Source organism: Streptomyces sp. SCSIO ZS0520 (genome assembly GCF_025643355.1).
GTDB lineage: Bacteria > Actinomycetota > Actinomycetes > Streptomycetales > Streptomycetaceae > Streptomyces > Streptomyces physcomitrii.
Genome location: NZ_CP092644.1, coordinates 3,496,420 through 3,554,090, shown reverse-complemented (window position 1 = coordinate 3,554,090; position 57,671 = coordinate 3,496,420). Strand labels below are relative to the sequence as shown.

The 57,671-nt window shown below is 74.5% G+C and carries 45 protein-coding genes and 1 pseudogene (2 of these 46 only partly in view); 23 read left to right on the top strand and 23 right to left on the bottom strand.

Translation table 11 applies throughout. The features are described 5' to 3' along the window. A protein-coding gene (locus tag MID12_RS13575) for a PstS family phosphate ABC transporter substrate-binding protein (protein ID WP_040250352.1) crosses the window boundary here: on the bottom strand, positions 1-1,154 show its 5' portion. The gene continues 436 nt to the left of window position 1, outside the view; only the first 1,154 of its 1,590 coding nucleotides appear in the window; it begins with the start codon at positions 1,152-1,154; the stop codon falls past the left edge of the window. Positions 1,155-1,617: 463 nt separating this feature from the next. Next, positions 1,618-3,900 (bottom strand): serine/threonine-protein kinase, encoded by a 2,283-nt coding sequence (locus MID12_RS13570; RefSeq protein ID WP_263167320.1) that lies wholly within the window; start codon positions 3,898-3,900, stop codon positions 1,618-1,620. A 553-nt stretch (positions 3,901-4,453) separates the two neighbouring features. On the opposite strand from MID12_RS13570, the gene MID12_RS13565 reads away from it, so the two are divergent. The 3 genes from MID12_RS13565 to MID12_RS13555 all read left to right on the top strand — a co-directional run bounded on the left by MID12_RS13565 (position 4,454) and on the right by MID12_RS13555 (position 8,460). Then, the gene (locus tag MID12_RS13565) at positions 4,454-5,812 is read left to right on the top strand and encodes an aspartate aminotransferase family protein (RefSeq protein WP_263167318.1); all 1,359 of its coding nucleotides are present in this window, start codon (positions 4,454-4,456) and stop codon (positions 5,810-5,812) included. Between the two features lie 635 nt (positions 5,813-6,447). Next, on the top strand, positions 6,448-7,224 hold the full coding sequence (locus tag MID12_RS13560) for a GntR family transcriptional regulator (protein WP_263167315.1): 777 nt from the start codon (positions 6,448-6,450) through the stop codon (positions 7,222-7,224). Between the two features lie 585 nt (positions 7,225-7,809). Then, entirely contained in the window at positions 7,810-8,460 is a 651-nt protein-coding gene (locus MID12_RS13555) for a hypothetical protein (RefSeq protein ID WP_040250336.1), read from the top strand. Between the two features lie 88 nt (positions 8,461-8,548). Here MID12_RS13555 and MID12_RS13550 read toward each other — a convergent pair whose 3' ends face one another. After that, a complete protein-coding gene (locus MID12_RS13550; RefSeq protein ID WP_040250334.1) occupies positions 8,549-9,298 on the bottom strand; it encodes an SLATT domain-containing protein in 750 nt (249 codons plus the stop codon). 596 nt (positions 9,299-9,894) lie between these two features. Here MID12_RS13550 and MID12_RS13545 point away from each other — a divergent pair. The 3 genes from MID12_RS13545 to MID12_RS13535 all read left to right on the top strand — a co-directional run bounded on the left by MID12_RS13545 (position 9,895) and on the right by MID12_RS13535 (position 11,600). Continuing rightward, entirely contained in the window at positions 9,895-10,233 is a 339-nt protein-coding gene (locus MID12_RS13545) for a YbaB/EbfC family nucleoid-associated protein (RefSeq protein WP_078844954.1), read from the top strand. 106 nt (positions 10,234-10,339) lie between these two features. Next, positions 10,340-10,939, top strand: coding sequence for a recombination mediator RecR (recR, locus tag MID12_RS13540; protein WP_040250330.1), 600 nt, complete (start codon positions 10,340-10,342; stop codon positions 10,937-10,939). After that, positions 10,932-11,600 (top strand): DUF5063 domain-containing protein, encoded by a 669-nt coding sequence (locus tag MID12_RS13535; RefSeq protein WP_040250327.1) that lies wholly within the window; start codon positions 10,932-10,934, stop codon positions 11,598-11,600. The genes recR and MID12_RS13535 overlap by 8 nt, the downstream gene beginning before the upstream one ends. 80 nt (positions 11,601-11,680) lie before the next feature. Here the strand turns inward: MID12_RS13535 and MID12_RS13530 are convergent, their stop codons facing one another. Next, positions 11,681-14,515, bottom strand: a complete 2,835-nt coding sequence (locus MID12_RS13530) for an ABC transporter substrate-binding protein (RefSeq protein ID WP_263167308.1) — start codon at positions 14,513-14,515, stop codon at positions 11,681-11,683. Between the two features lie 342 nt (positions 14,516-14,857). On the opposite strand from MID12_RS13530, the gene MID12_RS13525 reads away from it, so the two are divergent. The 4 genes from MID12_RS13525 (at position 14,858) to MID12_RS13510 (ending at position 19,690) form a co-directional block, all read left to right on the top strand. Continuing rightward, positions 14,858-16,129, top strand: coding sequence for an aspartate kinase (locus MID12_RS13525; RefSeq protein WP_040250323.1), 1,272 nt, complete (start codon positions 14,858-14,860; stop codon positions 16,127-16,129). A gap of 34 nt (positions 16,130-16,163) precedes the next feature. Beyond that, a complete protein-coding gene (locus tag MID12_RS13520) occupies positions 16,164-17,219 on the top strand; it encodes an aspartate-semialdehyde dehydrogenase (RefSeq protein WP_040250320.1) in 1,056 nt (351 codons plus the stop codon). A 528-nt stretch (positions 17,220-17,747) separates the two neighbouring features. Then, entirely contained in the window at positions 17,748-18,404 is a 657-nt protein-coding gene (locus tag MID12_RS13515; protein ID WP_078844952.1) for a SigE family RNA polymerase sigma factor, read from the top strand. Beyond that, positions 18,401-19,690, top strand: a complete 1,290-nt coding sequence (locus tag MID12_RS13510) for a hypothetical protein (RefSeq protein ID WP_263167300.1) — start codon at positions 18,401-18,403, stop codon at positions 19,688-19,690. Before MID12_RS13515 ends, MID12_RS13510 begins: the two co-directional genes overlap by 4 nt. Positions 19,691-19,889: 199 nt before the next feature. On the opposite strand, the gene MID12_RS13505 is transcribed toward MID12_RS13510, so the two are convergent. Beyond that, a complete protein-coding gene (locus MID12_RS13505) occupies positions 19,890-21,008 on the bottom strand; it encodes a substrate-binding domain-containing protein (RefSeq protein ID WP_263167298.1) in 1,119 nt (372 codons plus the stop codon). A gap of 783 nt (positions 21,009-21,791) precedes the next feature. Here MID12_RS13505 and MID12_RS13500 point away from each other — a divergent pair. Together MID12_RS13500 and MID12_RS13495 are read left to right on the top strand one after the other, a co-directional pair. Beyond that, positions 21,792-23,798 carry a PQQ-binding-like beta-propeller repeat protein gene (locus MID12_RS13500; RefSeq protein WP_040250312.1) on the top strand — a complete coding sequence of 669 codons (2,007 nt, stop codon included), beginning with the start codon at positions 21,792-21,794 and terminating at the stop codon, positions 23,796-23,798. 151 nt (positions 23,799-23,949) lie between these two features. After that, positions 23,950-24,801 (top strand): heparin lyase I family protein, encoded by an 852-nt coding sequence (locus MID12_RS13495; RefSeq protein ID WP_040250309.1) that lies wholly within the window; start codon positions 23,950-23,952, stop codon positions 24,799-24,801. 106 nt (positions 24,802-24,907) lie between these two features. On the opposite strand, the gene MID12_RS13490 is transcribed toward MID12_RS13495, so the two are convergent. The 3 genes from MID12_RS13490 to MID12_RS13480 form a co-directional block, all read right to left on the bottom strand. Next, complete coding sequence (locus MID12_RS13490) at positions 24,908-25,774, bottom strand: SURF1 family protein (RefSeq protein ID WP_263167294.1); 867 nt, start codon at positions 25,772-25,774, stop codon at positions 24,908-24,910. Positions 25,775-26,107: 333 nt separating this feature from the next. After that, the gene (locus MID12_RS13485) at positions 26,108-26,482 is read right to left on the bottom strand and encodes a VOC family protein (protein ID WP_040250307.1); all 375 of its coding nucleotides are present in this window, start codon (positions 26,480-26,482) and stop codon (positions 26,108-26,110) included. Positions 26,483-26,645: 163 nt separating this feature from the next. Next, positions 26,646-28,526: a prolyl oligopeptidase family serine peptidase gene (locus tag MID12_RS13480; RefSeq protein WP_411576952.1), complete on the bottom strand. Its 1,881-nt coding sequence runs from the start codon at positions 28,524-28,526 to the stop codon at positions 26,646-26,648. A 322-nt stretch (positions 28,527-28,848) separates the two neighbouring features. On the opposite strand from MID12_RS13480, the gene MID12_RS13475 reads away from it, so the two are divergent. The 3 genes from MID12_RS13475 (at position 28,849) to MID12_RS32275 (ending at position 30,346) form a co-directional block, all read left to right on the top strand. Further along, the gene (locus tag MID12_RS13475; RefSeq protein WP_040250304.1) at positions 28,849-29,043 is read left to right on the top strand and encodes a hypothetical protein; all 195 of its coding nucleotides are present in this window, start codon (positions 28,849-28,851) and stop codon (positions 29,041-29,043) included. 386 nt (positions 29,044-29,429) lie between these two features. Next, the gene (locus tag MID12_RS13470) at positions 29,430-29,660 is read left to right on the top strand and encodes a chaplin (RefSeq protein WP_040250302.1); all 231 of its coding nucleotides are present in this window, start codon (positions 29,430-29,432) and stop codon (positions 29,658-29,660) included. Between the two features lie 236 nt (positions 29,661-29,896). Then, positions 29,897-30,346, top strand: a complete 450-nt coding sequence (locus MID12_RS32275; RefSeq protein WP_052482315.1) for a chaplin — start codon at positions 29,897-29,899, stop codon at positions 30,344-30,346. 92 nt (positions 30,347-30,438) lie between these two features. Here the strand turns inward: MID12_RS32275 and MID12_RS13460 are convergent, their stop codons facing one another. Next, a complete protein-coding gene (locus tag MID12_RS13460; protein ID WP_263173136.1) occupies positions 30,439-31,827 on the bottom strand; it encodes an FAD-dependent oxidoreductase in 1,389 nt (462 codons plus the stop codon). Then, positions 31,824-33,167: an ATP-grasp domain-containing protein gene (locus MID12_RS13455; protein ID WP_263167290.1), complete on the bottom strand. Its 1,344-nt coding sequence runs from the start codon at positions 33,165-33,167 to the stop codon at positions 31,824-31,826. The genes MID12_RS13460 and MID12_RS13455 overlap by 4 nt, the downstream gene beginning before the upstream one ends. 244 nt (positions 33,168-33,411) lie before the next feature. Between MID12_RS13455 and MID12_RS13450 the strand changes: the two genes are divergently transcribed. Further along, positions 33,412-34,686 carry a glycoside hydrolase family 26 protein gene (locus MID12_RS13450; protein ID WP_263167289.1) on the top strand — a complete coding sequence of 425 codons (1,275 nt, stop codon included), beginning with the start codon at positions 33,412-33,414 and terminating at the stop codon, positions 34,684-34,686. A 787-nt stretch (positions 34,687-35,473) separates the two neighbouring features. Here MID12_RS13450 and MID12_RS13445 read toward each other — a convergent pair. The 9 genes and pseudogenes from MID12_RS13445 to MID12_RS13405 all read right to left on the bottom strand — a co-directional run. Then, a pseudogene (locus MID12_RS13445) lies at positions 35,474-36,655 on the bottom strand (GNAT family N-acetyltransferase); the annotation flags it as partial. After that, positions 36,652-37,350, bottom strand: coding sequence for a lipopolysaccharide biosynthesis protein (locus MID12_RS13440; protein WP_263167287.1), 699 nt, complete (start codon positions 37,348-37,350; stop codon positions 36,652-36,654). The gene MID12_RS13440 and the pseudogene MID12_RS13445, both read right to left, overlap by 4 nt. After that, complete coding sequence (locus MID12_RS13435; RefSeq protein WP_263167284.1) at positions 37,347-38,489, bottom strand: glycosyltransferase; 1,143 nt, start codon at positions 38,487-38,489, stop codon at positions 37,347-37,349. Before MID12_RS13435 ends, MID12_RS13440 begins: the two co-directional genes overlap by 4 nt. Further along, positions 38,486-39,259, bottom strand: coding sequence for a polysaccharide deacetylase family protein (locus MID12_RS13430; protein WP_237282729.1), 774 nt, complete (start codon positions 39,257-39,259; stop codon positions 38,486-38,488). The genes MID12_RS13435 and MID12_RS13430 overlap by 4 nt, the downstream gene beginning before the upstream one ends. Next, positions 39,249-41,087 (bottom strand): lipid II flippase MurJ, encoded by a 1,839-nt coding sequence (locus tag MID12_RS13425; protein WP_263173134.1) that lies wholly within the window; start codon positions 41,085-41,087, stop codon positions 39,249-39,251. The genes MID12_RS13430 and MID12_RS13425 overlap by 11 nt, the downstream gene beginning before the upstream one ends. A gap of 86 nt (positions 41,088-41,173) precedes the next feature. Continuing rightward, a complete protein-coding gene (locus tag MID12_RS13420; protein ID WP_411576951.1) occupies positions 41,174-42,598 on the bottom strand; it encodes an O-antigen ligase family protein in 1,425 nt (474 codons plus the stop codon). A gap of 7 nt (positions 42,599-42,605) precedes the next feature. Then, entirely contained in the window at positions 42,606-44,099 is a 1,494-nt protein-coding gene (locus MID12_RS13415) for an exopolysaccharide biosynthesis polyprenyl glycosylphosphotransferase (protein WP_263167281.1), read from the bottom strand. After that, entirely contained in the window at positions 44,096-45,304 is a 1,209-nt protein-coding gene (locus tag MID12_RS13410; protein WP_052482310.1) for a glycosyltransferase family 4 protein, read from the bottom strand. Before MID12_RS13410 ends, MID12_RS13415 begins: the two co-directional genes overlap by 4 nt. A 25-nt stretch (positions 45,305-45,329) precedes the next feature. Beyond that, entirely contained in the window at positions 45,330-46,439 is a 1,110-nt protein-coding gene (locus MID12_RS13405) for a hypothetical protein (RefSeq protein WP_040250290.1), read from the bottom strand. Positions 46,440-46,643: 204 nt separating this feature from the next. Between MID12_RS13405 and MID12_RS13400 the strand changes: the two genes are divergently transcribed. The 5 genes from MID12_RS13400 (at position 46,644) to MID12_RS13380 (ending at position 50,222) form a co-directional block, all read left to right on the top strand. Continuing rightward, entirely contained in the window at positions 46,644-46,883 is a 240-nt protein-coding gene (locus MID12_RS13400) for a chaplin (protein WP_040250287.1), read from the top strand. A gap of 322 nt (positions 46,884-47,205) precedes the next feature. After that, positions 47,206-47,490, top strand: a complete 285-nt coding sequence (locus MID12_RS13395) for a hypothetical protein (RefSeq protein ID WP_312885502.1) — start codon at positions 47,206-47,208, stop codon at positions 47,488-47,490. 372 nt (positions 47,491-47,862) lie between these two features. After that, complete coding sequence (locus MID12_RS13390; protein ID WP_078844948.1) at positions 47,863-48,525, top strand: vitamin K epoxide reductase family protein; 663 nt, start codon at positions 47,863-47,865, stop codon at positions 48,523-48,525. A 76-nt stretch (positions 48,526-48,601) separates the two neighbouring features. After that, entirely contained in the window at positions 48,602-49,210 is a 609-nt protein-coding gene (locus MID12_RS13385; RefSeq protein WP_411576950.1) for a tyrosinase family oxidase copper chaperone, read from the top strand. A gap of 148 nt (positions 49,211-49,358) precedes the next feature. Beyond that, on the top strand, positions 49,359-50,222 hold the full coding sequence (locus MID12_RS13380) for a tyrosinase family protein (protein ID WP_040250285.1): 864 nt from the start codon (positions 49,359-49,361) through the stop codon (positions 50,220-50,222). Positions 50,223-50,346: 124 nt separating this feature from the next. Here the strand turns inward: MID12_RS13380 and MID12_RS13375 are convergent, their stop codons facing one another. From MID12_RS13375 to MID12_RS13365, 3 genes are all read right to left on the bottom strand, one after another. Next, positions 50,347-50,616, bottom strand: coding sequence for a chaplin (locus MID12_RS13375; protein WP_040250282.1), 270 nt, complete (start codon positions 50,614-50,616; stop codon positions 50,347-50,349). A 159-nt stretch (positions 50,617-50,775) separates the two neighbouring features. Further along, the gene (locus MID12_RS13370; protein WP_263167272.1) at positions 50,776-52,140 is read right to left on the bottom strand and encodes a cryptochrome/photolyase family protein; all 1,365 of its coding nucleotides are present in this window, start codon (positions 52,138-52,140) and stop codon (positions 50,776-50,778) included. 189 nt (positions 52,141-52,329) lie between these two features. Then, positions 52,330-52,941 (bottom strand): hypothetical protein, encoded by a 612-nt coding sequence (locus tag MID12_RS13365; RefSeq protein ID WP_263167270.1) that lies wholly within the window; start codon positions 52,939-52,941, stop codon positions 52,330-52,332. A 336-nt stretch (positions 52,942-53,277) separates the two neighbouring features. Between MID12_RS13365 and MID12_RS13360 the strand changes: the two genes are divergently transcribed. Together MID12_RS13360 and MID12_RS13355 are read left to right on the top strand one after the other, a co-directional pair. Next, positions 53,278-54,324 carry a LacI family DNA-binding transcriptional regulator gene (locus MID12_RS13360; RefSeq protein WP_263167267.1) on the top strand — a complete coding sequence of 349 codons (1,047 nt, stop codon included), beginning with the start codon at positions 53,278-53,280 and terminating at the stop codon, positions 54,322-54,324. Between the two features lie 11 nt (positions 54,325-54,335). After that, on the top strand, positions 54,336-54,491 hold the full coding sequence (locus MID12_RS13355) for a GNAT family N-acetyltransferase (RefSeq protein WP_263167264.1): 156 nt from the start codon (positions 54,336-54,338) through the stop codon (positions 54,489-54,491). A gap of 20 nt (positions 54,492-54,511) precedes the next feature. Here MID12_RS13355 and MID12_RS13350 read toward each other — a convergent pair whose 3' ends face one another. Beyond that, positions 54,512-57,671: the 3' portion of a DNA repair ATPase gene (locus MID12_RS13350; RefSeq protein ID WP_263167261.1), read on the bottom strand. It continues 1,946 nt past the right edge of the window; the window shows 3,160 of its 5,106 coding nt (coding positions 1,947-5,106); its start codon lies beyond the right edge, outside the window; it ends in the stop codon at positions 54,512-54,514.

Below are 57,671 nucleotides of genomic sequence, written 5' to 3'. Positions count from 1 at the left end.
ACGTCCCGGGTGCCGGAGTTGGAGACCCGGCTGACCAGGGTCACCGGCTCGTCGGGGCCACCCGGCAGCTGGTTCCAGTTGGCGACCCGGCCCGCGTAGAGGTCGCGCACCTGAGCAAGCGTCAGATCGCGCAGCCCGACACGGTCGTTGACCACCAGGGCGAAGGCGGCCACGCTGAGCGAACGCCCCTGGAGCTGCGGATAGGCGCCGGTGGCCGGGCCGTCGGTGAAGACGACCGCGGCGGGCGCGCCCTCGGCGGCGCGGGCACCGGCAGTGCGCAGCTCGCGGATGCCGGTGGCGCTGCCGCCCGCCGCGACGGTGATCCGGGTCTTCGGGCACTCCTTCTCGTAGGCCTCCTTCAGCGCCTCGGCCACCGGGGCGAAGGCGGTCGAGCCGGTCAGCCTCAACTCGCCCCGCGCACACAGCGACCGCGGCTCGGCGGTGCTCTCGCCGCCGTCCGCCACGACGATCGCGGCCAGGGTGACCACACAGGCCGTCAGCAGCGAGGCGAGCACCTGCGCCGGGCGGCTGAACTGCCGCGGCTTCGCGTCCAGGCTGGTGCTGGCCGAACGGTTCTTGGAGACCGCGCCCTCCTTGAGCCCGCCGCTGACCGTGACCCGGCCGCCCTCGGCCCCGCCGGACAGCAGCACGAGCAGTTTGAAGTGGTCGCCCTTGTTCAGCGGCACCCGCGGGATGTGCAGTCTGCTGCCGTCCGGCCGCAGACCGGCCGCGTGGGTCAGGTACTCCTCGTGGCTGGAGCGCGCCTCCGGGTCGGCCTCCGCCTCGGCGTCCCGCACCGCGTCGGTGCCGGTGACCGCGCAGCCGAGCACCGTACGGCCCGCGAAGACGGCGGTCAGCCCGCGCCTGCCCTCGGTGGTGTAGTCGTCCAGGCCGATATGGCGTGAACCGTCGTTCTCGACGCGCAGCAGCACCAGCGTCCGGTCGTTGCGCTGGGCCTCGGAGTTGAAGATCCCGAGGCCCTGCGCCTGGCCGTCGGAGATCTCGATGTCCCGGATGAAGGTGTCCATCTGCACGCGGTAGCCGATGTGCCGCTGACGCGGCGAACGCTCGTACACCAGCGCGCCGAAGGTCGCCGCCACGCCCAGCAGCGCCGTACCGACCGCGATGACGTTCTCGGCCGAGAACCAGTCCACGCCTGCCCCCGTGTACGTGAACGAACCGATGGTCCGGTCACCGTAAACGCGCCGGCGCCCCGGCGCGGCCTCCCGGCACCGGCGTCGTCCGATGTTCGCCGCGGGTTCGCCGGGCGTTCGGCGAAGGGTCGGCGGCGGTACGTCGACTCTGCGCGGCGCGGTGACTCTTCGCCGGGCAAGAACTCGGCGCGCTGCGGGCTGAGTTGACGGGGCGTGGACCTTGCCGGGGTGCCGGGGGGTCTCGGCCGGTGCTGTGGGTTCCTGCCGGGTGCTGTGGGTTCCGGCCGGGTTCTCCGCGGACTCGGCTCCCGTCACCCGGCCACGGCTCCCGTCACCCGGCCACGGCTCCCGTCACCCGGGCTCGGGCCGCGTCATCCGGACTCGGCCCGCGTCACCGGGCCCTCTGGCCTTCCTCGCTCCCCCTGCGCCCGGGTCCCTCCGACTCCCTCGGACTCCCTCCTCCTCACTGGGACTTGGTGTACGTCAGCTCGTCGCCGTTGTCGTTGTTCACCCGCTTCAGGCGGCCGTCCGGGAGCAGCGTGACCGTGCTCGCCGCGCCCGGGGTGCAGGAGGACATGGGCTCCCCGACGATCACCGTGGACGGCCCGATGGACAGCGAGTCCTCCCCGGACTTCGAGGTCAGATCGGCCTGGAAGACGCAGTGGTACGTACCCGAGTCGGCGGGGCCGTCCGCGGTCAGCGAGAGCACGGTGTCGCCCGGCTCGCCCTGCTGGATGACGAGCTTGCGGGTGCTGCGGCCCTTGTCGTTGTCGATGGTGCCGTTCCAGGTGCCGAGGAAGCCGGTGGGTATGTCCCCCTCGGTGGGCGGCGGCGAACTGCTCCCCGGGTCCGTGGGCCCCTTGCCCTGCTCGGAGGGGCCCTGCGAGGGGCCGTTCTTGCTCGCGGTGGGGCTGGGGCCGCCGCTCGCCTCGTCCTTGCCGTCCGGCTTCATCAGCAGATAGACCGCGCCGCCCGCGCCCAGCGCCACCACCAGCGCCACCGCGACGAGCAGCGCCGTCGCCCGCCTGCGCGGCGCGGGCTCCGGCACCGGGGCGACACCGGGACCGTACGGCGGGGTCGGCCCGTACGGCGGGGTGCCGCCGAGCGCTGCCCCCTGCCCCGGGACGGCCGTCGGCGGGCCGTACGGGGGAGCGCCGCCGGGTATGCCCTGCGGTCCGTACCCGCCCTGTTGGGGGTATCCGTAGGCGCCCGGTGCCTGATGACCCGCGGGTCCGGCGTGCGGATAGCCGTAGGGAGCGCCGGGTGGCGGGGTGGCCGGGACCGCGGGCGGCGCCGCGGGGGGCGGGGCCGCGGCCGAGGGCGGCGGGGCCGTGTACGAGCCGGAGACCTGCGTGGGGAGGTGGTCGAGCGGGGCCGTTCCCGGGGTGCCGGGCGGCGGCGGGGTGGCCGACGCGGACTCCGCCGGTGCGGAGGCGGATGCCGGTGCCGAGGGCGAGGACGATCCCGATTCCGCCGGTTCCGAGTCGGCCGGGGCGGAGGCCGGGGGAGTCGGGGTGGACCTCGGCGGGACCTTGAGCGCGGGGAACTTGGGGGTGGGGCTCGCGGGTGTGCCGTCGGCTGCGGCTGCGGCTGCGGCTGCGGCGGGGGCGGCGCCCGGGGTGGCCTGCCCGTCCTGAGCGGGGCGCGCGGCGGGGGCGCTCGCCGCCTCGGGGTCCGGTCCCGTGCCCGCGTCCGGTCCGGTGTCCTTGCCCGTGCCCCTGCCCTCGACCTCTGCCGCCTCGGGGCCGGCGCCTGCGTTCACCGCCTGCGGGGCGGCGCCCGGGCCGGTCCGGGGTGCGCCGGAGGCGGCGGGGTCGTCGTGGCTGTCGGGGTCCTCGGTGTCCAGCAACTGGACCGCGTGGCGGCCGAGTTGGGCCACCAGTGCGCCGGGGAGCCAGGGGTCGCGGGCACGGCCGTCGGAGACCGTCTCCTCGGCTCCGGTGCGGGCGAGGATCTCCGCCAGGCTGGGGCGGGCGGCCGGGTCCTTCTGGAGGCAGTCGCGGACCAGGTCCGCGAGCGACTCCGGCACCTCGGACAGCTCGGGCGCCTCCTGCGCGATGCGGAACATCAGGGCGTGCACCCCGCTGTTGGCCGTGCCGAAGGGCAGCGCGCCGGTGGCCGCGTAGGCGAGCACCGAGCCCAGGCAGAAGACGTCGCAGGCGGCCGTGATGCTCTCCCCGCGCACCTGCTCGGGCGCCATGAAACCGGGTGAGCCGACCAGGGCGCCGGTCCGGGTGAGCCCGCCGTCGGTGACCGTCTCCAGGGCGCGCGCTATGCCGAAGTCGATGACGCGCGGGCCGTCGATCGTCACCAGGATGTTGGACGGCTTCAGGTCCCGGTGGATCAGACCCGCCCGGTGGATGTCGCCCAGCGCGTGCGCCAGACCGGCGGCCAGGATGCGCACCGAGCGCTCCGGCAGCGCCCCGTGGTCGCGCCCGACGACCTGCTGGAGCGAGGGCCCGGCGACATAGCCGGTGGCCACCCAGGGCACCGCCGCCTCGGTGTCCGCGTCCAGGACCGGCGCCGTCCACTGGGCGCCCACCCGCCGCGCGGCGTGCACCTCCTGGCGGAAGCGGTTGCGGAACTCCTCCTGCTCGGCGAGCTCTTGGCGTACCAGTTTCACCGCGACGGTCCGCCCGCGGTCGGAGCGCGCCAGGAACACCTGGCCCATGCCTCCCGCGCCGAGCCGCGCCAGCAGCCGGTACGCACCAATGCGCTGCGGATCCCCTGCCCCGAGCTTTTCCATCGCTGCGCCCGTCCTCCCCCGAAAGTGACAGGCCGAGGATAATCCGGTCCGGGCACGGGAGAGTGCCATGCGCGCCTTACGCAGCGAGACCGTGACCCGGCCCGGACCGGGTGGCCCCGACCGGCAGGGCGGCGGAGTGCGCCGTCTCGACCGGAACGGCATCCGGAGCGGCCTCGACCGCAGTGGTGGCGAGCAGGTCCGTGGGGCTCGGGCCGAGGTGCGGGCGTGGGCGCCGTGCGAGGCGGAGGCGCCGGTGGCGGTTCCGGTCGCCGGGATCCTCGCGGTCGTCGGGGTGGTGGTCACCGTGGTCATCGTGTGCTCCAGGTTCTTGGTGAATGGGGTGGTGCCGGGGCGTGGGGGCGCCGTAGGCAGGTGGGTGGTGGTGGGTGGGTCCGGTGGGATGTGGCAGGCAGTCTTGCCGAAATTCCGGAGGGCCCCCGAGTTATCCACAGGCTGACGGGACGGGCGGTCGGTGTGCACGGAATCTGTCCACAGCTTGTGCGTTGTCCACAGGCCGTGCCGGGGTGCGGGAGCGGGCTTTACGCTCGGCCCCATGACGCAACAGGTGAATCCTCAGGAAGGCGCGGCCGTGAAGGCGGCGGACCGGGCGCATGTCTTCCACTCGTGGTCCGCGCAGGACGTCATCGATCCGCTCGCCGTGGCCGGTGCGGAAGGCTCGTACTTCTGGGACTTCGAGGGCAACCGCTACCTCGACTTCACCAGCGGTCTCGTCTTCACCAACATCGGGTACCAGCATCCGAAGGTCGTCGCGGCGATACAGGAGCAGGCCGCCCAGCTCGTCACCTTCGCGCCCGCCTTCGCGGTGGCGCCGCGTTCCGAGGCGGCCCGTCTCGTCGCCGAGCGGACTCCGGGGGATCTGGACAAGATCTTCTTCACCAACGGCGGCGCGGAGGCGGTGGAGAACGCGGTCCGGCTGGCCCGGGTGCACACCGGCCGCCCGAAGGTGCTGAGCGCCTACCGCTCGTACCACGGCTCGACCTCGGCCGCGATCCATCTGACCGGTGACCCGCGCCGCTGGGCCAACGACACGGGTGCGGCGGGCGTCGTGCACTTCTGGGGGCCCTTCCTCTACCGCTCGCCCTTCTACGCGGAGAGCGAGGAGCAGGAGTGCGAGCGCGCGCTCAAGCACCTCGACGACACCATCCGCTACGAGGGACCGGCGACCATCGCCGCGATCATCCTGGAGACCATCCCGGGCGGTTCCGGGATCATGCCGCCGCCGCCCGGCTACCTCGCGGGCGTCCGGGAGCTCTGCGACAAGTACGGCATCGTCTTCATCCTCGACGAGGTGATGGCGGGCTTCGGGCGCACCGGCACCTGGTTCGCCGCCGACCTCTACGACGCCCGCCCGGACCTCATGACCTTCGCCAAGGGCGTCAACTCCGGTTACGTCCCGCTCGGCGGGGTCGCCATCAGCGCCGAGATCGCGGAGACCTTCGCCCAGCGGCCCTTCCCCGGCGGACTCACCTACTCGGGGCACCCGCTGGCCTGCGCGGCGGCGGTGGCGACGATCAACGTGATGGCCGAGGAGAAGATCGTCGAGAACGCCGCCCACCTCGGGGAGCGGGTGCTCGGCCCGGGGTTGCGCGCCCTCGCCGAGGACCACCCGAGCGTCGGCGACGTCCGGGGCACAGGCGTCTTCTGGTGCGTGGAGCTGGTCCGCGACCGGGAGACCCGCGAGCCCCTCGTGCCGTACAACGCCACCGGAGAGGCGAACGCCCCCATGGCCGCCTTCGGTGCCGCAGCCAAGAAGCACGGCCTGTGGCCCTTCCTCAACATGAACCGCACCCATGTCGTCCCGCCGTGCACCCTGACCGAGTCCGAGGCGCAAGAAGGGCTCGCGGCGCTCGACAAGGCGCTGACGGTCGCGGACGAGTTCGTCGACGGATGAGGCCCGGGACGGAAGCCCGAGGCGCAAGCAGGAAGTGGCGGTGGGAGCTGGGAGCCGCGAGCACAGGAGGCGAAGCCGGGAGCCAGGACGGGAAGTTGAGAGCGGGACAGCCGGACAGAGGGAGGTGGGAGCGGAACAGGAGGAGGTGAGAGCGGGGCCGGAGGCGGTGCGGCCGGGTGGGGCTGAGCGCGGTGCCACCGGATGGTGTGCGGGTACCCGCCCGCGCCGCGTACGGGTACGCGCCCGCGCCGCGTACGGGTGTGCGCCCGCGTCGCGCACGGGTACGCGCCCGCGCCGAGCAGGGGCATGCGCCCGCGCCGCGCACCGGGAGCGGGCGGGCCGGGGCCGGGTCCGCGGGCGCGCGGCGGGGAGCATCGGCGTGGAGCGCGTAGGGTTGCCTCTTCAGCGGTCATACCGGTGCCCGCTGGTACGGACCGGCGCCGGTGCCCCTGCCCGCCCCGCGCACCGGGGCAGGTGCCGGAGCGGCAGCCGCACCGGCCCGGCCACCACCCCGTACCGCACCAGCACGCCGCACCAGAACCTCGTACCAGCACCTCGCACGAGCACCCGCACCAGCACCTCGTACCCGCACCCGCCACCACGACCGCAGCGAGCCGACCGGGAGGACGCCAGCGATGCCCGCCTCCAGTGCCGTCACCCGCAGCACCCTGCGCCAGCAGATCGCCGAGGCGCTGCGCGACGAGGTGCTCGGCGGTCGGCTGGTGCCCGGGCAGGAGTTCACGGTCAAGGAGATCGCGGAGCAGTACGGAGTCTCCGCGACACCGGTACGGGAGGCGCTCGTCGACCTCTCCGCGCAGGGGCTGCTCGACTCGGTGCAGCACCGGGGCTTTCGGGTGCACGAGTTCTCGCTCGCGGACTTCCGGGGCATGGTCGAGGCCCGCAGCCTCATCACCGACGCGATCTTCCACGGCTACGTCGCCCGCGAGAAGCTCGCCGCCACCGCGCAGGAGGGCCTGGAGGCCCTGGGCGCGCCTCCCTCGCCGAGCGGCATCGGCGCCGAACCGGACGAGAAGACCCGGGGTGCCCTGCTCGCCTCCGTACGGCGCCGGGGCGAGGAGGCGCAGCGGGCGGCGCTGGCCGGGGACCTGAACGTCCTCATCGGCTACGACCTGCGCTTCTGGCGCGAGGTCAGCACCCTCTTCGGCAATCCGTACCTGACGGACTTCCTCGGCCGGCTCCGGTTGCTGTCCTGGGCCTGCGCGGTGCCGCTGCTGCGGCGGGCCGGTGAGCTGCGCGGCCGGCTGTGGGCGGGGCATCCGCAGCTGGTGGACGCCCTCGCCCGGCGGGACATCCAGACCGCGCAGGTGACCATCTCCCAGTACAACGCGCAGTCCCTCGCCCTGGTCGAGTCTCTCAGCGACGAGGGCACGGTCTCCGCACCGGAGGCCTGACCGGACGAAGGCCGACCGGGCTGGAGGCCCGACCCGGCCGGACCGCAACCTTGACCCGGACCGCAAGCCCGACCCGGCCGGACCGCAACCTTGACCCGGACCGCAAGCCCGACCCGGCTGGACCGGCGGCCTGACGGTGACCAGAGGCCTGACCCTGACCGCAAGCCCGACCGGACAGGCGGCCCGGGACCGGACAGGCGGCCCGACCCGGCTGGACCGGAGGCTGAGGGCGCCCGGTCTCCCGCCCCGGATTCCGCTCCGGGTGCTGCTTCCAGCCGTTCGTCCGGGAGGCGCATATCCCCGGCCCTCGGCGAGCAGGATGCGGAGTACGGCCGTCCGGCCGGAGCCGCCCCGGGACCCGGCCGCGGGCGGTACACCCGAAGCGCCGCGCGCCACACCCGCCCGAAGCCACCGGCAGTGGATCCCCCGTGGAGACAGCGAGGCGGAAGGCCGCGACGACAGATGGGCGGAAGGCCGTGAGGGCAGTGGGGCGGAGGAAAGTGCAGTGGGGGAGCCGGGGCGCCGTGCGCGCATTACGCTGCCCTGATCACCGCCCCCGACCGGCGTGACGTGAGGAGTGAGATCTTGGCCTGTGACCTGTGGCTGGTTCCGCTGGTGGACGTGCTCTGCCACAGCCCCGACAACCCCTTTGCCGAGGAACTGGCCCTCTACGACAGGTCGCTGGGCGAGGCGGGGCTGCCCCCGGTGCCCGTCTACACCTATATGCCGGGGCTCTCCGGGGACGTCGCCCCGGTCGCCGGGTTCGACTACGACGCGCTGCACTTCCTGCGCCGCGCCTATCTGCTCCAGATGTGCGGACTCGCGGTGACCCCGGTCGACGAACTCGGCGGGGACTACGAGCAGTTGCTGGAGATGTTCGAGGCCACCGCGAAGCAGTCGCATCTGGTGTGGCACTACGACCACGCGGGTTCCTACGTCCCGCTGGACTTCGCCGCCCCGCTGTCCAACGAGGAACTGCTCGCCGGTTCCGGCCCGCTCGGCTCCTCGCATGCCCTGCTGCGCGAGCTGGAGTACGTGGCCGCCGCGATCGGGATCGACCCGGCGAACCCGCCCGCGGTGCCCGAGCCGCCCGGCGCGCCGACCTCCCTGGAGGAGCGCGCCCCGGCTCCGCCGCAGGAGGACGGGCCGTTCGCCCGGGAGCGCCATGTCTGGCTCGGCCTGCACGCGGCGGCGACCCGGAGCCTGGCCCAGGGCTCGATGATCATCTTCAGCTGACCGCGGTCCCGCCGGGCCCGGCCGCGACGGTGTCCGGCCCCGGCGGCGCCCGGCCCGGCGGTCCGCCCGGCTACCGCAGTCCGTCCGGCTACAGCGGTTCCGGCGGACGCTGGCGCGGCATATTGGGGCGGGCGCCCGGTGGGAGCGGGAAGCGGCCCGCCGGGGCGCCGCCCTCGCCGCGCGGTGTGCCCGGCAGCGAGGCCTGGAGGGACAGCGGCGCGGGGCCCGAGCGGAACTCGACCATCCAGCCCGCCGTCTCGGCCCGTACCAGCTCGGTGACGTCCTCGGAGAAGCGCCGCAGCACGGTCAGGCAGCGCTCGGTGGCCTCGCTCGCGGTGCCCTCCGCGGGTCCGAGGACCTCCCGTACGCACTCCGAGGCCCAGTCGAACTGGAGCACCTGGAGGCGGCGCTGCACCGCCTGGGCGGTCGCCATGTCCCTTATCCAGCCCGAGGTCAGGCCGAAGTAGCGGTCGCAGCACACGCAGGCGACGGCGAGCAGCAGCGCCAGGAAGGCCCAGGGCGCGGCCTCGCTCGCCGAGTCCGTGAGCGCGAGCAGCGGCAGGACCGCCGCGGTCACCGCGGAGACGGCCGCCCCGGCGCGCAGGGCGCGGGCGCCGCGCCGCTTCCAGATCCGGTCGCCGAGATACCAGTCGGCGGTCTGCAGGGCGCCCTGCTCCACCCAGCGGTACAGCTCGTCGAGGCGTTCGGCGGGCTCCTCCCAGTCTCCGTGCGGAAAGCTCCGCCCCCGCAGATCGCTCCTTCCGGCCGGGCCCCCGCCCCCGCCCTCGCCCCGTTCCTGCTGGGGCGGCCCCTCGGGCTGCTTCTCCGGCTGGCTCACCCGGCACTCCCTCTGCGCTTCGCTGCGCTTCTCCTCGCGGATGTCTGCGCTTCTCCTGGCGGACTTGCCCGCGGACTTGTCTGTGGACGGCTGCGGGCACCCGCCCGGCAGCACAGCCCGAGACGCGCCCGCGCCTCCCCCGGCACCGGCCCGACCGCGCGGGCCGGGCGGGACCCGGCGGGCGCATGGGCACGCGCGTGCGACCCCCGCCACCGGACGGCTCGCGCGCAGCCCCCTTACTACCGCCCAATGGGTGGCCATGGGCCGCGTTTCGGGGGGATTGAGCCCGGAAGGGGGCTGTGATCAGGTAGAGGAGCCGGGTCCGGCTCACCCGAAAGAGTGCCGGAGCGAGCGGTGCGGCGAGCACGTAGGCTCGTGCCAAGCGGACATTCGCCCCCTGCCGTATCCGGATACGGTGTCCGCCCGCGGCGGACGGCGGCGGTGGCGGACGGCAACCGCGGCCGGTGCCGCACAGCGGCGGCCGACAAGCGCATACGCGTAGACGACGACCGCATCCGCGGACGACAACCGCACAGGACAGCGGTTCCGGCCACCCGGCCGGTGCCGAGACCCCCGAACCTCAGGAGTGAGCGCCCGTGATTCCCGGTGGTGGCCAGCCCGATATGCAGCAACTGCTCCAGCAGGCCCAGAAGATGCAGCAGGACCTCGCCGTCGCCCAGGAGGAACTGGCGGCGACCGAGGTCAAGGGCCAGGCGGGCGGCGGGCTCGTCGAGGCGACCGTGACCGGCTCCGGCGAGCTGCGGGGCCTGAGGATCGACCCGAAGGCGGTCGACCCGGAGGACACCGAGACGCTCGCCGATCTCGTGGTCGCGGCCGTGCAGGCGGCCAATGCCAACGCCGCGCAGCTCCAGCAGGAGAAGCTCGGCCCGCTCGCCCAGGGCATGGGCGGCGGCATCCCCGGCCTGCCCTTCTGAACCGGCCGGTACCGGACGGCGGCCGCAGCCGGGAAGCCGCTCGCACTTCTCACCGCTCCGGCGGCCAACTACCGTACACAGCAGCAGACCAGAGGAAGGCAGTCCGTTGTACGAAGGCGTGGTCCAGGACCTGATCGACGAACTGGGCAGGCTGCCCGGCGTGGGTCCCAAGAGCGCGCAGCGGATCGCCTTCCACATCCTGCAGGCGGAGCCCACCGACGTACGGCGCCTCGCCCACGCGCTGACCGAGGTGAAGGCGAAGGTCCGCTTCTGCGCGGTCTGCGGCAATGTGGCGCAGGAGGAGCGGTGCAACATCTGCCGCGACACCCGCCGCGATCCCGCGGTGATCTGCGTGGTCGAGGAGCCCAAGGACGTCGTCGCGATCGAGCGGACCCGTGAGTTCCGCGGCCGCTACCACGTCCTCGGCGGCGCCATCAGCCCCATCGAGGGCGTCGGCCCCGACGACCTCAGGATCCGCGAACTGCTCGCCCGGCTCGCCGACGGCACCGTCACCGAGCTGATCCTCGCCACCGATCCGAACCTCGAGGGCGAGGCCACCGCCACGTACCTCGCGCGCATGATCAAGCCCATGGGCCTCAGGGTCACCCGCCTGGCCAGCGGCCTCCCGGTGGGAGGCGATCTGGAGTACGCCGACGAGGTCACGCTGGGACGTGCCTTCGAGGGGAGAAGGTTGCTCGATGTCTGAGACCAACGACGCCATGCTGCATTCCGCCGCCCAGGACCCCGACGACTTCGCGGTCCAGATCTCCGACCAGATCGAGAGCTTCGTCGTCGCGATCACGGAGATCGCCAAGGGCGACGACCCCGGCTCGGCGCTGCCCTTCCTGCTGCTGGAGGTCTCCCAGCTGATGTTCGCGGGCGGACGCCTCGGCTTCCACCAGGACATCGTCCCCGAGGAGCGCTACGAGACCGACCCCGGGCCGGACAGCGACGTGGAGATCCTGCGCGAGCAGCTGGCCCGCCTGCTCGAACAGGTCGATGTCTACTCCGAGGTCTTCGACCCCTACGAGCCCCGCAAGGCCCGGGTCGCCGCCCGCATCTCCGACGACCTCGCCGACGCCGTCGCCGACCTGCGGCACGGCCTGGTGCACTACCACGCGGGCCGCACCACCGAGGCGCTGTGGTGGTGGCAGTTCTCGTACTTCTCCAACTGGGGCTCCACCGTCTCCGCGGTGCTGCGCGCCCTGCAGTCGCTGCTCACCCACATCCGCCTGGACCAGCCGCTCGACGAGCTGGACGGGCTCGACACCGACCAGGACCTCGGCGAGGAGGCGCTGGCGGAGGAGGCCGGGCAGGTCATGGCCCGGGAGATCGCCGGGCCGCTGGGCCTGCGGCCGGTCAAGTAGCGGCCGGGGCGCTGGGCAGCCCCAGCCCGGCCCCCGGATTTCACGGCCCGGCGCGGGCCTCACCGATCAGTGCCCGGAGGTCACCGCTCGACCCAGGCGTTGAGCGGTGAGACCCCCTCCAGGCCCGCCTGCAGCCCCTTCAGCGCCGCGCTGTGCGGGTAGTCGCGCCGCTGTACGTACACCGGGGCGACGGCGGCGAGTTCGGTGACCCGGCGGTCGAGCGCGGACCACAGCTTCCCGGCCGCCGCGAGGTCGCCGGTGGCGGTCGCCTCGTCGATGGCCTCGTCGACGGTGCCGGAGGAGAGCCGGGAGTAGTTGATGGACTGGCTCTCGCCGAGGCGGCTGTCGAAGTACGAGGGCAGGAAGGTCGAGGCCACCGGGAAGCCGCCGCCGAGCGGGAGCCGGAAGAGGTCGTAGTCGCCGTCCTTGGCCTTCTGGTAGAAGGTGCCGACCTCGTCGGTCTCCACGGTGACCTCGAACCCGGCCTTCTCCAACGCCTGTTCGACGACGGCCGTGCGCTCCTTGTCCACCTCGCTCGCCCCGAGGGTGATCCGGCGGTCGTCCTGCGAGGCCTGTGCCAGCAGAGCGCGGGCCCTGGCGGGATCGCCGTCGGCACCGGCGCCGTGCACGTCGAGCTTCCGGGCGCCGCGCACCCCCGGCGGCAGGATGCTGCGCCGGACCTCGCCCCGCTCGCCGGAGGCCTTGAGCAGGGCGGCCGCGGGCAGCGCGGTGACCACCGCCTCGCGGACCTTCTGGTCCTTCAGCCGCTCGGTGTTCAGGGTGTACGACTGCACCAGCGGCGCCGGGGCGCTGACCACCTCGGTGCCCTCGCCCCCGGCGTCGGAGGCCTTGAGCGCGCCGGTGAAGGTCATCACCGGCTCGCCGTCGCCCGCGGACCCGGTGCGCTTGAGCACCGCCGCCGCGTCCACATTCGCCTCCACGCCGAACCGGTCCGGATACGCGGTGCGCAGCGGGTCGGTGTCCGGGTCCCATTCGCGGTTGCGGACCAGTTGCAGGCCCTTGCCGCCGGTGAAGCTGCTGACCCGGTACGGGCCGGTGGACGGCTGGTCCTCCGGCTTGATCTCCGGGTCGTCGCCCTTCTCCGGGACCGGGACCCCGCCCGGCCCCGTGAGGACGACATCGAAATCCGGATGGGCCTTGGCGAGGTGGTAGACCACGGTGCGCTCGTCGGGGGTCTCGACGGCGTCCGCGGGCAGCTCGCCGGTCTCCTTGCCCTCGCCGAGCAGGAAGGTGCGCAGGGTCAGGTCGCCGAGGGTGAAGTCCGACTCCGTGCTCATGGCGCGTTCGACGGCGTACGCGAAGTCCGCCGCGCGCACCGCGGAGCCGTCGCTGTATCTGAGGCCCGGCTTCAGCCGGAAGGTCCAGGTCCGGCCGCCGTCGGAGGCGGTGCCGGGGCCCTCGGCCAGGTCGCCGACCACCTTCACGCCGCCGTCCCGCCCGGTCTTCAGGCCGGTGAGCGAGCGGTGCAGGAGGTGGCTGAGCAGGCGCTCGCCCTCCGACCAGATCTTGCCGGGGTCGGTGTGCTCCAGGAGGCCCGGCTCCAGGACGGTGACGGTGCCCCCGGCGCGGGCGCCCCGGACGGCGGGCGCCGGTCCCCGGGAGTCGGCCTCGGTGCCGGTGGCCAGGGTCTGCGTCCTGGCGAGCGGCGCCACGGCGGAGGCCGCCACGACGGGGCCGGGGGAGGGGCTGCCCTTGCCGTCGGTCTTCGTACCGTCGTCCCCGCCGCCCCCGAAGGGGTCCAGGACGGTGAGGGTGCCGGCGACGGCCGCGAGGGCGACCGCCGCGGCGGCCACGGCCCACCAGCGGCGGCGGTGCGTACCGCCGCCGGGCCCCGGCACCGGCGGCTGGGGCGGCAGCAGCGCGGAGGGCGGGCCGAACTGCCCGGGCGGGGGCGCGTAGGCGGGGCGGGGCGGGAGCAGGGGGTACGAGTCGGGGCCGGGCGCGGGGGCCGGGGCGGGCGGGGCCGTGCCGGTGCCCGCGGGGTCGCCGGAGGTGGGGACCTTCGCCGCGGAATCACTCACGGCCGGAGCCGAAGCCTGGGCCGCAGCCGGGGCCGCCGCCGCCAAGGCGGTGAAGGCGGTCTCGGCCTGGCGGGCGTCGGGGCGGCCGTCCGGCTCCTTGGCCAGCATGCGCAGCAGCAGGCGGTCCCAGTCGGCGGGCAGGCCCGCGCGGCGCAGCGAGGGAGGTCCCGGCGCCTCGTAGACGTGGCAGTGCATCAGGGCGGCGGCCGAGCCGGAGTCGAAGGGCGGGGAGCCGGTGGCCATCTCGTAGGCCATGCAGCCGAGCGCGTAGACGTCGGTGCGGCCGTCGTCGCCCTTGCCGGTGAAGCGCTCCGGCGCCATGTAGTGCAGGGTGCCGATGGGGGCGTCGGCGGAGGCGGTGAGGTAGCCGGTGACCGAGGTGGCGTCGAGGAACTTCGCGAGGCCGAAGTCCAGCATCTTCACGGTGCCCTCGGCGGTCACCATGACGTTGGCCGGTTTCACGTCCCGGTGGACGATGCCCGCCCCGTGCGCGGCGGCGAGCGCCCGGCAGACCTGCGCGCAGACCTCCGCGATCCGCCCGAGCGGCAGCGCCCCCTCCTCGGCGATCAGCTCGCGCACGGTGCGGCCGAGCAGATGCGGCATGACCAGGTACGGGGTCCCCTCGTGCACGCCGTGGTCGAAGACCGGGACGATGTACGAGCTGTCCAGCGAGGCCGCGGCCCGCGCCTCGCGCACGAACATGGCGAGCAGCCGCTCGCGCGCGGCGGCGGGGGTGCCGGGCGGCACGCTCAGCAGCTTCACCGCGACCCGCCTGCCGAGCCGGGAGTCCTCGGCCCGCCAGACCTGGCCCATGCCGCCGGCGCCGATCTCCGCCAGGAGCCGGTACCGCCCGTCCAGAACTGAGCCCCGCATCCCCGTCCCCCCTCGCCCGGGCGCTGCCCCGGCGCCCGAAGCCCCCATCCAACCAGAGGCGCCCGGCGCCGCCCTCCGCTGCCGTACTCACTCCCGTACTCATCCGGGGACCCGCCCCCGTACCCGGTCCCGGTTGTGAGCCGCCCCACTTTCCGGAGTGTTTGCTCCGCTTGTGGGCAGAGGCTTCCCGGGCGGCCGGAAGGGTCATCGCTGTGGGAAGCGCCCAGCTCCCTGTGATCATGTCGTGAGCGGGACATCTCGCGATATGAGACCAGTGGGGCGGATTCCGGCCGCCCGATAAACTGAGCCGACCGCACAAAAAGGATTGAGCGAGGAGCGCACGTGAGCCTTGTCGTGCAGAAGTACGGAGGCTCCTCCGTAGCCGATGCCGAGGGCATCAAGCGGGTCGCCAAGAGAATCGTCGAAGCCAAGCAGAACGGCCACCAGGTGGTCGTCGTGGTTTCCGCGATGGGCGACACGACGGACGAGCTGATCGATCTCGCCGGACAGGTGTCACCGATGCCTTCCGGCCGCGAGTTCGACATGCTGCTGACCGCCGGAGAGCGGATCTCCATGGCCCTGCTGGCGATGGCGATCAAGAACCTGGGCCACGAGGCCCAGTCGTTCACCGGCAGCCAGGCAGGCGTGATCACCGACTCGGTCCACAACAAAGCGCGGATCATCGATGTCACGCCGGGCCGGATCAAGACCTCCGTCGACGAGGGCAATATCGCCATCGTCGCCGGATTCCAGGGCGTCTCCCAGGACAAGAAGGACATCACCACCCTGGGACGAGGCGGCTCCGACACCACGGCGGTGGCGCTGGCGGCCGCCCTGGACGCCGACGTCTGCGAGATCTACACCGATGTCGACGGTGTCTTCACCGCCGACCCGCGCGTCGTGAAGAAGGCGCGCAAGATCGACTGGATCTCCTTCGAGGACATGCTGGAGCTCGCCAGCTCCGGCTCCAAGGTGCTGCTGCACCGCTGCGTGGAATACGCGCGCCGATACAACATCCCGATCCATGTGCGGTCCTCCTTCTCCGGACTGCAGGGCACCTGGGTCAGCAACGAACCGCGAGGGGACCGCAAGGTGGAGCAGGCCATCATCTCCGGTGTCGCCCACGACACCTCCGAGGCGAAGATCACCGTCGTCGGAGTACCGGACAAGCCGGGCGAGGCCGCCGCGATCTTCCGCGCCATCGCGGACGCCCAGGTCAACATCGACATGGTGGTGCAGAACGTCTCCGCGGCCACCACCGGCCTGACCGACATCTCCTTCACGCTGCCGAAGACCGAGGGCCGCAAGGCCGTCGACGCACTGGAGAAGACCCGCGCCCAGGTCGGGTACGAATCCCTGCGCTACGACGACCAGATCGCCAAGATCTCCCTCGTCGGCGCCGGGATGAAGACCAACCCCGGAGTCACCGCCACCTTCTTCGAGGCCCTCAGCGACGCCGGGGTCAACATCGAGCTGATCTCCACCTCCGAGATCCGCATCTCCGTCGTCACCCGCGCCGAGGACGTCAACGAGTCCGTACGCGCGGTGCACACCGCCTTCGGACTCGACTCCGACAGCGACGAGGCGGTCGTCTACGGCGGCACCGGCCGGTGACCGCCCGGGGCGCCCGCACGGGAGGCCGTACGCGATGACGGGCCGTCCGACGCTCGCGGTCGTGGGAGCGACCGGGGCCGTCGGCACCGTGATGCTCCAGATCCTGTCCCAGCACGCGGACATCTGGGGCGAGATCAGGCTTGTCGCCTCCCCGCGCTCGGCCGGCCGCAAGCTGACCGTCCGCGGGGAGGAGAGCGAAGTCCTCCCGCTTACCGAGGGCGCCCTCGACGGCGTCGACCTCGCCATGTTCGACGTGCCCGAAGAGGTCGCCGCGCACTGGGCGCCCCTCGCCGCGGAGCGCGGCACCGTCGTCGTCGACAACTCCGGCGCCTTCCGCGCCGACCCCGAGGTACCGCTCGTCGTCCCCGAGGTCAACCCGCACGCCGCCCGCACCCGGCCGCGCGGCATCCTCGCCAACCCGCACTGCACCACCCTGTCGATGATCGTCGCCGTCGGGGCGCTGCACGCCGAGTTCGGCCTGCGCGAACTGGTCGTCTCCTCCTACCAGGCCGTCTCCGAGGCCGGGCAGTCCGGCATCGACACCCTGCGCGCCCAGCTCGAACTCGTCGCGGGCAGCGCGCTCGGCACCACCCCCGGCGATGTGCGCCGCGCCGTCGGCGAGAACACCGGGCCCTTCCCCGAACCGGTCGCCCTCAACGTCGTGCCCTGGGCCGGCGCCCTCGGCGAGCAGGGCTGGACCACCGAGGAGATGCGCATCCGCGAGGAGTCCCGCCGGATCCTCTCGCTGCCGGACCTCCCGGTCACCGCCACCTGCGTCCAGGTGCCCGTGGTCACCGCCCACTCGCTCACCGTCCACGCCCGGTTCGAGAACGAGGTCACCGTCGACCGGGCCCGCGAGATCCTCGCCACCGCGCCCGGAGTGGTCCTCTTCGACAACCCCGAGGCGGGGGAGTTCCCCACCCCGGCCGATGTCGTCGGCACCGACCCCACCTGGGTCGGCCGCGTGCGCCGCTCCCTCGACGACCCCACCGCCCTCGAACTCTTCGTCTGCGGCGACAACCTCCGCAAGGGCGGCGCCCTCAACACCACCCAGATCGCCGAACTCGTGGCCGCGGAGTTGACGGGCTGACGCGCCGAAGAGGCGAGCATCCCGCCCCGGGCCGCCCCGTTTCCGTACCGCCCGCTTTGTGTGCGTACCGTGCAGGAACCGGTACGTGGTGGACTGTTCACATCCGGGGGCCGGAAGATCCCTGGCGCCGCCCGGAATTGTTTATAGGATCTACGGACTGACCATGGGCGGCGCAGGGGTGGGCCGCCCACCCGCGAACAGTGGCGCGGCCGGTGAACCGGCTCGCAGGCGCCCGGGAATTCGCTCCCCGCCCGTGCAACCGCACACCCGGCGCGGAGCGTCTTCGCGGTCACCCCCCATTGGCACCAGGGGCGCAGCACACATCCGCGGACGACGGGGCACAGGGGAAGAGCTGGTACCGATGACAGCATGCGAGGCACCGCGGCACGCCATGACCCGGACCGCCGCGAACCCCGGCTCGCGAACGGCGGACCCCGGCCGAAGAGCAACGACCGGCCCCGCACGGCAGACGGCAGATGTGACCGGCGCCGCATACAACCCTCGCGGGGGTACGCGCGTCAAACAGTCGTGGCAGAGGTACTTGACTTCACAGCGAGCGGCGCAGCCCTCCGACCGCCCCTCCGGCCCCGCCTGGCGGCGGCCGGCGGCATGCCGGTGATCGCGCCCATGCCCCAGACGACGAGGCCCGCCCGCGTACCCGGCCAGCGCGAAGGCGCCGACGAGGCCGCCGCGGGCACCACGGTCGACCATCTCACCGAGACCTACCGCGCCCACTACCGGTCGCTGCTCGGACTCGCGGCCCTCCTCCTCGACGACACCGCCTCCTGCGAGGACGTCGTCCAAGAGGCCTTCATCCGCGTCCACTCCGCCCGCAAGCGCGTCCGCGACCCCGAGAAGACCCTGGCCTACCTGCGCCAGACCGTGGTCAACCTCTCCCGCTCCGCGCTGCGCCGCCGCATCCTCGGCCTGAAGCTCCTCTCCAAGCCGATGCCGGACATGGCGAGCGCCGAGGAAGGCGCCTACGACCAGCTCGAACGCGACGCCCTCATCAAGGCCATGCGCGGACTCCAGCGCCGTCAGCGGGAGGTCCTCGTCCTGCGGTACTTCGCGGACATGACCGAGGCCCAGGTCGCCGACACCCTCGGGATATCGCTGGGCTCCGTGAAGGCCTATGGTTCACGTGGCATCGCGGCACTGCGCGTCGCGATGGAGGAACCCGTATGAACCGGCCCGAGGACCACCCGGTGAACCGCGACGAGAACACCGCCCCGGACGAGAGCGCCGCCCCGCACGGCGGCGGCCTCGCGCGACGGCAGGACGAGGGATCCGAAGCGCCCTCCGGCACGTCCCAGGGGCAGGAATCCACGTCCGCCGAGGAACAGCATGCCGGGAACCGCACCATGAACGACCACCAGGACGACGAGCGCCGCGACGGCGAGAGCCCCGACGGCGCGAGCCGGGACGAGGGCCGCCAGGAGGACCGCCGGGACGCCGGGCACCCGCTCGACGAACTCGCCGCCCGCCGCGACCACGGCCTCCCGTACCTGTACGAGGACGGGCCGGGCGCCGACGAGGAGGCGCTGCGCCGCCTGCTGCACGGCGCCGTCCAGGACCTCGAACCCCGGGACGGCACCCTCCAGCACCTGCGGCGCGCCGTGCCCGCCCGCGCGGCCCGCAAGCGGCAGGCCCTGGTCGGCGCGCTCGCCACGGCGGTCCTGCTCGGCACCGCGGTACCCGCCGTCATCCACGTCTCCCGCTCACCCGGCGCCTCCGACGACCGCCCCTCGATCGCCGGGCACCGCGAGGACACCCAGGGCGGCAGCAGCGAGGGCCGCGGCCCCGACGAGGGCTCCCACGACACCGAGCCGGACGGCTCCGGCGCCAGCCGGGGCTCCGAGGGCAAGGACGACGGCAAGGGCGAGGACGGCACCGACAAGGGCGACCAGCCCAGCAAGGACCCGCAGCCGGACAACACCATGTCCGTCAGCTCCCCCAGCTGCAGCGCCGCCGAACTCGGCAACGCCACCGCCAGCCTCACCGGCCCGGACGGCACCGGCAGGGTCTACGGCACCTTCCGCGTCAGCAACGTCTCCGCGTCCAACTGCACCGTGGGCGGCCCCGGCGGCCTCCTCACCTCCGCCCAGGGCACCGCGGAGCCCGGGAAGATCAACGTCGTCGACCACACCTCGGGCGACGGCAGCGGACTGCCCGACCCCTCCCAGGAAGCGGGGCAGCTCGTCCTCCAGCCGGGCATGTCCTACGAGGTCAAGTTCGCCTGGGTGCCCACCGAGTCCTGCGGCGACCCCGGCGGCCCCTCCACCGACCCGACGCCCACCGACAGCCCCGGCAACACCGACCAGACCGGCATGTCGGCACAGCTCGCCGACGACGGCGGCGGCAGCGTCGCCGTCTCCCACGTCGCGGAACCGGGCGCCCCGTCGGCGTCGACCACCATCCCGAACGCCTGCGCGGGCACGCTGTACAAGACGGGGGTGCTGGCCGGGTCCTGAGGGCGGGGCGGGAGTGCTGAGCGGGTCGTGACTCCAGGGTCCCGAACCGGTCGGCTTCCGTGTGACCGGACCGATCGGTCCAGGGTTTCGAACCGGCTGCCGCGTGACCGGACCGACCGGCCGGGCTTCCGTGTGACCCGACCGCCCTGCCCGGACTCCGCGTAACCGGATCCCGGATCGCGGAGCCGCCGGTGACCGATCAGCGGCCGGGTGCCGACTCCTCGTCCGCCGCGCCCCCACAGGAGGCGCGGACCACCAGGGTCGGCCACAACTGCACGCGGTGCACGGGGCGTTCGGCCGGGTCGTGCATCCGGGCCAGCGCCATCTCGGCGGCGAGCGCGCCCAGCCGGTGCTTCGGCGGGCGGACCGCGGTCAGCGGGGGATCGGAGGCGGCAGCCACCTCGTCGTCGTAGGAGACCAGGGCCATGTCCTCGGGTACGGAGAGCCCGTGGTCGCGGACCCGCTCCGCCAGGCCGATGGCCTCCCGGTCGGAGTGCACGAACAGGGCCGTCACCCCCGCCTCGCGGCACTCCCGGAGCACGGCGTCGTAGGCCTCGGCCCAGCCCGCCGAGCCGTACGGCGGCACCTCGAACTCCCTGCCCTCCCGGGGCAGTTCGAGCAAGGCGGCGGTCTCCCGCCAGCCCTCGCGCAGGGCCTTGGTGGTGGGGCTGAAGCGGGCGGTGACGAAGGCGATCCTGCGGTGCCCGAGCGTGACCAGATGCCGTACCGCGAGGCCCGCGCCCAGGCTGTGCGCGGTGGTGGCCGCGTCGAGCGGCAGCGTGGGCAGGGACGGCGGCGGCAGCCGTTCCACCAGCAGGACCGGGATGCTGAGGCCGCCGAGCCAGCGCAGCAGGTCGACTCCGGCGCCGGTGGTGGTGGTCGGGGCGATGAGCAGGGTGCGCGCCCCGCGGTCGAGCAGCGCGGAGACCTGGCGGCGGTCCTCCACGGCGTCGTACGCCGAGGCGCGCAGCGCCAGCCGACCACCCGTGGCGGCCACCGCCGACTGCGCGCCCTGGATCACGGCCGGCCAGTAGAACTCGACGGTGGGCACCACCATGCCCACCAAGGCCTGGCCGGGCGGCCGCGCGAGCGCCCCGGCGAGCGTGGAGAGCCTCGGCTCGGCGGAGTGCCCGCGGTGGGGGAGGGTCACCCCGCCGTGCACCCGCTGCACCAGACCCCGGTCGGCGAGGAGGGTGACATCGCGGCGCACCGTCACCGCGGTCACCCCGAGGCGGGCGACCAGATCGGCCAGCCGCACGGTGCCGCGCTCGCGGACCGCGGCGAGGATCACCTCCTGCCGCTCCGACGCCAGCACCATCGGGCCCTTCCCTTCTTCTCCCGCTGAGAGTTCTTCTCCTGCGGCGAGCTGCTCCTGCTGCGGCGAGCTGTGCCTGCCGCGGCGAGCCGCGCAGGTGGTGCCCGCGCGGCTCGCAGGTCCGTGCGCGGCGCATCCTGGCGCGCCGCGGTTCTCGCGCGCTGTGAGTCCGGTGCGCTGTGAGTCCGGTGCGCTGTGCAATCCGGTGCGCCGCCAGTCCGGTGTGCTCCGAGTCCTGGGGCGCTGCGAATCCCGTGGCGCGGTTCCTGTGCTGCGGTTCCCGTGCTTCCCGTGCGGCGGTTCCTGCGCTTCCTGTTCGCGGTTCCGGTGCCCGCGAGCGATCGCTTGTCTTCGTTCCGTTTCTCTGCCGGTGCCGCCGTTCTACCGCATCGGCCGGGCGGAGCGGAAGGCGGAGGACCTGGTCTCACGGTGATCATTGCCAGGTCAGCGGCATGTTCACCGCGGTCGGCAGCCCGTCCCGCGGGCCCGGACGTCCGGCACGCCGACGGGCGGGACCCTTCCCCTGCCCCTCATCTGCTTTCTTTTCCCATCGATTCTGATCGCTTGGGTTCGTTCTCGTTGACCTCGGCTGCCACGGGCGCTGAAGTGTGCGGACACCTCGCTCCGTGAAAGGAGGTCCCGGCGCCGTACCCCCCCGGCGGCACCCTCCCACCGCCAGGTATCCGTACGCCGCCGCCCGCGACTTCGCCCAGCACGCGGCCGGTTCGCTCTCCCCGCCGTCCCGGCCGTCGGCCCACCGGCCGCCCCGCACCACAGGAGGAAGACATGCCCCACCCCCGGATCAGCAGACGACTCGTCCTCCAGGCGGGAGGTGCCGCCGGTCTCGCCGCCTCCCTCGGCCTCGCGACACGAGAGGGCGCCGCCGCCACCCGGCCCACCACCAGGATCACCGACCTCGGGCCCGCCGTCGTCCAGTTCTCCCTGATGAGCGCCGTACTCGTCGGCGACACCGTCTACATCGGCTCCCGCAACGTCGACCCCGTACGCCTGATCGCCCTCCACCTGCCGACCCGCAAAGTGGTGGCCGGGACCGACCTGGGCAACGGCCACTCCGTCCAGGCCCTCGCCGCCGACCCCACCGGCCGCTACCTGTACGCCGGGGTGCTCCAGAAGTCCGCCGGCACCGCGCCCAACCTCTTCCGCTGGGACCTCACGGCACCCGGCACCCCCGCCGAGGAGATCGGCCACATCGGCGACCGCGACGTCCGCGCCCTCACCGTCGCCCCCGACGGCTACGCCTACGCCGTCGGCGGCGGCTCCGAGACCGCACCCGCGCTCTGGGAGTGCGACCCGAAGACCCTCACCATCCGCAACGCCGGTACCCCCGGCCCCAAGGGCACCCTCGTACGCGCCGTCGCGGCGACGGAATCCACCGTGTTCTTCGGCGCGGGCACCACCTTCAACGGCGGCGGCGACTCCGGCCGGGCCGTCCTGTACGCCTACGACCGCTCCGCCGGAACCTTCACCACGGTCACACCCCCCGAGATGAAGAACGACCCGAGCATCCGGGACCTCGCCGTCCTCGGCGACCGGCTCGCCGTCAGCACCGCGGGCTCGACGGAAGCGGCCAAGGTCGCCCTGATGGACCTCGACGACCTGACCGCCTACTCCGTCGCCACCTCCATCGGCACCGTCGCCAAGTCCTTCACCGCCCTCGGCGACACCGTGTACTACGCCGCCGAGTCCGGACTCCTCGCCTACGACCCCGCGTCCGGCAAGGTCACCCCCGTCGAGAGCGAAGCACCCGAACTGGGCGAGATCTGGGGCGTGGACAGCCGCGACGGCAAGGCCGTGGTCACCTCCGCCTTCGGCTTCGTCGCCGAGATCGACCCGGCGAAGGGGAGCTGCACGGTCACCGACCTCGGCGAGGCGGGCGCCCCCAGGACCGCGCAGACCGCCATGGGCCTCGCCGCGGGCGGCGGTTACGTCTACGTCGGCGGCACCGGCACCCTCGCCCGCCACTCCCTGGGCACCGGCAAGGTCGTCAACCTGCGCGCGCCCGGCGAGGCCAAGGACGCCGTCATCGACCAAGGGGTGCTCTACACCGGCCAGTACAGCTCCGAGGGCATCTGGCGCTACGACCCCCGCAGCGGCAAGCCCATCCACCGGGCCGCCCACTTCCCCCGCGAACAGAACCGGCCCCTCGACGTCACCCTGGACCAGGCACACGGCCTCGTACTCGTCGGCGTCCAGGCCGACACCGAGGGCGGCGGCTCGCTGTGGACCTACCACCCGCGGACCGGCCGCACCCGGTGCTTCGTCAACCCGATCGACGCGCAGCAGTGCCCGCGCGGCATCGCCAGCCGGGACGGCGTGGCCTACCTCGGCGGCGACAACACCTTCCCCACCGGTCCGCGCAGCACCGTGGTCGCCTTCGACCCCGTCCGCGGCAAGGAACTCTGGCGGATCGACCCCCAGCAGACCGCCGGTACGGCCGCGCTCGCGATCCGCGGCCACCACCTCTACGGACTCTCCCGCAAGGGCGGCTTCTTCGTGATCGACCTCCGCCGCCGGAGCCTCGTGCACCGGGCGGACGTCAGCGAGGTCTGCAACGGCTTCGCGGCCATGACCACCAACCGGGGGGTGGTCTACGGGGTCTCCGACACCACCCTGTTCCGCTTCCACCCCCGCACCTTCGCCGTCACCACCGTCGTCCCCGAGATCAACGGCGCCTGGTACAGCGGCTCCCACCTCACCCACGACGAGGCCGGCCACCTCTACACGATGCGCGGCCGCAACCTCATCCGGGTCACCGACCGACCCGACCGGTGACCTCCCCCTCCACCAGAGAGCTTTCCAGAGCGCCTCAGGACTCCTCAGAGCTCCTCAGGACTCCTCAGAGCTCCTCAGGACTCCTCTGCGCAGCAACTCCCCCCACCACAACCCAACGCCCACAACCCCCACAACAGAAAGGCGTACGGACATGAACAGGACAGTCAGGCGCGGCTCGCTCGCCCTCGCACTGGCGGGAACACTCACCGCCGTGTGCCTGGCCGCCGCCGAAGCGGGCCAGGACCGGCCGGACCCCTCGGCGGGACCGCGGCCGGGGAACGCCGCCGGCTCCCCGCTGCTCGACGTCGACTACCGGGACGGCAGCCTCAACTCGGGCATCCCCGAGCTGACCACCACCCACGCCACCGCGAAGGACGCCTCGTACACCGTCGACTCCGGGGACGACCACGCCGTAGCCCACAAGGTGACCCTCGGCGACCCCGGCTACGAATCCGACGGAGCCCCGCGCAGCGAGAGCGCCACGAACGAGGTGCCCGAGGGGATCTTCCACGTGGGCGACGAACGCCGCTACGAGTTCAGCGTCCTCCTGAAGGACTGGAAGCTCTACGAGGAAGGAGGCTCGGAGAGCGGCGACATCCTCTTCCAGGGCAAGCACGCCGGGGGGAACTGGCCCTCCTTCTACCTGATGGCCAAACGCAACAGCATCTCCTTCCGGTCCCCGACCCTCGAACTCCAGGCCGATGTGGTCGGCGACTTCCGCTCGTACGTCAACAAGTGGATGAGGTTCCGCGTCGACGTCCGCTGGACCGAGGACAAGACCGGCTACTACAAGATCTCGACCAGGATGCCCGGCGAATCGGACTTCACCCTGCGCAAGACGTACGAGAACGTGCAGACCTTCCACCCCAAGAACCCGGCGGAGTTCGGCTACATCAAGTGGGGTCTCTACCGCCCCGACCAGACCGTCGACAACGGCGACGTCCCGACGCGCATCGTCCAGCACGACGACATCCGGGTGGAGGAGCTGGGCGGGGGGCGGTGAGGTCCCGGGGCGGGGCGCGGAGCCCGGGGACGGCGCCTGACACACGAGGGCGGCACCTGAAAGGGGTGCGTGCCGCCGGTTTCCGAAGGCGGGGCGTGGAGTCCGCTCAGTGGCGGGGGGAGGTCTCTGCCTCGTGGCGGGTGTCCGCCGGGGTGTTCGCGGTGCTCGGGTTCGGGTCGGGCGCGCGGGCCGCTGCCTCGGGTTCCGGTCCGGATTCCGGGAGGAGCCCGAGTTCCGCGTCGCGCACGAACTCCACCTCGCGCCGCAGGAGCCGGAACCACATGAAGAGCACGAAGCCCGCGAAGATGAACCACTCGCCGGTGTAGCCGAGGTTCTGGAAGGCCTTGAGGTCGAGGCCGGTCCCCTCCGGCTCCGCCGCCGGCACCGCCCGCATACCGGAGTCGGCGCGGTCCAGGGTGACCCAGGCGTCGTAGACGTCGTAGGGCACGAGGTTCACCAGGGAGGCCGCGCTGATCATGCCGAGCTGGCCGGAGGGCAGTCCGCCCGCCGGGTTCACCCCGTCGGTGCTCGCGCTCTCGGAGGCCTGGAGCGCGCCGGTGACCTCGACCTCTCCGGTCGGCGCGGCGGGCGCCCTGCGCGGGTCCGCCGTCCCGGGCAGCCAGCCGCGCACCACGGGGAGGGCCTTGCCGGTGCCGGTGCGCAGCATCGTCAGTACGTAGAAGCCGTCCTTGTCGTCGAGCTTCCGGCCGGGTACGAGGAGCTGCTTGCCGTAGCGGCCCTCGACCTGCGCCCGCCGTCCCGAGGTGTCCTTGTCCACCGGGAGCAGGGAGGCGAGCGGGGTGGGCGCCGCCTTGCTGTCCCGCTCCGACTTCTCGGTGGCCGTGCGGTGATCGTCGACGCGGTCCTCGAAGCGGCCGAGCTGCCAGGACCCCATGAGCACACAGAAGGGGATGGCCAGCACGACGAAGATGTTGATCCCCCACCAGCGGGGAGTCAGCAGGAACCGGTACACAGCACCACGGTACGGGGCGGGGTGGGGGCGGGGTTCTCGGGGGGCTCGCAATCCTCCGGGGGGGCTCCCCCCCCGCCCCCGCCCCCCGCCCCCCCCCTCCTCCCTCGCCCCGTCCCACCCCCACCCGGACACGCGGCACCCACCTCAGGACACCCGCCCCGCCCGACCCCTCTCCACCCAGCTCGGCCCAGCCCCGTCCCCACCCACTGGCTCCCGGGACCCGCCCCCCGAGGACCCGCGCCACGCTCACGCGGCCCCCTCACCCCCGTCTCGCAGCCTCCTCGACCCGGTTCCCTCACCGACTCTCGGCAGGCAGTCCCCCGACCCGCTTCCTCACGGCGTCCCCGGCCCCTGAAGGAACTGGAGGTAGTTGCCGACCGGGTCCAGGACCGTCGAGAAGAACCAGCCGCCGCCGACATCCTCGACCGGCCGCACCCAGGTCACCCCGAGCGTGTTCAGGTGCCGCTCGGTCTCCCGGATGTCGCGCACCGTGATGTTGATCAGGTGCCGCCCGGGTTCCGCGGCCTTGTCCGCGAGGTCGTCGCGCTCGTCGAAGCCGATGATCGCCGAGTCACCGACGACGAGCATGTGCTCCTGCCAGCGGGCCCCCAGCGGCTCCAGCGCGGCGCGGTACCAGTCGACGAGCTGGTCGCGCCGGGTGGTGCCGAGGATGATCCCGAGTCCGGTGATGTTGCTCTGCTCCGGCATGAGGTTGAGCCTCCTCCTCCGTACGGTGCGGTCACGGTGGTGACCGCCGCCGGAGGCGAAACTCATCGGTGCCGGCCCGTTGCCACCCTCCCTTTCTCCACCGGCACTCCGCTTCTCCCCTCGCCGCTCCTCTCCTCTTTGTCCCCTCCCTTGGTCTTCTCCTCTACCGCCCCAGGTGCCGCTCCGCGAATTCCAGCTCCAAGCGGAGTTGCTTGATGCGTTCGTCGACGACCAGGGAGCCGTGGCCCGCGTCGTACCGGTAGACCTCGTGCACGGCCTCGCGGGCGGCGAGTCGGGTGACGTAGTTGTCGACCTGGCGGATCGGGCACCGCGGGTCGTTCACCCCGGCCGAGATGTAGACCGGTGCCTTGACGGCGTCCACGTAGGTCAGCGGGGAGGAGGCGCGGAAGCGGTCGGGGACCTCCTCGGGGGTGCCGCCGAGCAGGGTGCGGTCCATCGCCTTCAGCGCTTCCATCTCGTCGTGGTACGCCGTGACGTAGTCGGCCACCGGTACCGCGGCGATGCCGAGGGTCCAGGACTCCGGCTGGGTGCCGAGGCCGAGCAGGGTCAGGTAGCCGCCCCAGGAGCCGCCGGTGAGGATCAGCCGGTCCGGGTCGGCGAGGCCCGAGGTCACGGCCCACTCGCGGACCGCGGCGATGTCCTCCAGCTCGATCAGGCCGACCCGGTGCTTGAGCGCGTCCGTCCAGGCGCGGCCGTACCCGGTGGAGCCGCGGTAGTTGACCCGGACGACGGCGTAGCCGTGGTCGACCCAGGCCGCCGGGGCCGCGGCGAAGGCGTCGCTGTCGTGCCAGGTCGGGCCGCCGTGGATCTCGAAGACGGTGGGCAGCGGCCCGCTCGTCCCGGCCGGGCGCTGGACCAGGGCGTGGATGCGGCCGCCCGGTCCCTCCACCCAGACGTCCTCGACGGGGACGGAGCCCGGGGCCTTCATGCCCGGCGGATCCAGGACCACGCCGCCGTCGGTGGAGCGCACCACCGGAGGTTCGGCGGCCGAGGACCAGAGGTACTCGACGCTGTGGTCGGGGCGCGCGGTCGCACCGGACACCGAACCCGGGGGAGTCTCGATGCGGATCAGGGCGGCCGTGGCGATGTCGTACCGCCACAGTTCGCTGCGGGCCTCGAAGCTGTGCGCGATCAGCAGCGCGGAGCCGTCCGGATACCACTCGGCGGAGACGTCGCCGGGCAGTTCGAGCCGGAGGTCGGTCTGCTCGCCGGAGGTCACGTCCCAGATCAGCGGCTCCCACCGGCCGCGGCGCTGGTGGCCGATGAGCAGCCGGGTGTCGCCGTCGACGGGGGCGAAGCCGAGGACCTCCAGGCCGAGCTCCTCGGTGCCGCCCCTGGTGTCGTCCAGCTCGGCGACCGTGGAACCGTCGAGCCGTATCACCCGCAGCGCGGAGTGCATGGCGTCGCCGTGCTCGGTGTGCTCCATGGCGATGAGCGAACCGTCGTGCGAGAGGTCGCCCACGCCCGCCGACTCGCGGTGCCGGTAGATCTCGACGGTCTCGGCGCCCGCGCGGGCCACATGGAGGGTGGAGCCGTCCTCGTCGGTGGAGCGGCCGATCACGGCGGTGCGCCCGTCCCGGCCGAGGGCGAGCCCCGCCGGATACGAGGGGGCGAGCCCGGGCACCGCCGCCTCGTCCTTGCCGCCCGCGTCCTTGCCGGTCCCGGCCTTGTCGTCCGCGTGACCGGCGAAGGGCTGGCGGCGCCAGATGCCGAACTCGTCGCCGTCGGTGTCGTCGAACCACCAGATCCACTCGCCGTCGGGGGTGAGCACGCCGTCGGTGGTGCCGTTGGCGCGGTCCGTGGCCTGGCGCCTGCTGCCGGTGGCGCGGTCCCAGGCGTAGAGCTCGTAGGTGCCGGTGGCGTTGGAGACGAACAGGGCGCGCTCGGGGGCGTCCTCCGCCCAGTCGGGGAGGGAGACGCGGGGTGCGCGGAAGCGCTTCTCCCAGTCGGGCATGGTGGTGTCCGTGCCTGCCGGGGCGGCGGGGGGCGGGCCCGGGGTCCCGGGGTTGTTGCTCTGAGTCATGGCCCCATAGTGCACGGGAAGCGGGATTCCGTGGGGAGAGGGTCCCCAGCCTGTGGATAACTCGGGGCGGCGGGGTCGGAACCGCAGGTGGCCGCGGTGGCGGGCGGTGCGGGACGGCTGGGCCGAACGGGTAGGGCGTACGGGTCCGAGCTGCGCTTCTGCGCGTTCCGGTACCTCGTTCGAACGGCTTCCCATGTCCGGCGCCCCGCTGGTGCGTTGGACCCGGTGCGGCAGGGCGCCTGGCGGCCGCGGGTCTCCCCTCGGCGGGAGGGCGCGGCGGCGGGGCGGGCCGCTTGTCGTCGGCCCCACCTGACGAGGACGTATGACCGATTCCCTGGGCGGCTGGAAGCAGCAGCGCTACATCCCCGAGAGCCGAAGACCCCCCGGGCGGGCGGCACCCGAGCCGATCTACTCCTCTCTGCTGGAGAGCTGGTACCGGCAGGGCAGAACGGTCCCGGGGCGGCCCGATCCGGAGTGGAACGCGCTCACCTCGCGCAATCTCTGGCCCAAGGGCTGACCGGCCGCCCGGGCGCCCCCCCCGTGACCGGCAGCCCCGCCGCCCGGTCGCCCGCGCCGCGCCCGTTCCGCCCCGCCCCCTCCTCGCCTCCCGGCCCGCCCCACCCCGTACCCCTGCTCCACCCACCCCCCGGCAGCCGCCTCCTCCTTCGCCCCCTTCTCCTCCTTCCCCCTCTTCCTTTGGCCCGGGCTCTGGCTGTGCGTCGACTTCCGTCCTTCAATCGACGGCATTCGGGTGAAAGCCGGGGCGAAAAAGTGCTGCGCGGTTTCCTCTCCCGGTGCCGGTCGTTTCTCTCAATGCGGGTCATGGTGCGGGCCGTTCATGCGTGCTCGCCCGGTATCGCCGTCACCCCGACATGCCCGTAGGAAAAGAAGGGATTCTCCGAGATGATCAAGAAGAGCTCGGCGATCGTCGCCGGTGTGGTCGTGGCCCTCGGTGCCGCCGCTCCCGCGATGGCCTCCTCCGGTGCTGAGGGTGGCGCCGCGCACTCCCCCGGCGTGCTGTCCGGCAACGTCGTCCAGGTGCCGGTGCACATCCCGGTGAACGTCTGCGGCAACACGATCAACGTGATCGGTCTGCTGAACCCGGCCGTGGGCAACACCTGCGTCAACAAGTGAATCGTTGATGCACGACCGGCCCCGAGGGCCGGTCACCGTCGGCTGTGGAGCCGTGCTCACCCGCGGGTGATCGCGGCGGCTTGCGAGCGGACGGCCCGGGCCGCGGTGGGAACGCCGCGGTGCTGGTCCCCGCGTATCGATGAACGTCCTTGATCCCGGTCCGGGTTCATGGCTCCAGGGCCGGTTTCTCCATCTTTCCAAGCAGGAAGACAACCAGAGTGCGACAGGCTTTCCGTGTGGGACTTCTCGCGGCCGCGACGAGCGTCCTGTCCCTGCCCGCGGCTTCCGCGTTCGCCGATGCGAACGCCGGTGGTTCGGCGGCGAACTCGCCCGGAGTCCTTTCGGGCAACAACGTCCAGGTGCCGGTCGACGTGCCGGTGAACGTGTGCGGCAACACCGTTGATGTCGTCGGCGTCGCCAACCCGGCGGTCGGCAACAGCTGCGCCAACGACTCGGAACCGGCCCCTGAGAAGCCGAAGCCCGAGCCGAAGCCCGAGACCCCGGTCCATCACGAAGCACCGCCCGCACCGAAGCCTCAGGCACCCGAGCCGCAGGCGCCCGTGCTGGCCGAGACCGGCGGCGACAGCGCGCTCACCACCACCGCGGCAGCGGCGGGCGCGGTACTGCTGATCGGCGGCGGAGTCCTCTACCGCCGCGGTACGGCCGCTTCCCGCCGGGCCGCGTAACAGGGGTACGGCGACAGAAGGGCCGGGCGACCGCCACACGGCGGCCACCCGGCCCTTTGCGCTGCCCGCCCCCCCCGGGCGGGTACAGCCGCTCAGCCCGCCGCGCCCGCTCCGGCCGGGCTGCGCCCGTCGTCCGCCCCGGCCGCACTCGCCCCGGCCGCACTGACTCCGGCCGCGCCCGCCTCGATCGCGCCCGATCCCACCGCGCCCGCCTCGATCGCGCGCGATCCCACCGCGCCCGCCTCGACCTCCACCGCCGGACCCGGCACCCGTACCGGCCCGCCCCGGCGGAGCCTGCGCCGCACGCCGCGTACCAGCCGGTCCGCCGTGTACGAGGCCCCGTAGACGAAGCGCATCGACGGGCCGAAGGCGGAGGCGGTGACCAGGCCCGCGAGGAAGAGGCCGGGGCAGGAGAACTCGAAGCCCGGGCCGGTCGCGGGGGAGCCGTCGCCGAGGGTGCGCAGTGCCGCGCGGATCTCCGGGTCGAGCGGGGCGAGCCGGGCGCTGCTCGCGGTGAAGCCGGTGGCCGCGAGGACGTGGTCGGTGCGCAGGCGCAGGGTGCCGCCCGGGCCCGCGACCTCCAGGCCCACCCGGCCCCCGGCGGGCTCGGCCCGGATGATCTCGTGGCCGGTCAGCACCTCGACCCCGGACTCCACGCGTGAGCGCACCCACCAGGCGCCCGCAGGACCCAGCGCGGTGGCGCTGATCCTGGTGCGCCGCTCGGCGGGCAGCAGGCGGAAGGCGCCCGGGAGTTCGGAGTAGGACCAGTTGCGCCAGCCCTGGCCGAGGCCGCTGAGCGGGGAGCGGGCGCGGCGCCACCAGGGGCGGTCGAGGGCGGGCGGCAGGTCGTTCCAGCACAGCTGCCCGGCGCGGGTCAGGACCCTGGTGCGGGTGCCCTGTTCGGCGAGCAGGGCCGCGGTCTCCAGGGCGGCCTGCCCGCCGCCGACGACGGTGACGTCCTGGCCGCGAAAGCGCGTCAGATCGCCGTGGTGGCTGCTGTGCGAGGCCAGCGCGCCGTCCGTGCCGAGCGGGCGCAGCGCCCCGGGCAGGTCGACGAAGGGCAGCACACCGACCGCGAGGGCGACGGTGCGGGCGCGGACCTCCTCGCCCTCCTCGGTGGTGGCCCGGAAGCCGCCGGGAACCGGCCGCAGGGAACGGACGAGGCGCTCATCGACGGCGGGGACCGCGCGCTCGGCGAACCACAGCCCGTACGCGGCGAATTCGGCCACCCCGATCGGCTCGCCGTGCCGGGCGCTCAGCCCGTGGGCGGCGGCGTAGGCGTCGAGGCCGAAGGCGCCCGCCGGGTCCGAGAGGTGGGAGGCCCAGGGCTCGGACTTCAGGAGCATGCCGGGCGGCATATGGCTGCGCCAGGAGTCCATCGGGCGGCCGAAGACCTTGAGGTCGAGTCCGGCCGCGGCGGCGTGCGCGGCGATCGAGAGTCCGTAGGGTCCCGCGCCGACCACCAGCAGATCGTGCGTCAGCAACTGCTCGCCTTCTTCCTGTCCGTGGGGTTCTTCGCGGGGCCGAGGTCTTCCTGCCCGGCCCGAGGGGCGGACTCCAGGTCGCCGGGGCCCGCCTGGCCCGGCACCAGGGCGGTGGCGCCCGCGGCGGGTGCCCGCCGGGGCCGGGGCGGCAGGGCGCGGCGCAGCCGGGCGGCCAGCCTGGACACGGCGTGCCGGGTGAACAGCCGGCCCAGGGCGAGGCCGGGCAGCGGGTCGTCGGCCGCGAGCCAGGCGCCCTCGCGGCGGCCGCCGCGCGCGGGGCGCAGGGCGGCGAGCGGCGCGTAGTTCTCGACGACGAAGACCCGGCCGGGCCGCGGGCGGGGCGCCGGGAGCGGACGGTGGGTCAGGTCCAGGTGCTGGGCGCGCACCACGTCGAGTCCGCCCGCGTCCGCGAACAGCCGGAACTGGGCGCCGGGCCGGGGGTTGAAGTCGAGCAGGTGGTAGGTGCCGGTGCCGGGGTCGTAGCGGAAGTCGAGGTCGAGGATGCCGCGGTAGCCGAGGGCGGCGACGAGGGCGCCCGCGGCCTCGGCGAGTTCGGGGCCGGGGGTCCAGCGGCCCAGCGCGGTCAGCCCGGTGCCGCGCGGCCAGGAGCGCTCCTTGCGGCCCGCGCCGCCGCCGTGGATGCGGCCGTCCCGGGCGGCGTAGCCGTGGAAGAACCAGTCGAGGTGCTGCCCGGATCCCGGCGGCAGGTACCGCTGGAGGAGCAGGCGGCCGCCCGCCCGCGCGCCGCGGGTGAACAGGGCGGCGGCCTCGGCGGGGGTGCGCAGCAGGCAGGTGCTGCGCAGTCCGGCGCCCGCGGGCAGCAGCCAGGGGCGGCTCCACTTGGCGACCACGGGCAGGCCGAGGCGCCGGGCGGCGGCCGCGGCCTGCCGGGCGTCGGCGGGCACCAGGGTCAGCGGGTGCGGGATGCCGAGCCGGGCGCAGACCCCCGCCAGGCGCTCCTTGTCGGCGACCTCCTCGGGCAGTACGGAGGGGACGCCGGGCAGCAGGAAGCGGCCCGCGAGCGCGTGGTGGCGGCGGCCGATCGCGACGGCGCTCGCGTCGTCCAGCGGGATCAGCACGGCGGGGTGCGCGAGGCGCCCGGCGAGTCGGCCGAGGGCGCGCGCGATCCGCTCCTCCGGGGCGTCGGGCGGCGGCGGTACGTGCACCGCCCGCAGATGGCGGGAGCGGCCGACCGGACTGCCCGTCAGATCCGCCACCAGGTGCACGTCGATTCCGGCGCGGCCGAGCGAGCGCACCGCACCGAGGGTGCCGTGGTGGAAGGGGTTCCGGTCGATCCGCAGCAGTACGGCGGGTACGCGGGTGTCGAACTGCGGCACCTGGCTGATCCTCCTCGTTGTGCCCGCCATTTGCTCACCCGGCAGAGGGAAAGGGTGGGTGGAGGGCGTTTCAGATACTCAATCGGCGTAATAGAAATATTTATGACGTCGGGTCAGCCGACGTAGAACAGGAAGCGGAACGGAAAAGCGTCTCCGCGGAAACCGAAAACCGGGAGAGTTGTACCGGGTGACGGTGACCGGGAAAGCGGACAGTGCAGGGTCGGGCAGTGAGAAAGGGAGCGGCATGGGTATGCGCGCACACGACGGTCTCGGGTCCCAGCATCGGCGCCGGGTGGCCGGCGGGCTGGTATGCGCGGCCGTGCTGGTCACGGCTGCCGCGCTCTTCACACCGGTCGGCGGCGGTGACGGCGCCGGTCCGGGGGGTACGGCCCCCGGGGCGTCGCCCGCCGCGGGGCCCGGGCCCGAGGGCGGGCCGCCGGGCAGCGCACCGCCCGGCAGCGCGCCCGCGCCGGCCGCCGCGAAAACCGCCGTGGGCGCCTATCTCGACTACGGAGAGAAGGGCGTACGGCAGATCGCCGAATTCAGCCGCTGGCTCGGCGGCGCCGAAATCCGGGTCGGGCACACCTACTTGCCCGGCGACCGCTGGGAGAACATCGAGGGCGGCCACGGATTCCTCGACAGCTGGGCGAAATGGCGCCGCGCCGAAAACGACCGGATGCTCGTCGTCAACGTCCCGATGATGGAACGCAACGAGGAGCGGCTCGGCGACAGAGAGGTCCGCACCCTGCTGCGCCGCGGCGCGGCCGGCGCCTACGACCAGCACTTCTACAGGCTCGCCCAGCGCCTCGTCGCGCTGAAGGTCCCCGACACGGTCCTGGTGCCGGGCTGGGAGATGAACGGCACCACCTACTCGCACCGCTGCGGCCCCGACCCGGCCGCCTGGAAGGCGTACTGGACCCGCATCGTCCGCGTCATGCGCATGGTCCCCGGGCAGAAGCTGCGCTTCGACTTCACCGCCACCCGCGGCCGGGACGCCATCCCGTGGACCGAGTGCTACCCCGGCGACAAGGTCGTCGACATCATCGGCCTCGACGCCTACGACCAGCCCGAGGGCCTGTCCTTCGAGGACCAGGTCACGGAGCCGTACGGGCTGCGCGACCACGCGGCCTTCGCCGCCGCGCACCGCAAGCCGATCTCCTTCCCCGAGTGGGGACTGTTCCGCGGCGGCGACAACTCCGCCTACATGCGCGGCATGCTCGACTGGATGAGCGACCACAAGCCGCTCTACCAGACCATCACCGACTACTGCCCGCACGGCGTCTGGCAGTGCGGGCAGAATCCGCGCGCCGCCGCCCTCTACCGCTCGGTGGTCTCCGGCGGCACGGCACCCGAGGAACCCGGCGAGCCGCAGGAACCCGGCGAGCCGCAGGAACCGGAGTGGCCCGAGATCCCGGACCCGCCCGAGGCCGAGGTCCCCGACCCGCCGGAGGACGACGGGTCCTGCGAGTCCCGGCTGCCCGGCTGGCTGCGGGACTGGTTCGGCGACGAGGACTGCTGAGCCGGTGGCGGGGGCTGCTGATGCGGTGACGGGGACTGCTGATGGGGTGGTGAGGACTGCTGGTCCGGTGAGGAGGGCTGTCGGCCCGGTGGCGGGGACGGATGATCCGGCGCCGGGGACTGCCGACCAGGTGCCGGGAGCCGGGGAGGCGGAAGCGGCGGAAGCGGTGCAGGCGACCGGGGAGGCGAGGGCGGCGGCAGCGGTGCCGGACGTGCGCCGCCCGTCTGCCCTGTCTGCCCCGTCCGCACCGGGCGTCTCGCCGGTCCCGGCAGCCCGCCCGGCCCTCGGCCCTTCCGCCGCCGCCCTCACCGACGCCGACGCCCGTGCCGCCTCAGCTCTCACGGTCCGCCCCGCGCCCGGCTCCGGCGTCCGGGGCGGTCCGCGGCGCCGGAGCGGCGGACTTCCCGCCGCCCTGCCCGGCCCGGGCCGGTGAGGAGGAGGCAGCCTCGGCACCCGCCTCCCGGGCCGACGCCTCCCGGGCCGACGCCTGCCGGATCGGTGCCTGCCGGATCGGTGCCTTACGGATGGGTGCCTTGCGGATGGACACCTTCCCGTCGGGCCTCTTCCCGTCCGGTGCCTTCCCGTCCGGCCCCTGCCCGTCAGGCCCCTTGCCGTCGGGCCTCTTCCCGTCGGGCCCCTTGCCGTCCGGCCGCTTCCCGTTCGGCCCCTTCGCGTCCGGCGCCTTCCTCTTCTGCTCCGGTCCCTTCGCCTTCTCATCAGGCCCCTGGGCCCGCTGATCGGCCCCCTTCGCCTTCCCGTTCCGCTCCCCCCGGTCCCGCCGCTCCCACGGCGCCGCCCAGGTCCGCTCCCGCCAGGCCGCGCGCAGCGCCCGCGCCCGCTGCCGGGCCGCCGCGTCCAGGGTGACCGCGGCGAGCAGGGGGGCGGTGCTCCGACTGGCCAGCAGATAGCGCCGGTTGACGGCGGTGTCGGGGCGCCAGTGGTGCTTGTACGGTTCCTCGCCGCGCAGCAGGCTCAGGATTTCGCCGGGGGTGCCGGCGTCCGCGCAGTCCGCCAGCACGGAGCGGAGCAGCATCGTGGCGACGTCCGCCTTGCGTTCCCGCAGCCGGGGATCGGCGCCGTAGAGGTAGCCGCCCCGCAGGCGGGGGCCGCGCAGGCTCAGGTCGACGGCGGCCACCTCCCCGTCGAGGCGGAACTCGGTCAGGCGGGCCTGCCCGGCGGCCACCATCCGGCCGGCGGCGCCCACCAGGTGCTCCGCGAACCGGGGCCGCAGATGCTCGGCGGTCACCCCGCGGCCCTGCCACTGGAGCCGGTGCAGCCGCAGCAGGGTGCGTACCGCCTGCTCGGCCTCGGCGGCGGGCACCGGGCGCTGCTCGATGCCGAGGGCGTCCAGCTTGCGCAGCTTGGCGCGGACCCGCTGGGCGCGCGGCGCCGCCAGCCGGGTCAGCAGCGACTCCAGCGGTACGGCGGGCAGGTGCAGGCACACCGAGTCGTCCAGGACCCGGCGCGGGCCCGGCCAGGCCTCGTGCAGCAGGGCGGTGGCCGCGCCGGGCCGGGCCTCGCCCAGGTCGAGCAGCCGGGTGCGGGCGGCGGCCGAGAGCCCGCGCACCAGGGCCTCGGCGGCGGCGTCCCGGTGGTCGTCGTCGAGGAGGATGTCCATGAAGTCGGTGACCGCGCCGCCGAGCGGGACCAGCGCGGGCACCGGCCACCGCACCGCCCGCAGCGGGGCCACCGCGAGGAGCCGGCCCGCGCCGTCGCGCACCAGGGCGAGGCGCAGGCGGCCCCGGGTGCCGTAGGCGCGCCACCAGGAGTGCAGCCAGGCGTGGCTCTGGAAGGGCGTCGCGCTGCGGCAGTTGTCGTACAGGCGCTCCCACTCCGGGGCGAGCGCCGCGAACTCGCTCTGGGTGCGGCACCAGCCGAAGACGGCGCTCTGCCCGGCGGCGCCCGCCGCGGGCCAGGGGGCGCGGCGGGCGGTGGCGCGCGGCAGGCCGGTGCCGAGGGCGCTGCTCATGTGGCCGCCCGGGCTTCACCGGCGGCGGCCCGCTCGGCGGCGGGCGCGCTCTCGCCCGCCGGGGCCGGTACCGAGGCGTTCTCCCCGCCCGCGGTACGGCGCCGGGGCCGGGCGAGCAGGGCGAGGCCGCCGAGCAGTCCGCCCGCGCTCGCGCCGACCAGGGCGGTCACCGCGGCGGAGGCGGAGGCGGGGGAGGAGGGTTCGGTGGCGCGGGAGAACTGCACCAGCTGCACCCGCATCGCGTCCTTGGTCAGGCGGGCGTTGGCGGTCAGCGCCCGGGCGACCGCGTTGGCCATGTCGGTGGCGGTGCCCGGCGAGGCGGCGGTGGCCGACAGGGAGATCATCGGCGCGTCCGGGGAGGTGGCCGCCCGTACGCTCTCGCGCAGCGTCGCGACGGGGACGCCCGCCTCGACCTGGGCGTCGCCGAGGACGGCGAGCTGGGTGGCGACCCGGCCGTAGGCCTGGGCGAAGCCGAGCGCGGTCGCCGGGTCCGCCTTGTCGCCGGGCACCGCGATGACATAGCTCGTCGCCGTGTACTGGGGGGCGCGCAGCAGCCCGTACGCGCCACCGATCACCGCGCCGAGCAGGGCGCACACCGGCAGCAGCCACCAGGCGGGCAGCCGCCACAGGCGCGCGGCGAAGGTGCGCAGCGCGGCACGGGCGGCGGCCGGGCGGGGCGGGGATTGTTCGGTCATGAGCGGGTCACTCCCTTGGTCGGTGCCAGCGCCTGTGCGTACACGCCGGTCAGCTGCCGGGCACTGCGGGCGATGCTGTAGTGGTGGACGGCGCCGGGTACCTGCAGGCGGCGCGGGCCCGCGGCCCGCAGCGCGGCGAGGGCGCGGGCGAAGGAGGCGGCGCCGGGGGCGAGGCGTTCGGCGCCCGCGGTGGACTGCCGGGGCAGGTCCTCCAGGGCGGGGCAGGCCGCGTAGCGCACCGGCAGTCCCGCCGCGAGCCCTTCGACGGCGGCCAGACCGAAGGCCTCCTCCGGGGAGGGCGAGGCCAGTACGTCCATCGCGGACAACAGGGCGCCCAGCGGGGGGCGTCGAGAGTCGCGGGGCGCGGGCAGCAGCGGGCTCTCCCCGGCGAGGACGACCCGGTCGGCGAGGCCCCGCTGCCGTGCCGCCTGCCGGAGCGCGCCCTCCTCGGGGCCGCCGCCGACCAGCAACAGGCGGCAGTCGGCGGGGAGTTGGGCGAGCGCCTCGATCAGTACGCCGAACTGCTTGCCCGCCGCGAGCCGCCCCACCCCGCCGATGACATAGGCGTCCTCGGGGAGGCCGAGCAGCGCGCGGGTGCGGCGGCGGGCGGCGGCGTCGAAGCGGAAGGCCTCGGCGTCGATGCCGTTGGGCACCAGGTGGATACGGTCCTCGGGCACGCCCCAGCGGCGCAGCCGTTCGGCGACGGTGGCGGAGACCGCGACCGTGGCGCGGCCCAGGCGCTCCCCGGCGAGGTAGAGGCCGCGTACCGCGCCGGTCAGCGGGCGGCCCTCCAACTGCCGTTCGCCCAGGGAGTGTTCGGTGGCCACGATGGCCCGTACGCCCGCCAGGCGGGCGGCGATCCGGCCGTAGAGGCAGGCCCGGTACAGATGGGTGTGCACCAGGTCGTAGCCGCCGCGTTCGATCAGCGCGGTCAGTCTCGGCAGCGCGGACAGGTCCCGGTTGCCGGCCATGCCCAGGTGGACCACGCGCACCCCGTCGGCGAGCAGCCCGTCCGCGACCGGGCCCGGGTTGGTGAGCGTGACCACCTCGCAGTCCACCGGCAACTGCCGCAGCAGCAGGCGCAGTTGCTGCTCGGCGCCGCCGACGCCGAGGCCGGTGATGATGTGCAGCGCCCTCACACCGGGGCCGCCTCTTCGCGCGGGGCCCGGCGGCGCAGCGGGTGCAGCCTGCGCTTGAGCGCCATCCTCAAGGGGGTGTCCTGCTGGCCGATGTGCAGCCGCGGCAGCGCGAACGGCCCGCTCAGGCGGCCCGGGTCGATCGCGCAGGCGTAGCGGTAACCGGCCCTGCGGACCGCGGCCGCCACCCGGGCGTCGACGGTGCCGTACGGATAGCAGAAGCCGCTCACCTCGGCGCGCACCAGCTCGGAGAGGAGGGTGCGGCTGCCCACCGTCTCGGCGCGCAGCAACTGCTCGTCGCAGCCGGTCAGATCGATGTGGGTGAGCCCGTGGGAGGCGATCTCCATCCCGGCGGCATGCGCCTCGCGGATGCCCTCCGCGGTCAGCAGCGGCTTGCGCGGGCCCAGCGGATCCCACTCGTTGACACCGCCGAGCCGCCCCGGCAGCACGAACACCGTGGCCCGGAACCCGCAGCGCCGCAGCAGCGGCAGCGCGTGGCTGAGGAAGTCGGTGTAGCCGTCGTCGAAGGTCAGCCCGACCAGACCGCGGCCCCCGCCCGCGGCACGCGCGGCGAGCAACTCCCCGACCCCGACGCCCCGCAGCCGGTTGCGTCGCATCCAGCGCAGCTGCTCGGCGAGCCGGTCGGGGCTCACGGTGATGCGGTACGGGTCGTCGGCGCAGCTGCCCACCGAGTGGTACATGGCGATCCAGGGCACCCCGGAGGCGGCCCGGCGGGGGCGCGGGGTGCGCCCCGGCTGCGGTTCAACGGACATCGGCGCTCTTTCGGTCGGTGGGGGCTGCGTCGTCGGTGGCGGTGGCGGTGGCGGTGGCGGTCGGCTCGTCGGCGGGGCGCGCCGGGTGCGGTGCCGGGCGGCCGAGCCGGGGCAGGCGTACGGAGAGCGCCGGGAACCCGCGGCGGCCGAGGAGGCAGGTCACCGCCGCGAACACCAGCGCGATCAGCGGGAGTTGGAGGGCGAGCGCGGCGGCCGGGGCGGTGGCGCCGAGGCTGCCGAGCAGAGGGGCCGCGGCGAGTCCGGCCGCCGCGGCGGCCACCGCACCGCCGAGCGGGCACAGCAGCGCGGCGGCCACCCGGCCGGTGCGCAGCGGGACGGTACGGGTGCAGCCGTACAGGAGCAGCGCCGCGGTCAGCGTGATCCCGGCGGCGTTCGCGGCGGCGATGCCCCGCACCCCGAAGGGGCCCACGGCCAGCGCGCCGAGCAGCCCGGTCGCCGCCGCACCGGCCGCCATCGCCGCGACCGGGTACCAGGCCCGCCGGTTGCCGGAGAAGTACGCCCGGATCAGCGCGCCCACCAGGGTGTGCCCGAGCAGCCCGGCCGCGTACACCCGCATCACCCCGGCCGTCGCCGAGGTGTCGGCGGCGGTGAACGCCCCGCGCTGGAACAGGAGTTGCACCAGCTGCGGCGCGCTCGCCACCACCGCGGCGGCGCCGAGCAGCACCACCGAGGCGGCCAGCAGCAGATCGCGTTCCACCCGGTCGCGGGCGGCCTCGGTGTCGCCGTCGGCGACCGCCCGCGCCACCACCGGGAAGGTGACCGTGCACAGCATCAGCGAGAGCACCATCGGCAACTGGCAGATCTTCTGGGCGTAGTTGAGGTGCGAGATCGCCCCCGCGGGCAGCCCGGAGGCGAGGAAGCGCTCGATGAACACCTGCGACTGGCGCACCGCCGCGAACAGCAGCACGGTCAGCAGCAGCCCGCCGTCCACCGGCCAACCCGCCCCGCGCTGGGGCTCGTTGGGCGGCGCGGTCGTCTCCTCGGCTGTCCGGGCGCCGGAGTCGGGGGCGGCCGGGGGCGCCGCCTCCCCGGTGCGCAGGCGGCGCCAGAGCGAGGGTGCCTGCACCGCCACCATCAGGCAGCCGCCGACCGCGACCCCGACCGCCGCCGAGGCCACCCCCCAGCGCCCGCCGCAGACGAACAGGGCGGTGATGATGCCGGTGTTGTACGCCACGTAGATGGTCGCCGGTGCCAGGAAGCTGCGGTGCGCGCGCAGGGCGGCGCTGCAGTAGCCGGTGAGCCCGAAGCTGAGCAGCGAGGTCGCCGTCAGCCGGGTGCAGTCCACCGCGAGCCCCGGGTCGTCGAGGCCCGGTGCCAGGAGGTCCACGAGCAGCGGCGCGGTGGCGATCAGCAGGGCCCCGACACCCGTGAGCCACAGCGCGAGCCGCGGCAGGGAGGCCGCCACCAGGGCCCGCACCGGATCGCCGCCGTCGGCCGCCCGTTCGCCGCGCGCCCGCCGCGACAGCGCCACGCTGAACGCGGGCACCATCGCGAAGGCCAGCCCCTCCTCGATCAGCAGCGTCGAGGCCAGCTCCGGCACCGTCCACGCCACCAGGAAGGCGTCGGTGCCCGGACCGGCCCCGAACAGCTGCGCCAGGGTCTGGTCCCGCACCAGACCGAGCAGCGAACCGGCCGCCGAGAACACCGCGGTGAGCAGCGCCGCCCGGGCCAGGAGGCGGTTGACGGAGGGAGGGGGAGAGGCGGTGGCTGGGGAACCACCCTTAGTGGCGGGGGAGTTGAGGGGACGCGGTCCCTTCGCGGCGCCGGGGGTGTCCGCGGCTTCCGCGCCGGTGGCCGGGGCCGTCATCGTCGCGGTGGCCGCCGCCCCCTGCGGCGTACGTGCCGCCGCGGCCGCCTCCTCGGGCGTACCGGCGGTGGGCCGGGTCCGCTTGCTCACCGGGTCGCCTCCCGGGGGCCGCGGTCGGCCAGGGCCCACCAGGCGGCGAGGCCGAGGACGACCGCGGTCAGCACGGTCGAGGGGCCGCCGATGTCCGCGTACACGAAGTCGGCGAGCTGCCAGACGAGCAGTCCGCAGGCGACGAAGGCGCAGTCCTTGGCGGGGGCCCGGCCGGGGTGCCTCGGGTGCGAACTGCCTTTTGCAGAAGGGATTTTGGCGGCGCGGTGCAGGCCGCGGACCAGGAGGACGGCCCAGCTGCCCGCGAGGGCGGTGAGGCCGAGCATGCCCTGCTCGCTGAGGACGAGGAGATACATATTGTGCGGGGAGAGCAAGGCCTGGCGGTGGAAGTCGGTGCCCGCGCCCGCGACATCGCTGCCGGAGGAGAGGGCGAGCGAGGCGTGGCTGTCGCGTTCGGCGGGGAACTGCTTGAGGCCCACGCCCGTCACCGGCTGCTCCCGCCACATGCCGAGCGCCGCCGCCCACATCGTGTACCGGTCGGTGACCGACTGGTCGGGGGCCGCGGTCACCTGGCCGATGCTGCCGACGCGTTCGCTCAGCAGCTGCGAGCCGACGCCCATGCCCGCGACCAGGACCACCCCGGCCGCGGCGACGGCGGCGAACACCCGTACCGCGCGCCGCACTCCGGCCATCAGGAGCTGCACCGAGAGCGCCACCACCGTCGCGATCCACGCGCCGCGGCTGAACGACAGCGACAGCGGCACAAGCAGCAGCACCGCGCAGCCCGCCGCGAGCGGCCGCCGCCAGCGCTCCCAAGTCCCGCTGTCCGAACGGCTGCCGGGGCCCGCGTCGTCGGCGCCGCCCGGGCCGAGCGCGAGGCCCACCGCGCACACCAGCCCGTAACTGACCACCGTGGACATCCCCATGATGTCGTTCGGGCCGAAGGTGCCCACCGCCCGCACATCGGAGCCCATGTACGAGGCGCCGGTGCCGGTGAGGTACTGGTGCACGCCGACCGCGCCCTGCCACAGCGCGAGGCCGAGGAAGGACCAGGCGACCAGGCGGAAGTCGCGGGCGTCGCGCACCAGGAGCAGCACCGCGGCCGGGACCAGGACGAAGATCTGCAGATAGCGGACCATGCCGGTCAGGCCCGTCGTACCGGCCGCGCCCGCCGCGGCCAGCGCGATGCCCGCGACCGGCAGCCCCAGCACCAGCGCCGCGAGCCGGCTGAGCGGCCGGCGCGCCCCGCGCACCAGGCGCAGCGCGCAGCCGGCGACGAGCACCGCGGAGAGCGCGTCCGCGAGGGTGCCGCCGGAGCCGTCGCCCGACCCGAAGGGGCCGCCCGCGGGCAGCGCCACCAGGGCGAGCAGCAGCACCACCGGCAGTACCGGTGCCGCCCGCCGCAAGGCGCCGAGTGCCGCCGCCCGGTCCGGCAGCGGCAGGGGTGCGGCCCACTGGCTCACGTCGTCCTCAGCTTCCCGTGCGGCGCAGCAGCGAGGAGACGGTGCGCAGCAGGATGCACACATCCCCCCACAGCGACCAGGTCTCGATGTACGCGTTGTCGAAGCGGGCCCGGTCCTCGATGGAGGTGTCGCCGCGCAGCCCGTTGATCTGCGCCAGGCCGGTGATGCCGACCGGCAGCCGGTGCCGCGCCGCGTAGCCCGGGTGCAGGCGGCTGAACTCCGCGACGAAATACGGGCGTTCGGGCCGCGGCCCGACCAGGCTCATGTCGCCGCGGAGCACGTTCACCAGTTGCAGCAGCTCGTCCAGGCTGGTGCTGCGCAGGAACCGGCAGAACAGGCTGATGCGGGCCTCCCCGGCGACGCTCCACCGGGTCGCCGACTCCTCGGCGTCGGCCGGGCGGTAGGTGCGGAACTTCAGCAGCGTGAAGGGGCGCCCGTCGCGGCCGATGCGCTCCTGGCGGAAGACCACGCCGGGGCCGTCGGTCAGCCGCAGCACCCCCGCGCACAGTCCGAGCAGCGGGCTGAGCGCCAGCAGGGCGAGCGCGGAGACCGCCACGTCCAGGGAGCGCTTGGCGAGGCTGAGCCGGGCGCCGCGCACCGGGGCGAGCAGTTCGCAGGGGAAGGCGGCGAGCCGGTGCCCGGTCGCGGGGGCGTAGCCGCCCGCGGTGTCGATGCGCCACAGCTCGCAGCCGAACTCGTCGAGCTGGGTGAGGAGTTGCTGCCGGGTCACACAGGTGTCGGCGCCCACCACCAGAGCGGCGCGCACCCCGTTCTGGACCACCGCGCGGCGGATCTCCTCGGGGGAGTTCAGCACCGGCAGCCGCGGCGGCTCCGTCCCGGGCCGCTCCTCGTGCTCGTCGGCGGCTTCCGTGTCCGGGGCGCCGACGAGGCCCACCGGGCGCAGTCCGGTCCGCGGATGCCGCAGGATCGCCGCCGCCACCTGCTGGGCGGCGCCGCTCTCGCCGATGACCAGGGCCGCGCGCGGGTGGGCGAGCGCCGCGCGGGTGCGCAGCCGTGCGAGCAGCGCGCGGCCCGCGAAGCCGAGGGCGGTGTGCAGCGCGAGCGCCGTGCCCAGGGTGGCGAGCGAGAGGGCGCGCGCCGGAGCGAGCGCCGCGAGCAGCGCCGCCGTCAGACACCAGCAGACCGCGGCGCGCAGGAACACGGCGGGCAGCTCCTCCAGGGCGCCCGGCGCCGGGCCGGTGCGCCGGGGGGCGCGGGCATGGGCGAGCGCCGCCGTCGCCACCAGGAGCGCGGTCGGCAGCGGCCGGGCCGCCGGGCCGCCGAGCAGCACCGAGGAGACCAGCGCCGCCAGCACGTCGACGAGGAGGAGCGGGGGTCTGCCGCCCCACCGGCGGTCCGGGCTGCGGCCCGTCCCGCCGAGCGGCTTCCCGGCCACCGGCCGGGGTGCGAGGGCGAGTGAGCTGCGGGAGGCGGAACCGGGCGCGGCGGTCTCGCCGCGGGGGCGCCCGGCGGGCGGAGGGACGGTGCTTTCGGCGGTCACGGGGTGCGGTTCTCCCTGGGATCGGTGCGCTGCATGCCGAGCAGTTCGCGGTACAGGTCGGCGAACTGCTCGGCGGTGCGCCGCACATCGTGGGAACTCAGGACGTGACGGCGCCCCGCGAGGGCGAGCGCGTCCCGCAGCCGCGCGTCGGTGAGCACACCGACCGCCGCGCGGGCCAGCGCCCCGGGATCCTCCGGCGGCACCAGGCAGTACGGCACATGGCCCGGCGGCAGCGACTCCCGGCTGCCGCCGACATCGGTGACCACGACGGCCCGCGCGCAGGCCATCGCCTCCATCGGCGCCAGCGCCATCCCCTCCCAGCGCGAGGGCAGCACCACCAGGTCCGCCGCCCGGTACCAGGGCGCCGGATCGGCCACCGCCCCCGGGAAGGACACCGAGGCCCCGGCGCCCGTCGCCGCCGCGGTCCGCCGCAGCCGCTCCTCCGCCGGGCCCTCGCCGACCAGGACGAGCCGGGCCCCCGGCAGCCTGCGCAGCATCTGCGGCCAGGCGTCGAGGAGCACGTCCTGCCCCTTCTGCCGGCACAGCCGCCCCACGCACACCACCAGCGGGCCCGGCACATCCACCGGCCGCGGCCGACCGGATCCGCCGCCCGACTCCCGGGGGCCCGGCGCGGGGAGCGCGGCCGGGCCCGGACTGAAGAGGTCGGTGTCCACACCGTTGGGGATCACCGACCAGGCGGCGCGCACCCCGGCCCGCAGCCCGGTGCGCCGCTCCGCCTCGCTCACACACACCACCCGCGCGCTCCACCGGGCCGCGTACTGCTCCCAGCGGCGGGCCAGCGCCGCCGTCGTCCCGGTGACCGCCTCGAAGGACCAGGCGTGCGGCTGGAAGACCGTCGGTACCCGCCCGCGCACCGCGAGCCGCGCCGCGAGCCCCGCCTTCGCACTGTGCGCGTGCACCACATCGGGCCGCACCTCGCCGACCAGCCGGGCCAGGCGCCGGGCCTCGGCGGCCACCGCGAGCCCGGGGTCCCGGCCCGCCTCCCAGGCGCGCACCTCGCTGCCGAGTCCGCGCAACGAGGGTGCCAGGCCGCCCTGTTCGGGGCAGGCGGCGCGCACGTCCAGGCCCGCCGCGAGCTGGGCGCGCACCAGGTCGGCGACGACCCGGGCGACCCCGCCCTCCGCGGGCTGTGCCACATGCAGGACCCGAAGCGGCCCGGCCCGGCCCGCGGTTGACTGCTCCATGCGCCCGTCTCCCGTACTGCCCCGGTCAGCGCCCGGCGTCGGCGGCGAGGAAGAACGCCCCGAGCCAGGCCGCGTCCCGGCGGGAGGTGAAGCGGGCCCCGAGCCGGTCACCGCCGGGCGCGAGCGCCGCGGAGGCGTCCAGGACATCCGAGTCGTAGCCGAGCGTGTTGTCGTACGCGGGCGTACGCGCCGTGCGCGCCCCACCGGGCCCGGAGACCGTCGAGTTGAGGAGGTCGTCGGCCGGGTCGGCGGGGCCGGACAGCAGCACCCCGGGCCCGCGGCCGGTGGAGAGCGCCAGCGAGTCCCCGCGGGTGCCGCGGTCCCCGTTGTAGGCGACGAACCCGGCCGTCCCGCGCGCCCCCTTCGGCACCGCGACACCGGTGAGCGGCACGGTGTGGCTCGGGTGCGCGGCGTCGAAGGCGGCGAAGCCGTCCCACAGGCCCAGTTCGCGGCGCGGCTCGCGCGGGTTCTCGTAGGCGACGACGAGGGTCCAGCCGCCCCAGGTGCCGGCCCGCGAACGGCCGCTGGCCACGTTGACCTGGGCGACGGTGTACTGCCCCGGCCCGGCGGCGCGCACCAGGCGGGTGACGTCGGCGGAGGCCTGGAAGGCGTCCATGCCGCCCGCGACGCGGTGCCCCGTCCGGCTGTCCGCGCGGACCTCCCGGTAGGCCCCGCCCGGCTCCGCGAACAGCACCCGCCCGTTGTCCTTCGGCGGCTTCTGCTCACCGGCGAGCAGGTTCCCGCCCCAGTACAGGCGCGCGTAGCTGACCCGCGAACCGGCGGGCAGCCGCACCTCGCCGCGGCTGGAGTTGTACGTGTTCGGGTCGCGGTCCACGTCCGTGTAGAACATGTCGAAGTCGCCGTTGACCCCGCCCGCCCGGCCGCCGCGCACCGCGGGGCACAGCTTCGCGGTGGGCCCGGAGTCCCGGCAGGAGACGGCGGAGTTCGCGGCCCGCACCAGGCCGCCGCGCTGCACGCTGTGGTAGCGGGGCGCGAAGGCGAGCCCGGGCGACTCCGCGGGCGCGGGGGTGGGCGGGGCCGCGGTGGCCGGGGCGGGCAGCGCCGCCGGGGAGGCGGCGAGCAGCAGCAGCGGCAGCAGTGAGCGGCGCAGTACGGGACCCAGTGGACGGCGCATGACCTAGACGGCTCTCCGGGCTTGTAAAGAATGTGTGTTGGTCAGTGCAGAGTGCGCGCTCACACTTCCGGATGACGGTGTTCGTCAGGCGTTGCGGAGAAGGATCACCCCTATGGACGCAGAACTCCCTCAGGCCGCAGGCGTTGGTCCATGAGCCGGGCATCCCGCCCCGGTGATTGCCATCAACACAAGGAGCAACACTCCATGTCGCGTACTGCGAAGGCCCTCGTCCTCTCCACCGTTGCTGCTGCCGCCGTGGCCGGCAGCGCCGGCCTCGCCAGCGCCTCCTCCGGCGCCGAGGGCGGCGCCGCCCACTCCCCCGGCGTCCTCTCCGGCAACGTCGTCCAGGTCCCGGTCCACGTTCCGGTGAACGTCTGCGGCAACTCGATCAACGTGATCGGTCTGCTGAACCCGACCTTCGGCAACACCTGCGTCAACCACTGAGCTGCTTCCGCAGTTCGCGCTGTGGGCCGCGTACCCGGAGAGGGTGCGCGGCCTTCCGCGTTTCCGGGGGCGGTCGCGGGCCGGTCGCATGGCGGTCGGGGCCCGGTCGCGAGTCGGTAGGCCGCGGGCACATGCCACGGGGGTCCGCAGGCGGCCGGGGCGCTTTGGTGCCGCCGGGTCAAACGGGTGGGCGTCCAGGAAATTCGCGGTTGCTCGTTTCTGAGCCGTGCGGGGCTCGTTAACCACAACGAAGCACACCCGAGGGCGAGTTGTGGCCCGGGTGTCCCTCTGCCCGGCGACGGTCGTCGCCGATGAAAGGATCATGATGAAGCCCCTCAAGGCTGCCGCTGTCGTCGCCGGTTCTCTCGCCGTGGTGGGTGCCGGAGCCCCGGCGTTCGCCGCGGGACTCGTCCCCACCGGCGTGACCGACCTGGCGACCGACACCGTCAGCAAGCAGCCCCTGCTCGCCGACTCCCCGGTCTCGACGAACGCCCTCGACCCGTCGAGCGCCGGCTCCGTGACCGGTGCCCTCAACGGCGCCACCGGCGGCCTCGACTCGGGCGGCGGCAACGCCCCGATGCTCGGCGGACTGCCCCTCGGCGGCTGACCCCCTCGCGCCCCGACCGCGCGCCGCACCGCCGGCCGCCGCGGTCCCGGGCGCGACCCACCCCGTACCGCCGCGAGAGGTCGCTCGCGGTGCGGGAGCGGGGCCGGTTCCCCACCCCCGGGAACCGGCCCCGGCGTGTGACACGGCCCGAGCGCCGTACGCGGAACCGAGCGGCCGGGGCGACCCGGGCCGGGAAGCGCGACGCACCGGCGCGACGAACCGGCGCGACGACAGCGCAGCTGATCGGCACGGCGGACCGGCACGGCAGAGCAGCCGGACAGATCAGCCGCACAGATCAGTACGACAGATCAGTACGACAGATCAGTACGACAGAGCAGCAGGACCGAGATGCAGGGAAGAGGCGGCGCAGGTATGGACACCAGGGTCGGCCCGCACGGCGCGCGGCATGCCGGGGAACGGGCGCGGCAGGACGGGCCGCTGCCCGACGCGGCGCGGGTGACCGCGGGCGCCGGACCCGGCTTCGGGCTGATGCTGCTGCTCACCGGGGCCGCCGGACTGCTCGCCGCCTGGGTGATCACCCTCGACAAGTTCAAGCTGCTCGAAGACCCGGACTTCACCCCGGGGTGCAGCCTCAACCCCGTGGTGTCCTGCGGCAACATCATGAAGAGCGAGCAGGCCGCCGCCTTCGGCTTCCCCAACCCGATGCTCGGCCTGGTCGCCTACGGCATCGTCATGGGCATCGGCGCCGCCCTGCTCGGCCGCTGCACCTTCCCCCGCTGGTACTGGCTCGGCCTGAACGCGGGCACCCTCTTCGGGGTCGGATTCTGCACCTGGCTGCAGTTCCAGTCGCTCTACCGGATCAACGCCCTGTGTCTGTGGTGCTCTCTCGCCTGGATTGCCACGATCATCATGTTTTGGTACGTGACTTCTTTCACCGTGCGCGCCGGGCTGCTGCCCGCGCCGGGGTGGCTGAGGAGCTTCTTCGGCGAGTTCACGTGGGTGGCTCCGGTGCTGCACATCGGCGTGATCGGGATGCTCGTCCTGACCCGCTGGTGGGACTTCTGGACCGGCTGATCCCACCCGCTCGCCGGAGCACGGACAGGCCCCGCGCCTGACCGCCCGCCCGCCGAGCGAGACGAGGACCAGCCAGATGAGCCGAGGATCCGGAGCAGACCGCACCGATTCGCAGACCGCGCAGCCGCCCACCGCCTCCCGCGACAGCGGTACGCCGCCCGCCCGCGGCCCCGGCGACGGCACGGCAACCACCCTCAACTCCCTTGCCAGCAAGGGCAGAAGACCCGGCGGCCGGCGGCCCGCGACAACGGGCGCCGAGGCGGAGCAGCCGCCGGTCCGGCTGCCCACCCGGCGGGCCGCCCTGCGCTCCCTCTTCCTGGCCGGGCCCGCCGTCGGCGTCGCCGGGGCGCTGTCCCCGCTCGTCCTGACCCGGGGGGAGAGCGCCGGGGACAGCACGGTCCAGGCACCCGGCGGCGGCCCGGCCCGACCCGTCGCCGTCCAGCACGGAGCCCCGCAGGCGGGCGGCGAGCTCCTGTTCGAGGAGACCTTCCGAGGGCGCCGGCTGCGGGCCACCGCGCTGCCCGGCGGCCGGGCCGCCGTCACCGTCGACGGCCGCCCCCTGCACCTGATGCGCCGCGTCGACGGCACCTGGCTCAGCATGCTCGACCACTACGAGTCGTACCCCTCGCCCCGCGCAGCCGCCCGCGCCGCCGTCCTGGAGCTGGGCACCACCGCCCTCGCCTGAACCACCGGACCCGCGCGCCCCGGCACGCACACCTCCGGGCGCCCGCGCGCGAAACATGCGCGTGCCCGCGCGTACGCCCCGGCGCACACGCCCGTCCGGCTCTCCCGCCCGTTACGCCCAGCCCTGCCCGCCGCCCGAAGGGACCCCCATGGTCTACGTCCGCAAGAACCAGCGGCACCTCAGCCGCGCCGAGAAGCGGCGCTTCGTCGCCGCGGTGCTCAAGGTCAAACGCAGTGGACAGTACGACGAGTTCGTCGCCCGGCACATCGCCCAGTACAACGCCGACGGGGACGAGGGACTGCGCCTCGCCCATATGACGCCGACCTTCTTCCCCTGGCACCGGCGCTTCCTGCTCGACTTCGAGGAGGCCCTGCGGCGCGCGGACCCCGCGGTGAGCGTGCCCTACTGGGACTGGACCGCCGACCGCACCGCCCGCTCCCCGCTGTGGACGGAGGAACTGCTCGGCGGCAACGGCCGCAGCGGCGACCGGCAGGTCACCACCGGCCCCTTCGCCTACCGCAACGGCTGGCGGATCCGGCACAGCGTGACCGACGGGGAGTTCCTCACCCGCGAGTTCGGGCACCCGCGCGACCCGGTCGCCCTGCCCACCGCCCGCGATGTCGACGCCGCCCTGCGCGACGGCACGTACGACGTCGAGCCCTGGGACTCCACCTCGCCCGGCGGCTTCCGCAACAAGCTGGAGGGCTGGACGGAAGGTTTCGGCAGCAGCGCGCTGCGCAACCACAACCGGGTGCACCGCTGGGTCGGCGGGCACATGCTCGGCGGCGCCTCCGTCAACGACCCGGTGTTCTGGCTGCACCACAGCTTCATCGACCTGCTCTGGTCGCGCTGGCAGCAGGCCCACCCCGGCGGCCGCTATCTGCCCGCCCAGCCGCTCGGCCCCGCCGACCTCCAGGAGGGCCGGGTCCTGACCGCCCACCAGAAGATGCCGCCCTGGGACGTCACCCCGGCGGACATGGAACGCCACGACCGGGTCTACCGGTACGCGTAGCGCCCCCGGCCCCGGCCCCGCTGTCCGCCCGGAGCGGGGCCGGGCACGGCGAAGCCCCCGTACCGCGCGTTCGTGCGTGCGGTACGGGGGCTTCGGTGCTGCCGGTGAAGCGGGCGGGGGCTGGTCAGTCGCCGTAGCCGTGCTTCTTCTCGTGGCCGAGGTTGGCGCAGGTGTTGCCGACGGCCGGGTTCAGGGCGCCGACGACGTTGATGGTGTTGCCGCAGACGTTGACCGGGATGTTCACCGGGATCTGGACGACGTTGCCCGAGAGGACACCCGGGGAGTGCTTGGCCACGCCCTCGGCGCCCGCGTCGGCCATCGCCAGACCAGCGCCCGAGAGCATGACCGCGCCCGTGCCGAGCGCGACCGCGGCCGTCTTCGCGATGCGAGACATCACGTACTCCTTTGACCTTCGATGTTTACGCCGCACTGCGCGGGCGTACTCCCCCTACAACGCGGCCCCTCACGCTCGGTCACGGCCTATTCGGGCGACGACACGACAAGTAACGCGAATGGCGGGGAGGGGCCCCGGGCGATCCTGCCGCGCCGTGCCTCAGTCCAGGCCGCGGGCGCGGCGGAAGCGGGCCAGCCCCTCGGAGAGGTCGACCAGCGGCTCCGGGTAGTCCAGGCGGGAGCGCTCGGCGCCGCTCAGCCGCCAGGGTTCGTGCACCGCGGGCCGCCGCAGCTCCCCGAGTTCGGGCACCCAGCGCCGTACGTAGGAGCCGTCCGGGTCGAAGCGCTGGGACTGGGTCAGCGGGTTGAGGACGCGGCCCGGGCGGGTGTCGGTGCCGGTGCCGGCCGCCCACTGCCAGTTGAGCTGGTTGTTGGCCACATCGCCGTCCACCAGGAGGTCCAGGAAGTGCCGGGCGCCGACGCGCCAGTCGAGGTAGAGCGTCTTGCTGAAGAAGCTCGCGACCAGCAGGCGGGCGCGGCCCGGCATCCAGCCCTCGTGCCGCAGCTGCCGCATCGCCGCGTCGACCACCGGGAAGCCGGTACGGCCCGCCCGCCAGGCCTCGGCCTCCTCCGCCGCGCGGCGCCACCGGTCCTGCCGCGGGCGGTAGTCCTCGTGCGCGGCGGCCGGCCGGGCGGCGAGCACCTGGTGGTTGAAGTCCCGCCAGGCCACCTGCCGTACGAAGGGCTCCGCGCCCGGCGAGCCCGACTCCCGTGCGCGCGCGGCCACTTCGATCGGCGAGAGGGTGCCGAAGTGCAGGTGCGGGGAGAGGCGGGAGGTGGGGGCGCCGTCCAGTTCGTCGGCGTGCTCGGCGTAGCCGTCGAGCGGTTCGCCGAGCCAGCGGGTGAGCCTGCGCCGCGCCTCCTTCTCGCCGCCCCTGGCGAGGCCGGGGGAGGTGCCGGAGACGTCCGCGCGGTCTTCGAGGCGGTGCGAGACGGCGCTGTCCGGTACGTGCACGGAGCGCGGCAGCGGCACGGTCTCGCGCGGCGCGGTCGCCGTCCAGCGCCGGAAGTACGGGGTGAAGACGGCGAAGTGGTCCTTGCCCTGGGGGAGGACCTCGCCCGGCGGCAGCACGGTGGTCACCGCCTCGTGGACGTGCAGCCGCCGGTCCTGCTCCTCCAGGGCTTTACGCAGCCGCTCCTCGCGGCGCTGGGCGTAGCCGCTGCTGCCCGCCGCCACGTGCACGGCGCGCGCGCCGGTGCGCCGGGCCAGGGCGCACACCTCGCGCACCACCTCGCCCTCGCGCACCACCAGGCGCCCGCCGCGGGCGCGCAGCCCGGCGTCCAGGTCGGCCAGGCAGTCCGCGAGGAAGGCCCGCCGGTTCGGGGCGGCGAAACCGGCGTCGCGCACCCCGCGGTCGTAGACGAAGAGGGGGACGACGGAGTCGGCGCCGCGCACGGCCGCGTACAGGACCGGGTTGTCGTGCAGCCGCAGGTCCGCGGTGAACAGGCAGATCTCGGTGGTCACTCGGGCTCCTGGGCAGGGGCGCCCCGCGAACGGGGCAGGGCCTGCCATCGTCCCTCCGGCCCGGGCGGCGGCGGGGGAGCGGCGCGCCGGAGCGGGGTCGGCCGAACCTGACCGGGTGGGCTCGGTCTCGCGGTCCGGGCGGCTCGGTGGGGTCGGCCGGGAAGGCTCGGTGGGGTCGGCCGGGAGGGCTCAGTGGGGTCGGCCGGGAGGGGGTTCCGCGCCGGGGTGGGAGTCGTCCTCGCCGGGCCGCTCGTGCGGGGCGGCGGTCTCCTGGGCGTTCCCGGTGTTCCCGGCGTTCCGGAGACGCTCGGCGTCCCGGGTGTTCTGCCGGGTCTGGCCGTAGGCGACGCCGAAGAGCAGGCCGATCACCATGCCGAGGCCGAGGCCGAGCATCGTGTCGTCGAAGACGAGCCGCCCGAGCGTCAGCCCGAAGGCCACTCCGCAGGCCAGGCCCAGGGGGATGCCGGTGGCCAGCGGGGTGTTGGGAGCGGGGGAGTGCGGGGTGGGAGGCTCCGGGGCCCGGCGCGGTGAGTCCTGGGATGCCGGGTCCTGGGGTGGTGAGTCGGGGGACAGCGGGTCCTGGGGTTGCCGATCCTGGGATCGCGGGTCCCGGGACGGTGAGTCCGGGGACTGCCGGGACTGGGATCGCGAGTCCTGGGACAGCGGGTCCTGGGGTGCGGGGTCCTGGGATCGCGGATCCCCGGATCGCCGGTCCCGGGAGGAGGACTCCGGGGACCGCTCGTCCCGGGACCGCTCGTCCGGGGACCGCTCCTCCGGGGAGGGCAGGTCCTGGCTGGTCATGAGGGTGGGGCCTGGCTGGTCATGGGGACATTATGGGCGGGGGTGGAAGAGGCGGACCCGGCGCATCAGGTCCCTCCCGGACGCGGTGACCCGCGGGCGCCGCCCACCCCGCGCAGCGGAAACCGGCGGAAACCGGAGTACAAGCGCGGTATTCGAGCCAGCACGCGAAAGCTCCCGGCCAGGCCCGGCGCTCAGCCGCCGCGGGTACCGCCGCAACGGCCATGCTGGTCCGGCATATGGACGGGACCGAGAGTCGCCGTGCGGTGACGAAACGTTGCGGCAGGGGGTGCCCCGAGGTCCTGACGTCCTGGACCCTCGACGGCAAGGAGAACAGTTGTGGGCGCGACCCTGCGCGACATCGCCCGGATGGCCGGAGTGCACCCGGGTACGGCCTCGCGGGCCATGAACCCGGACATGGAGCACCTGGTGAACGAGGCGACCGCGCGCCGGGTGCGGCACGCCGCCGAACAGCTCGGCTATGTGCCCAACTCCCTTGCCCGCAGCCTGAAGACGAGCCGTACGCAGTCGCTGGGCGCCCTGGTCCCCGATATCGCCAACCCGCTGTTCCCGCCGATCATCCGGGGCATCGAGGACGTCGCGGCCGAGGCCGGTTTCAACGTCCTGATCGCCAACACCGACGACGACCCGGAGCGGGAGCGCCGCCAGGTCGCGAGCCTGCGGGCCCGCCAGGTCGACGGGCTGATCCTGGCCTCGGCGCGGCGTGCGGACCCCGTCGTGCTCGCCCTGGTCGCGGCCGGGGTGCCGGTGGTCCTGGTCAACCGCGTCGAGCCGGTGCTGTGCGTCCCCGGTGTCGCGGGCGACGACACGGACGGCATCCGGCAGGCGGTGGCCCATCTGCACGCGCTCGGCCACCGGCGCATCGCCCACCTCGCGGGGCCCGCCGGCACGCCCACCGGAGCCGCCCGGCTCGACGCCTTCCGCCGGGAGACCGCGGCGCTCGGCCTCGACGCGGCGCACTGCCCGGTCGCCCTCGCGACCTCCTACCGCACCGAGGAGGGCGCCCGCTGCACCGGCGAACTCCTCGACTCCGCAACGGGGTTCACCGCCCTGCTGGCCGCCAACGACCTGCTGGCCCTCGGCTGCTTCGAGACCCTGGCCGCCCGGGGACTGCGCTGCCCCGAGGACCTCAGCGTCGTCGGCTTCAACGACATGCCCTTCGTGGACCGGCTCACCCCGTCCCTGACCACGGTCCGGGTCCCCCAGTACGACTGCGGCGCCCAGGCGGCCCGCCTCCTGCTCTCCCGCCTGCGCGCACCCGTCCCGGCGGACGAGACGGCCGAGTCCGTACTGCTGCCGCTGTCCCTGGTGGTCCGGCAGTCGACGGGTCCGGTGCGGGCCGGGGAGGCGGTGCCGGCCGGGTGAGGGAGGCACCGGTGATCAGGGCCGGGCGGCTGGTGCTCCGGGCACCCGAGGCCCGGGACCGTGCGGCGTTCGTCGCGCTGTCCAGCTCCCCCGAGGTCCGGCGGTTCGAGGAGTGGGGCGCCGAGCAGGGGATGGGCGTGTGGTCCCCGGCCCCGCCGCCCGGTTGAGGCTCGCATCCGGTACGGCCTCAGGACCCGTCAACTGCCCCCGTGTCCCGCCTTCTTGAGCCTCCGCCCGCCATCGCCCGCCCCAGCACCGACTCGATGGCGGCGAGGCGGTCGGCGAGTTGGTCCAGGGCGGCGACCGCGCGGGCCAGCGGTTCACCGTCCCCGCCTTGGCCGCGCGCCCGCCAGGCGGTGCACAACTCCTCCCAGCGGGCGGCCTGTTCGGGGCTGAGGGTGCCGCGCAGGGCGGCCAGGCGCAGGAGGTTGGCCTCGGCGCCGGTGGTGAGGGTCTGGGCCTCGGCGGCGTAGTGGTCGGCGACGAGGGCGTCGAGTTCGCGGGTGTTCATCACCGGCTGGATGCGCTGGGCGATCTTGTTCATGTTCCGGTACGAGCCCTGGAGTTGGAAGGGCGGCAGGCTGCGGGTCCCGTCGCTCTGCACGGCCGAGGAGAGATAGGCCCCGTTGACCGCGAGGACCGTCTCCCGGGCGCGCAGCAGCAGCCGCAGCACGGCGAGGATCTGCTCCACCTCGGCGGGCGGCAGCGAGAGCGCCGCCCCGTCCGCGAGGGCGTCCACCGCGGCGGGATCCGCCGGGAGGCCGCCGCCCGCGCTCCCGCCGGGGCCACCGGCGCTCCCCGAGGCCAGCCGCAGCAGCCGGTCCAGCTCCGTGCGCTCGCGTTCGGCGAGCGGGGCGAGGACCGGGTGGGCGGTGAGGGCGTTCTCCACGAAGCTGCGGGCGAAGACCTCCTCCTTGCCGGTGAGGACCTCGCCGAGGTTCCAGACGTCGGCGCGGTTGGCGAGCATGTCGGGGACCTGGAAGCGCGCCCCCGAGGCGGTGTACGGATTGCCGGCCATGCAGACCGCGAACCGCTTGCCGCGCAGGTCGTAGGTGCGCGGTCGGCCGTCCCGTACGCCCTCGATACGGCGGGTGGCGTCGCACAGCGGGATGAACTTCTCCAGGAAGCGCGGGGAGGTGTGCTGGATGTCGTCCAGGTACAGGAGGGTGTTGCTGCCCGCCGCCAGGGCGAAGTTGATCTTCTCGACCTCCTGGCGGGCCGCGGCGCCCGGTGCCTCGGCCGGGTCGAGGGAGGTGACCGCGTCGCCGAGGGCGGGGCCGCTGATGCGCACCAGGACCAGGCCGAGGCGTTCGGCGACGTACTCCAGCAAGGTGGTCTTGCCGTAGCCGGGCGGGGAGACCAGCATCAGCAGGCCGCCGGTGCCCGCGCCGCCGGTGCCGTCCACCGTGCCGAGCTGCTTGGCGAGGCTGTCGCCGATCAGCGGGAGATAGACCTCGTCGACCAGGCGGCCGCGGACGAAGGTGGAGAGCACCCGCGGGCGGAACTCGCCGAGGCGGAGCTTCTCCCGTTCCCCGGCGACGAGTTGGGTGCGGCGGCGCTGGTAGGCCCGGTACTCGGGGACCTCGCGGGCGGTGAACTCGCCCACCCGGGCCAGGAGTTCGTCGAGACGCAGCCGCAAGGCGCCCTCGTCGACGCGGGGATGGGCGCCGCGCAGCCCGGTCACCGTCTCGGTGAGCGGGGCGTCGCCGGGGTGCCGTACCAGCTCCGGGCAGAGTTCGGCGGCCACCGCCTCGGCGAGGTCGCCGGGGGTGAGCTCCTCGCCGCTGCTGTGCGCCCAGGCGGAGAGCCAGGCCTCGACCAGCTGGTGACGGTCCGTCAATTTGTCGAGTGCGGCCAGGTCCTCCTCGTAGGCCGCGGTGCCGAGGCCGCGCCGGAACTTCTCCAGGAGGGTGCGGGCCCGGGCGCTGAGCACGAAGCCCTCCGGTCCGCCGGTCAGCTCCTCGAAGAGGTACGCGGCGGCCCGCGCGGCGCCGTCGCCCGCCTCGCCGCCCGGGGCCGCCTCCTCGTCCTCCCCCGCGCGGATCGCCGCGGCGAGTTCGCCGCGGAAGTCGTCGAGGGCCGGGCCGGGGCCGAAGGCCTCCCGGGCGCGGGCCAGCGAGCGGGCGCGGCGGGTGAGGTCCGCGCGTTCGGCGGGTGTGGTCCGGTGCGCCCAGTGGAGCTGGGCGCGGGCCCGGGCGGCGGGCTCGTGGCGCAGCACCCCCGCCTGCTCGTGCAGCCGCAGCAGGGCGGCGAGGATCAGGGCCGCGTCGTGGTCGTGGACCCCGCGCGCATAGCCCTCGTCGTAGGCCTCCTCGGCGGCGGTGCGGGCGAGCCCGGGCAGGTCGGCGGCGGCCAGCGCGGCGGGGCCGTGGGTCTCGAAGAGGCGTACCGCGAGGTATTCGGCGCGGTAGACGGCGGGCGACTCGGAGGGCAGCGGGCGGTCCCACAGGTGCCGGGTGGCGAGGAAGTCCGGGTCGGTGACGGGGGCGGTCCAGTCGGTGCCGGTGAGGCTGAGCACGAGGCCCTCCTCCCGCGGCACCAGGGTCAGGTCGAGCGGCTGCGAGTTGACCGCGAACAGGTGCCTGCCCAGGCGGACTCGGGCGCCGCCCGCGCTGCCCAGCTCGCCGCGGTCGCGGACCGCGCGCAGGGCGGCCCGGCGGGCGGACTCCAGCTGCCCGTCGAGTTCCTGGGCGCGGGCCTGCTCGCCCAGCTCGCGCAGTTCGGCGGCGGTGCGGCGGACCTTGGCGGCCATCGGGTCGGAGACGAACCAGGTGGCCACCTCCTCGGGGCTCCCGAGCGCCGAGGCGCGGCGGCCCACGGTCTCCAGGACCCGGGCCGCGCTCTGGGCGAGCCGGGCGGCGTGCCGGGCGCGGGCGTCGGCGAGGCTCTGCTTGCGCGCCGAGAAGGCCTCGTGGATCTCGGTGCGTTGGGCGTCGAGTTCGGTGAGGAAGTCCGCGGAGGAGGCGAAGCGGGACTCCAGGTTCTCCACGTGCAGGAGCATCCCGGCGAGCTGCTGCTCGCACTCCTCGGGGGTGTGCGCGGTGGCGAGCGCGGCCGTCGCCGACTGCCCGAGCAGGGCGAACTCGGCGGCGAACTCCGCCCGTTGCTCGGTATCGCCGAGGGCGCGGCGGCGGGCGTCGAGGGCGGCCCGGCCGCGGTTGACCCCCGCGGAGACCTCGGCGAGGCGCTCCAGGACGGCGGTGCGCACGGTGGCGTCGGAGGTGCCCAGGGAGGCGAGGACCTCGGTGACCGTCTGCAGCCCGGCGGTGAGTTCGTCGAGGCGGGCGGCGAGCGGCTCGGTGGCGGCGACGGTGGCCGCGGCCGCGATCTCCCCGTCCAGGGCGGCG

Coding starts and splice junctions, on each gene's coding strand:
- MID12_RS13510 (WP_263167300.1), top strand. CDS start 18,401: ATGAACCGGCCCGAGGACCACCCGGTGAACCGCGACGAGAACACCGCC.
- MID12_RS13495 (WP_040250309.1), top strand. CDS start 23,950: ATGAACAGGACAGTCAGGCGCGGCTCGCTCGCCCTCGCACTGGCGGGA.
- MID12_RS13570 (WP_263167320.1), bottom strand. CDS start 3,900: ATGGAAAAGCTCGGGGCAGGGGATCCGCAGCGCATTGGTGCGTACCGG.
- MID12_RS13385 (WP_411576950.1), top strand. CDS start 48,602: ATGAGCCGAGGATCCGGAGCAGACCGCACCGATTCGCAGACCGCGCAG.
- MID12_RS13390 (WP_078844948.1), top strand. CDS start 47,863: ATGGACACCAGGGTCGGCCCGCACGGCGCGCGGCATGCCGGGGAACGG.
- MID12_RS13365 (WP_263167270.1), bottom strand. CDS start 52,941: ATGACCAGCCAGGACCTGCCCTCCCCGGAGGAGCGGTCCCCGGACGAG.
- MID12_RS13410 (WP_052482310.1), bottom strand. CDS start 45,304: ATGGAGCAGTCAACCGCGGGCCGGGCCGGGCCGCTTCGGGTCCTGCAT.
- MID12_RS13450 (WP_263167289.1), top strand. CDS start 33,412: ATGGGTATGCGCGCACACGACGGTCTCGGGTCCCAGCATCGGCGCCGG.
- MID12_RS13440 (WP_263167287.1), bottom strand. CDS start 37,350: ATGACCGAACAATCCCCGCCCCGCCCGGCCGCCGCCCGTGCCGCGCTG.
- MID12_RS13475 (WP_040250304.1), top strand. CDS start 28,849: ATGACCGATTCCCTGGGCGGCTGGAAGCAGCAGCGCTACATCCCCGAG.
- MID12_RS13520 (WP_040250320.1), top strand. CDS start 16,164: ATGACGGGCCGTCCGACGCTCGCGGTCGTGGGAGCGACCGGGGCCGTC.
- MID12_RS13485 (WP_040250307.1), bottom strand. CDS start 26,482: ATGCCGGAGCAGAGCAACATCACCGGACTCGGGATCATCCTCGGCACC.
- MID12_RS13470 (WP_040250302.1), top strand. CDS start 29,430: ATGATCAAGAAGAGCTCGGCGATCGTCGCCGGTGTGGTCGTGGCCCTC.
- MID12_RS13560 (WP_263167315.1), top strand. CDS start 6,448: ATGCCCGCCTCCAGTGCCGTCACCCGCAGCACCCTGCGCCAGCAGATC.
- MID12_RS13400 (WP_040250287.1), top strand. CDS start 46,644: ATGTCGCGTACTGCGAAGGCCCTCGTCCTCTCCACCGTTGCTGCTGCC.
- MID12_RS13505 (WP_263167298.1), bottom strand. CDS start 21,008: ATGGTGCTGGCGTCGGAGCGGCAGGAGGTGATCCTCGCCGCGGTCCGC.
- MID12_RS13565 (WP_263167318.1), top strand. CDS start 4,454: ATGACGCAACAGGTGAATCCTCAGGAAGGCGCGGCCGTGAAGGCGGCG.
- MID12_RS13430 (WP_237282729.1), bottom strand. CDS start 39,259: ATGTCCGTTGAACCGCAGCCGGGGCGCACCCCGCGCCCCCGCCGGGCC.
- MID12_RS13405 (WP_040250290.1), bottom strand. CDS start 46,439: ATGCGCCGTCCACTGGGTCCCGTACTGCGCCGCTCACTGCTGCCGCTG.
- MID12_RS13500 (WP_040250312.1), top strand. CDS start 21,792: ATGCCCCACCCCCGGATCAGCAGACGACTCGTCCTCCAGGCGGGAGGT.
- MID12_RS13375 (WP_040250282.1), bottom strand. CDS start 50,616: ATGTCTCGCATCGCGAAGACGGCCGCGGTCGCGCTCGGCACGGGCGCG.
- MID12_RS13380 (WP_040250285.1), top strand. CDS start 49,359: ATGGTCTACGTCCGCAAGAACCAGCGGCACCTCAGCCGCGCCGAGAAG.
- MID12_RS13480 (WP_411576952.1), bottom strand. CDS start 28,526: ATGACTCAGAGCAACAACCCCGGGACCCCGGGCCCGCCCCCCGCCGCC.
- MID12_RS13395 (WP_312885502.1), top strand. CDS start 47,206: ATGATGAAGCCCCTCAAGGCTGCCGCTGTCGTCGCCGGTTCTCTCGCC.
- MID12_RS13425 (WP_263173134.1), bottom strand. CDS start 41,087: ATGACGGCCCCGGCCACCGGCGCGGAAGCCGCGGACACCCCCGGCGCC.
- MID12_RS13535 (WP_040250327.1), top strand. CDS start 10,932: ATGTCTGAGACCAACGACGCCATGCTGCATTCCGCCGCCCAGGACCCC.
- MID12_RS13530 (WP_263167308.1), bottom strand. CDS start 14,515: ATGCGGGGCTCAGTTCTGGACGGGCGGTACCGGCTCCTGGCGGAGATC.